We start from the raw sequence: 56,185 nt of genomic DNA, 5'->3' as shown, positions 1-56,185 counted from the left end.
TCGCCGATCCCAGCATGGGCCGCTGGCCCAACAGCTCGACATGGGCGAAGTGCCGGCGCAACAGCCCACTGAATTCGGCCCGCGCCAGTTCGCGCACATGGAAGGGATTGGCCGGCGCGCCGCTGGGGGAATAGGTGTCGCGCTCGGGCGTGCTGAGAAGCAGGCGGCCGCCGGGGCGTAGCACCCGTCGCACCTCCGCGAGGAAGGTGTCGTGTTCCCGCATGTGTTCGAGCGTCTCGAACGATACGACCAGGTCGAAGGCGGCATCGGGCAACGGCAGGCGGCGCGCGTCGCCGGTCGTGAAGCGGAGGTTGTCGCGGCGGTAGGATTTGTTCGCATGCGCCACGCTGGCAGGATCAAGGTCCACGCCCACCACCGAACGCGCGGTCTGCGCCAGGAACGCGCTGCCGTAGCCTTCGCCCGACGCGACATCGAGGACATCGAGGCCGCGGGCCGCCTCCCGCGCAAGGAAGTAGCGGTGCAGATGCTCGACCTGCACCTGCATCCCGGCATCATCCGTCAGCCTCTCGCCTGTCCAGGGCAGTGGCGTGGCTGGCGCCGCGCGACCGAATATTTCGCCCACCAACTGCTCCTGCGTCGCTTGCCCGCGGCACGGTACGACCGTCCGGCGGATACGGTATGTGAGGCGGTCTTCATGGACCGTGCCTAAGCATGGATAGACGCGCGCCTAAGCCACTGATACTAGCCAATGAGTGAGTCAGGGACCAAGCCCCCGGTGCACCGCGAGGCGCGCCCCCGACCGCCGGAGCCAACCGATGTACGCAGACCCGCCCGCCGGCATCACGCTGCAGGATTGCGTCTTCTACCACGTCATGGACCTGCCCGGTCATGGGCGCGTCGGCGGTGAGTGGGACCTGCGCGGCAGGGTCGATACATATCTCGGCGAATTCGACTTCGCGGGCCGGTCGGTGCTGGAGGTCGGTCCGGCCAGCGGCTTCCTGACCGCGGAGATGGAGCGGCGCGGCGCCAGCGTCGTGGCGCTCGAGATGCCACCCGAGGCCGGCTGGGACTACGTGCCCTATCCGCCGAGCGTGCTGGATGCCGTGGCGCGTGAACGCGTCGGTGTGATGCAGCGGTTGCGGAACTCCTTCTGGTTCACGCATGCCGCGCTCGGGCTGAAGGCCCGGCTGGCCTATGGCAGCGCCTATGACATCCCGCCGGCGCTCGGCCGCTTCGATGTGGCGGTGCTTGCATCCGTCCTGTTGCATTGTCACAGCCCACTGCGGATCGTCGAGCAATGCGCGCGCCGTTGCGACACGCTGATCATCACCGAGATCCACGATCCTGGCCTCGATGGGCTGCGCGCCTGCCAGTTTCTGCCAACCGCCGAGGACATCAACTGGCACACCTGGTGGCGATTCAGCCCGGACCTGTTCACCGGCTTTCTGCGCGTGATGGGATTCAGGCGCTTCAGCCAAACCTTCCACACCCAACAGACGGCGCTGGGGCCGCACCGGCTGTTCACCCTCGTTGCGAGCCGCGATGCCGCGGGAGATTTCGCGGCGGCCCCAGCCTCGGCGACACAGGTGCCGGCGCTGGATACCCTGCGGGAGCAGATCCGGCATTCGCGCGCGGAGTTGAGTCGCCTCGGCGTGAAGGTCGAATGATCCACTTCCGCGTTGCGGAAGGAGAGTGTTGATGGCCACTGGGAACCGACCCGGTTCGGGGTGAAGTTGCCGCTGAGAATTGGGAGGGGTCCGGGCAGGGCGGCGCCCTCCCCGGCATCGCCTCTCAGACGCCCGAGGCCGGCGCGTCGCAGAGGTAGCGGTTCAGGTGGTAGGGCTGCGCGGCCAGGCCCGGGCAGAAGCTCGACACCACGGGCTCCAGCTTCTCGTAAAGATGGCGCATGGCCGCACTGGCTTCTTCCAGCCGCGCGCGCGCGGTCTCGGCCTGGATGGCGAGCTTGGCGATGTCGAGCTTCGTGTGCCTGCGGTCGAAATAGACGAAGTCGCCGCCGATCATGACATGGCGCACGCCCGTCGCGTCCTCGGCGTGCACGATCTGGTTCACCGTCCAGTTGTGCGGAATCCAGGAGAGGCTGTTCAGGTCCAGGAAGACGATGTCAGCCTTCATCCCCGGCGCGATGGCGCCGATATCGGTGAAGCCCAGCGCGCGGGCCGAGCCCTGGGTGCCGGCCTTGTAGACCTCCTCCACGCTGGCCCATGTGCGGGGGTCCGGGGACTGCACCTTGCTGACCATGGAGGCGTAGCGCAGCGCCTCATACATGTTGCCGTTGTCCGAGCAGTTCACGCCATCCGTGCCGATGCCCACATTCACGCCGAGATCGAGCGCGCGGCGCAGCCGGAACATCCCGTTGCCCAGGCGCATGTTGGAACCCGGATTGTGCGCCAGCGCGGCACCCCGGTCGCGCATCAGCTTCAGGTCGTCATCGTCCAGCCAGATGGCGTGGGCGGCGGTGAAGTTCTCGTCCACCAGGCCCAGATGGTCCATGTGCCGCAGCAGCGTGCGGCCATAGCGCTTCATGCCGGTGATGGCCTGCACCTTGCTTTCGCCCACATGGCTGTGCAGCCCCACGCCATGTTCCTTGGCCAGCTTCATGCAGCCGCAGAGGAAGGCGTCGGAGCAATGATGCGGGATGGTGGGCGCGACGGCCGCGCGGATATCGGCGGCACCCCAGCGCCAATGCTTCAGGATGTCGGACATGGCGGAGAGCGTCTCCTCCGCCGGGCGCAGGCGCAGCGCCTCCACATCCTTCCGCAGGCCGGGCGGCAGGGCCTCCATCAGGCCCGGGATGGCCTCGTACATGGTGCGGTCGGCCACCATGGGCGCGATGACGGCGCGCATGCCCACCTCCGCATAGGCTTCGGCGATGGCGTCCATGCCCTCGCGCGAGGGCAGCGGGAATTCGTAGGTGAGGTCGTAGGCCGCGGTGCAGCCCTTCGCCACCATCTCGGCCGCGCAGATGAGGGTGCTGAGCTTCTTGTCCTCCAGCGTCCGCCCGCCCGAGATCCAGGGGCCGGCGGCCAGGAGCAGTTCCAGCGTCCACTTGTCGCCCTGCCCGCGCGCCAGCCCGCCATGGCCATGGGTGTGCGCGTTGATGAGGCCGGGGTGGATCACCATGCCCGCGGCGTCCACCACGGCCGCCCCCTCGGGCGCGGCGACGCCCACCCCCACCTCGCGGATGATGCCGTCCTGGATCAGCACGTCGGTGGGTTCGGCGCGACGCAGCCCAGGGTCAGCCAGGCGCGCGCCGCGAATGACGGTGAAGCCGGGTTTCATGCTGGCCATGGCGGGTTCCTCAGGCGGCGGGGATGCGGCGGCTGGACCAGGGGAGGAGCATGCGCGCCGCGCGTCAACCCGCGGGCTCCAGCGCCTTCACGGCCAGCATGATGTCATGGTCCTCGGGGCTGCGGCGCAGGCGGTAGCCCAGCTTCTCGCAGAAATGCAGCATGGGGCGGTTGTCGGCCAGCACATGGCCGACCAGTTCCGTGACGCCCTCGCGCCGCGCCCAATCCTCCACCCGCGCCATCAGGTGCCGCGCGAGGCCCGTGCCCTTCGCCGCCGGCACCAGGCCCACCGCGAATTCGGCCGCCGTGCCGAAGGGCTCGCGGATCACGCGCGCCGTGCCGAAATTGCGCTTCCCGTGCATGGCGATGAAGGCCATCTCCCGCCCGTAATCAATCTGGGTGAGGCGCGCGAGCAGGGGCGGCGGCAGCTCCTTCATCACCGAGAAGAAGCGGTAGCGCACATCCTCGGGCGGCATCTCGCGGAACATCGCACCTTGCGCCTCCGCATCCTCGGGGCGGATGGGGCGCACCTCGAAGACCCGGCCATCGGGCGCGGTGTAGAGCCCGCCCAGATGCGCGGGATAGGGCGGGATGGCGAGCATGGCGCGCTCGCCCGCGGGCCGCAGCACCACATGCCCATCCACCACCACAACGCCCCGGGCGTCGGCGCGCAGCGGATTCACGTCGAGCGACGCGATCTCGGGGAAGTCCACCAGCAACTGGCTGAAGCGCACCAGCGTGTCGGCGATGGCGGCCTCGTCCACCGGGGCGCGGTCGCGGAAGCCGGGCAGCAGGGCGGAAAGCCGCGTGCGCGCGATCAGCGCATGGGCCAGCGGCAGGTTCAGCGGCGGCAGGTCGAAGGCCTCGTCGCGGGCGAGTTCCGCCGTGGTGCCGCCCTGGCCGAAGCCGATCCAGGGGCCGAACATGGCCTCCTCCCCCGCGCGCAGCCGCAGTTCCAACTGGCCGCGCGGCGCCTGGCGTTGCAGCAGGAATCCCGCGAAACCCGCGCCCGGATCGAGGCGTGCCATCTCCCCCGCCATGGCGGCCGCCGCCTCGCGCACCGAGGCGGGCTCCCGCAGGTTCAGCATCACCGCGCCGAACTCGCTCTTGTCCGCCAGCAGGGTGCGCGCCTTCAGCACCAAGGGCGGGCCGAGGGTCTCGGCATGGGTAGCGGCCTCCTCCGGCGTCGCGGCCAGGCGGTGCTCCACCACCGGCACGCCATAGGCGGCCAGCACCGCCAGCGCCTCATCCTCATAGAGCACCAGGCGGCCGGCGGCGCGGGCGGCCGCGAAGATGGCGCGCACCTTGTCCGCCTCGGGGTGGACCTCCAGCACCTGGGCGGGCGGGAGTTCGGCCGCCGCCGCGCGGTTGCGGCGTTCCTCGGCCAGGTGGGCGGCGCCCCGCAGCGCGGCCTCGGGGGTGGCGAAGCTGGGCAGGCCGGCGGCGACGAAGGGGGCACGCGCCTCGCCCGGCATGCAGAACAGGATGGGCGCGCCACGCCCGGCGCGGGGCACGGCCAGCGGGGCCAGCGGCGCCTCCTCCGGCGCGCGCAGCGCCACCACGACATCCACGCCCGGGTCGGTCGAGAGCAGCCGCGCGGCCTCCAGCAACTGCCCGCCGGCCCGCCCGCCGAGCGAAAGCGGGTGGCGCAGCGGCCAGCCCGCGGGCAGCAGCGGGGCCAGCAGGGCGTCGGTCTCCGCAGCCGGCGTGGCGAGGCGCAGCCCCTCGCGCAGCGCCGCATCGGCGGCGAGCCGCGCCATGCCGAGGCCATTGGCCACGATCGCCACCGCATCGCCCCGGCCCTGCCCCGTGCGCGGCTTGGCGCGCGCGAGCGTCGCGGCGGCGGCCAGCCAATCCTCCAGCCCGCGCGCGCTGAGCACGCCCGCGCGGCGCAGCGTGGCCTCCATCACCGCCTCCACCACGCCCGAGGGGTCTGCCGCCCGCGCGCCGGGGCGCAGCGCCAGCACCGGCCGCGTGCGCGCCGCCGCCCGCGCCGCCGAGACGAAGAGGCGCCGCTGCTTCACCCGCCTGAGTTCCAGCAGCACGCAGGCCGTGCCCGTGTCGCGCGCCAGCCAGTCGAGCCCCGCCGCGAAGCCGATGTCGTCATTGGCGCCGACGCCGATGATGTGGCTGAAGCCCAGCCCCTCCGCCGCCGCCCAGTCCAGCACCGCCCGCGCCACCGCCGAGGATTGCGCCATCAGCGCCAGCCCGCCGCGCGGAATGGGCGCCTGCGCCAGCGTGGCGTTGAGGCCGAGCGCCGGGATGGCCAGGCCGAAGCTGCGCTCGCCCAGCGCGCGCACGCCCGCCGCCGCCGCCATCCGCGCAAGGCCAGGGGCCGCCACCGGCACCACCACCGCCCGGCAGCCCGTGGCGGCAAGCGCCAGCAACGCCTCCTCCTGCGCGGGCGGCGCGAGGCTGAGCACGGCCAGCTCCGCCGGCGCGTCATGCGCGGCAAAGCCGGGGTGCGCCATGCCCTCGATCATCAGCCTTCCCTGGAAGCCGCCGCTGGCCAGGTTGCGCGCCAGGATCGCCGATTCGGGCAGCGCGGCATCCGCCAGCAGCACCACCGATGTCGGGCGGAACAGCGCGGTCTCGCGGAAACCCGCCCCGGGACGGGCGTTCAGGATCATGGACATGGCGTCGGCACCTTGCGGAAATTGTCGGGGCGCGCTGGGCTGAGGCTAGAGCATGATCCGCGGAGGCGGAATCGCCGAAGCGGTGAATCATTCTCTCAGCACGGGATGGAGCATGATCCGTGTTGCGGATCATGCTCCAGATCATAGGCCGCCCGCATGACAGCAGAACCCAGCCCGACCGATCCACGCCTCGACCCCGAGATGGCCGCCTTCAACGCCATGATGGCGGCGCGGCTGGCGGGCCAGCCGCCCATCATCTTCCCCTCGCCGCCGCGCAGCGGCTCCTTCGACGAGCAGCGCCGCCTGAATGACGGCCCGCAGGAGCCGCTCTCCGAAGGCGGGCCGGTGATGGCCGAGAGCCGCGACCTCTGGCTGCCCATCCGCGGGCGGCGCATGCAGGTGCGGCTGCACCGGCCGAGCCATGACCCCAACCTGCCCGTGGTGATCTACCTGCATGGCGGCGGCTGGGTCTGGGGCAGCATAGACACCCATGACCGGCTGATGCGCAGCTACGCCGCCGCCGCCAATTGCGTGGTGCTCGGCCCCGACTACGCGCTGAGCCCGGAGGCCGTCTTCCCCCAGGCGCTGGAGGAATGCGCCGCCGTGCTGCGCCATGTGGCGAGGCACGGCGCGGAGCTGGGGGTGGACCCCACGCGCATCGTGCTGGGGGGCGACAGCGCGGGCGCCAACCTCGCCGCCGGCCTCGCGCTGCTGGATGCCGAATGCCCCGCCCCCGTGCCCTTGCGCGGCCTGCTGCTGAACTACGGCGTCTTCGACCATGTGCTGGACACGCCGAGCTACCGCGAATTCGCCGAGGGCTACGGCCTGACCTATGAGAAGATGCGCTTCTACTGGGACGCCTATTGCCCCGACCCGGTGGCGCGGCTTTCGCCCTTCGCCTCGCCCATGCGGGGGGACCTCTCGGCCCTGCCCTCCACCCTGCTGCACATCGCGGAGCTGGACGTGCTGGCCAGCGAGAACTTCACCTTCGCCGACCGGCTGCGCGAGGCCGGGGTCAGCCTGGAAATGCAGGCCTTCCCCGGCACGGTGCACGGCTTTCTCCGCGCGCTCGGCCGGGTGGGGGCGGCCGACCGCGCGGTGGAGGCGGCCGGCACCTGGCTCAGGGCGCGGTTTGGCTGAGCCACCCCTCCGTCACGAGGCGGTCAGGATCGTCCGCCCCGTGATCTTGCCCTCGCGCAGCCGGTTCAGCACCGCATCCGCCTCGTGCAGCTTGGCGGTGCTGACCGGGATGGGCGGGATCTTGCCCTTCTGGGCCATCTCCACCAGCTCCCGCAGCTCCGTGAGGCTGCCCACATAGCTGCCGCGCATGGTGATGGCGCGGATGGGCATCAGCGGCAGCGGCACGCGGATTTCGCCGCCGAACAGCCCCACCTGGATCAGCTTGCCGCCCTTGCCCAGCGCGTCGAAGGCCGCCATCGCGGACTGGCTGCCGTTCACCAGGTCAATCACGCCCTGCACCGGGCCGCCGCAGGCCTCGATGATGCGCTTGGCGGTGTCGTCGCCCCCGGCCAGCACCGTCTCGGTGGCGCCTTGCGCGCGCGCGGCGTCGAGCTTGCCCTGGTCCACATCCACCGCGCAGATGCGCTTGTGCCCCATCCCCGCCAGCACCGCGATGGCCTGCAGGCCAAGCCCGCCCGCGCCCACCACCACGATGGGCTCCTTCTTGCCCATGGGCATCAGCTTGCGGATGGCCGAATAGACCGTCACACCGGAACACGCATAGGTTGCGGCCAGCGCGGGGTCGAGCCCGTCAATCGGGATCAGGTGGCGCCAATGCGTCGCCAGCACATGGGTCGCGTAGCCGCCATTCTGATAGACGCCCAGCGAGCGCGACTGCACCGCGCACATGTTCTCCTCGCCGCGCTTGCAGCGGGCGCAATTGCCGCAGCCCACCCAGGGGAAGACCAGGCGCACCTGCCCCTTCTTCAGCCCCTGCCCCTTGGCGCCCGGGCCCCATTTCAGCACCTTGCCCACGATCTCATGGCCCATGGCGAGCGGCAGCTTCAGGCCCCGATCGGTCATGCGCAGCTTGCCGCGGGCGCCCATGTCATACTCGCCCTCCCAGATGTGCAGGTCGCTGTGGCAGACGCCGGCATGGGTCACCTCCAGCAGCACCTCGTCGCCCTGCGGCTCGGGGGTGGGCAGCTCGATTTCCTGGAGTGGCTTTCCGTTCTCGACGACGGCCCAGGCGCGCATGGGAACCTCCCTGTGATGTGGTTTGGATGAAGGGGAAACCGCTCCGGTCGCTTCGTCAACAGAACCTTGCGCGCGCCTTACGAAATCACCGGTCTCGCCACAAATTCGCCATGAGCGCTGCGCATCCGATCAACCCAGAATTATAATTTTTCCGGGGCAGGCGCATGACACGGCTGATGGTGGCCTTCTTCCTCTCGGGGTTCGGCGCGCTGCTGTGTCAGATCATCTGGCAACGCATGCTGGGGGTCTTCGCGGGCTCCGACACCGTCTCGGCCGCGCTGGTGGTCAGCGCCTTCCTCTCGGGCCTCGGGCTCGGCTCCATCATCGGCGCCAAGGTCGCGGACCGGCTCTCGCCACGGGGTGCGATGCTGGCCTTCGCGATGGCGGAACTGGCGGTGGCCGCCTGCGCGCTGGCCTCCAAGCCCTTCCTCTACGACTTCCTGGCCATCGGCATGGTGGACCAGGTGGAGAGCCCCGCCGCCATCTTCGCGCTCTGCTTCGCGGGCCTCGTCATTCCCACCACGCTGATGGGCGCCTCGCTGCCGCTGCTGGCCCGCGCCGTGGCGACGGACCTCGGCTCCATCGCCGAACGCCTGGGCACGCTCTATGGCCTCAACACCCTGGGCGCGGGCATGGGCGCGCTGGTGGGCGGCTGGTTCATCGTGGGCCATCTGGGCTTCGTGGGCGCGCTGGGGCTGGCCGCGGCCCTGGACGTGATCGCCGCCATCCTGGCGCTGACGCTGCTCGCCTCCCTCTCGCGCGAGGTGCCGGCGCGGGCGGTGACGACGCGATCCATCACCACCGGCCCCGCGCCCTTCGGCGGGTTGCCGCTGTGGTGCCTGCTGGTCTTCCTCTCGGGCTACGTCATCGTGGCGCTCGAGATCGTCTGGGTGCGGATGCTGGGCCAGGTGGGGCAGTTCCACGCCTACCTGTTTCCCACCATCCTGGGCGTCTTTCTTCTGGCCGATGGCCTCGGCATGGCGCTGGCCGCGCGCATGGTGCGGAACATGCGCGACCCAAGGCCCGCCTTCTTCCTGACCCAGGGTGCCGGCTTCGCGCTGGGCGCGCTGCTGCTGGGCGCGCTGTGGTGGGCCATGGGCCACTCGCCGCTGGCCGATTTCATGGCGCCCGACTTCGACCGCTTCGGGCCTACGCATCTCGCCATCTCCACGGCCATCATCGTCGCGGTGGTGGCCCCGCCCTCCTTCATCATCGGCATGACCTTCCCCTTCGTGCAGCGCGCCGTGCAGCAGGACCTGGCGAGCGTGGGGGCGCGGGTGGGCTGGGTGCAGCTGGCCAACATCCTGGGCAATGCGGCGGGGTCCATCGGCACGGGCCTCATCACCTTCCATTTCTTCGGCACGATGGGGACGATGCTGCTGCTGGCCATCGTCTCGCTCGGCCTGCTGGGCGCCTGGCTGTGGCAGGCGCGCGGCCCCTCGCGGCCCTGGACCGCCGCCCTGGCCGGGGCCACGGCCGTCATCGCCCTCGTCATGCCCAGCAATGAACGCTTCTGGGCGCGGCTGCACGGGTTGCCCGAGCAGGCGCGCTTCGCCTGGGGCGAGGACCGCTCGGGCATCGCCTTCTGGCGCGAGCATGGCGAGGGCCAGGGCCGCCAGCCGGGCCGCTTCTTCATCATGGGCTTCGGCCAGGGCTTCGTGCCCTTCCTCGACGCCCATATCCTGCTGGGCATGCTGGGGCCGCTGATCCACCCCGACCCGCAGCGCGTGCTGGCCATCGGCGTGGGCTCGGGCGGCACGCCCTATGGCGCCACGGTGAACCCAGCCACGCGCGAAATCCGTGGCGTGGAGCTCATCGCGCCCGTGCTGGACGCGCTGGGGCACATCGCCCGCGCGCGGCCGGAATCGGGCGTGGCGGCCCTGCTGAACGACCCGCGCGTGCGGCTGGAGGCCGGCGATGGGCGCCGCGCGCTGACCCAGGGCGACACGCTCTATGACGTGATCGAGGCCGATGCCATCCGCCCGCAGACCTCGCATTCCGGCCTGCTCTACAGCGCCGAATTCCTGCAGCAGGTGCGCGAGCGCCTGGCGCCGGGCGGCATCTATGTGCAATGGGCGCCGACCTGGCGCGTGGTGGACACCTTCGCCGCCGTCTTCCCCCATGTGGTGCTGCTGCGGCCCATCAACGCGCTGATCGGCAGCGACCAGCCGATCGATCTGGACCAGGCCGCGCTGATCGAGCGGCTGCGCGCGCCGGAGACGCTGGCCTTCATCCAGCGCGGCAACCCCGCCATCACCGATCTCGGCCACCTCGTGGCGGGCGAGGTCCAGGTCTGGACGCCGCAGATGGCCCGCGTGGAGCCCCCGCTGACCGACATGTTCCCGCGCGACGAGTTCTTCATGAACCACGCCTATCTGGACGCCTACCGCCCGCGCCCGGCCTGGACCACGACCAGCGCCGTCAGCCGGCCCGCAACGCGTCCGTGATGCGCCGCGCCGCCCCATCGGCGGCGACGAGAATGACGTCGAAGCGCATCCCCGCCGCCCCATGGCCGGGATGCGCGGCCAGCCAGATGCCCGCCGCCGCCTGAAGCCGTGCCTGCTGGCGCGGCGTGAGCGCATGGGCGGCGTCACGGAAGCTGGGGCGCGCCTTCACCTCGACGAAGGCCAGCAGGCCCTCGCGTTCGGCGATCAGGTCCAGCTCGCCCGCCGGGGTGCGGGCGCGTTCGGCGAGGATGGTCCAGCCCTCGGCGCGCAGCAGGTCGCGCGCGATGGCCTCGGCATCGCGGCCGGAGCGGTCGGCGCGCGCGCCACGGCGGGCGCGCGCCCAGGCGTCAGGCGTGGAGCGCATCCCGGATGGCGGACACCGCCTCTGGGATCATGGCCGCCGTCACGTCCAGATGGGTGCAGGCGCGCACGCGGCCGCCCAACCCACTGACCATGATGCCCTGCAGGGCGAGGCGGCGCTGCAGTTCCTCGACCGCGACGCCCGTGCCCTTGATGTCGAAGAAGACGAGGTTGGTGTCCGGCTCCTCCACCACCACGCCCTCGATCTGCGCGAGGCCGCGCGCCAGCGCCTTGGCGTTGGCGTGGTCCTCGGCCAGCCGGTCCACATGGTGGTCCAGGGCGTAGAGGCAGGCGGCGGCACAGATGCCGGCCTGGCGCATGGAGCCGCCCAGGCGCTGCTTCCAGCGCCAGGCCTCGCCGATGAATTCGGAACTGCCGCAGAGCACGGCCCCGAGCGGCGCGCCCAACCCCTTGGTGAAGTCGAGCCAGACGCTGTCGAAGCCGGCCACCATGTCCTTCGGCGCGACGCCCGCGGCGACGCAGGCATTCATCAGCCTGGCGCCGTCCATGTGGGTGGCCCAGCCCTGTTCCCGCGCCACATCGGTGACGGCGGTAAGCTGTTCCAGCGGCCAGACCACGCCGCCGCCGATATTGGCGGTCTGCTCCACCTCCAGCATGCGCTGGGGGGGCGCGTAGCGGGTCTTGGGGCGGATGCCGGCGCGGACATCATCGGCGGTGAAGAGGCCGCGGGCGCCCTTCAACGGCATGATCTGCACCCCCGTGAGCGCGGCATGGGTGCCGCCCTCGCTGTGCAGGATGTGGCTGGTCTCGTGCGCCAGCACCTCATCGCCCTTCTTGCAATGGGTGAGGATGGCGATGACGTTGCACATGGTCCCGGACGGCAGATACATCGCCGCCTCCTTGCCCATCAGCGCCGCCATGCGATCGCACAGGGCATGGACGGTGGGGTCGTCGCCATGCTGCTCATCGCCCACCTCGGCCTCCATCATCGCGGCCTTCATGGCCGGCGTGGGGCGGGTCTGGGTGTCGGAATAGAGGTTGATGCGCACGGGCGGCGCACCGGCGGGCGGGCGGTTGGGAGCGTGGACCATGGCGCGAAGGCTAGAACGCTTTGCCCGCGCCGGGAACGGGGGGTTCTTGCCCACGACGGCCGATTCACGCCCCGGTGATTCCACCGAGGCGATCGGACGCACCACCAGCGGCCGATTCACGCCTCGGTGATTCCACCGAGGCGATCGGGCGCACCGCCAGCGGCCGATTCACGCCTCGGTGATCCCACCGAGGCGATCGGACGCACCGCCAGCGGCCGATTCACGCCTCGGTGATTCCACCGAGGCGATCGGACGCTAGCCCGGGGTCGAGGGAATTTCCGCCGGCCGCGGCGCGGCGGCGGAGTTGCGGCCATAGACCTGCATGGTCCGGCGTTCGAAGGCGCGCACCATCAGCCGCGTGGCCTCGTTGAAGACGGTGCCGATCACGGCCTGCAACAGGCGAGACTTGAATTCGAAATCCACGAAGAAATCCACCTCCGTGCCCTGCGGCACGGGGTTGAGCTTCCAGGTGTTGTTCAGGTAGCGGAAGGGGCCGTCCAGGTACTGCACCTGGATCATCTCCGGCCGCTGGAGCGTCACGTCGCTGCGGAAGGTCTCGCGGAACATCTTGAAGCCGATGGTCAGGTCGGCCACCAGCTTGGTCTCGTCACGGCTGAGCACGCGCGCGCCCACGCACCAGGGCAGGAATTCCGGATAGCGATGCACGTCGGCGACGATCTGGAACACCTCGTCCGGGCGGTGGCGCAGGATGCGCTTTTCGGCATGGGTGGGCATCAGGCGCCCAATGCCTTGAGGCGCGCTTCCTTGAGCGCCGCGAAATCCCGGTCCGCGTGGTAGGAGCTGCGCGTCAGCGGCGTGGCCGAGACCAGCAGGAAACCCTTGGCGCGGGCCATGCTGGCATAATCGTCGAACTCGGCCGGCTCCACGAAGCGGGCCACGGCGGCGTGCTTCACCGTGGGCTGGAGGTATTGGCCCACCGTCAGGAAATCCACCTCCGCGCTGCGGAGGTCATCCATCACCTGCTGCACCTCGATGCGCTCCTCGCCCAGGCCCACCATGATGCCGGACTTGGTGAAGATCGTCTTGTCGAGCTGCTTCACGCGGTCGAGCAGCCGCAGCGAATGGTAGTAGCGCGCGCCGGGGCGGATGTTGGGGTAGAGGCGCGGCACGGTTTCCAGATTGTGGTTGAACACGTCCGGCCGTGCTTCCACCACCACCTCCAGCGCGCCGGGCTTGCGCAGGAAATCGGGCGTCAGGATTTCGACCGTGGTCTCGGGCGCGCTGGCGCGGATGGCGGCGATGGTCTCCGCGAAGTGGCGGGCGCCGCCATCGGCCAGGTCATCGCGGTCCACGCTGGTGATGACGACGTGCCGCAGGCCGAGCTTGGCCACTGCCTCGCCCACCCGGCGTGGCTCCTCGGTGTCGAGGGCATTGGGCATTCCCGTCGCGACATTGCAGAAGGCGCAGGCGCGGGTGCAGATCTCGCCCATGATCATCATGGTGGCGTGGCGCTGGGACCAGCACTCGCCGATGTTGGGGCAGGCCGCTTCCTCGCAGACCGTGACCAGCTTGTTGTCGCGCATCAGGGCGCGCGTCTCGTGGTAGATCGGGTGGGTGGGCGCCTTCACCCGGATCCAGGCGGGTTTCCGCTGGATGGGGTTGTCGGGGCGGTTCGCCTTTTCCGGATGCCGCGCGGCGCCGGTGCGGGCGGTGTCACCCTTGCTGCGGTGGTCGATCTCGATGCGGGCCATGGTGGCTCCATATAGCGCGGGGCGCGGTTTTCCCCAGCCCCCATCCGTCACACGCGGCCGATGCCTGCCCCGAACGCGGAACAGGGCGGGGCCGGGCGCAACCGCCCCACGCTCCGGCCGCAAAGCGGCCGGCGCCGCCCAACCGCCCTACCCGCCCGCGCACCCGAAGCGCGGCGAAAGCCAAGCGCGTCGTGCCGCAGGCACGCCTCCGGCGTGACGCGCGCGCCGGCGCCTGAGGCAAACTAAATATGTATCACCCGGCCATAGGCATCCAGCACGCTCTCATGCATCGCCTCGCTCACCGTCGGGTGGGGGAAGACGGTGTGCATGAGTTCCGCCTCGGTCGATTCCAGGGTGCGGGCGATGCCATAGCCCTGGATCATCTCCGTCACCTCGGGCCCGACCATATGGGCGCCCAGGAGTTCGCCGGTCTTGGCGTCGAAGACGGTCTTCACGAAGCCCTCGGGCTCACCCATCGCGATGGCCTTGCCATTGCCGATGAAGGGGAAGCGGCCCACGCGCACCTCATGCCCGGCCTCCTTGGCGCGGGCCTCGGTCAGCCCCACACTCGCCACCTGCGGGCGGCAATAGGTGCAGCCGGGAATGTTCAGCACATCCATCGGGTGCGGGTGCATCCCGGCGATGGCTTCGACGCAGATGATGCCCTCATGGCTCGCCTTGTGTGCCAGCCAGGGCGCGCCCGTCAGGTCGCCGATGGCATAGACGCCAGGCTCGCCGGTGCGGCCCATGGGGTCGGTTTTCACATGGGTGCGGTCCACCTCGACCTTGGTGCCCTCCAGGCCGAGATTTTCCACATTGCCCACGATGCCGACCGCCGAGATCAGCTTGTCGGCCGTGATGTCCTGCACCTTGCCATTCGCTTCCACGATGGCGGTGATGCTGTCCGCGCCCTTCCGCACCCCCTGCACCCGGGCATTGGTGATGATCTTCATGCCCTGCTTCTCGAAGGCCTTCTGCACGAAGGCGCTGATCTCCGAATCCTCCACGGGCAGGATGCGGTCCATCACCTCGATCAGCGTCACCTCGGCGCCCATGTTGAGGTAGAAGGACGCGAACTCGCTGCCGATGGCGCCCGAGCCCATGACGATGATCTTCTTCGGCAGGGAAGCCGGCACCATCGCCTCGCGGTAGGACCAGATCAGCTTGCCGTCCGGCTCCATGCCCGGCAGCACGCGGGCGCGTGCGCCGGTGGCCAGGATGATGTGCTTGGCGGCCAGCTCCGCCACAGGCTTGCCGTCCTTCGTCACCTTCAGCTTGGCAGGCCCGGCCAGCGCGCCCTGCCCGTCGAACACCGTCACCTTGTTCTTCTTCAGCAGGTGCTTCACCCCGCCCGAAAGCTGGTTCGCCACCCCGCGCGACCGCTTCACCACCTTCGCGAAGTCGAAGCGCACATTGTCCGCCGCGAAGCCATAGGCGTCGAGGCTGTGCAGCAGGTGGTTGATCTCGGAGGCGCGCAGCAGCGCCTTGGTCGGGATGCAGCCCCAGTTGAGGCAGATGCCGCCCAGATGCTCGCGCTCCACCAGCGCGACCTTCATCTTGAGCTGCGCGCCGCGGATGGCCGCGACATAGCCGCCAGGCCCGCCGCCCACCACCACCAGGTCGAATGTCTCGGCCATCTTGCCTCTCCTCAGGCGGCCAGCGCGGAAAGTGCCGCGCCGGTCAGCCGCCGGTCCGTCCATTGCGTGCGCGCCGTGGCCCCGATGCGGTCATAGAGGGCGATGGCCGGCGCGTTCCAGTCCAGCACGTTCCACTCCAGCGCGACGAAGCCCTCTTCCAGCGTCAGCCGCGCCAGCGCCCGCAGCAGCGCCATGCCATGCCCCGCGCCGCGATGCGCCGGCAGCACGAAGAGGTCCTCCAGCCACAGCCCCCGCCCGCCCAGGAAGGTCAGCGCGGTGGGGTAGAAGAGGGCGATGCCCACGGCCTCGCCCTCCACCTCGGCCAGCAGGGCGCGGCAGGCGCCCTGTTCGAGCATCCGGGCGAAATCCGCCTCGGTGGCGCGGAATTCGCCGAGCAGTTCCTCATACTCGGCCAGGGCCCGCACCAGCCGAAAGACGGCCGGTGCATCGGCCGGGCTGGCCGGGCGGATGGTCACAGCATCAGGCTCAGCGGGTTCTCGATCAGGCCCTTCAGCGTGGCCATGAACTCCGCCGCCAGCGCGCCATCCACCACGCGGTGGTCCACGGAGAGCTGGCAGGTCATGACGGTGGCGATGGCCAGCGCGCCATTCTTCACCACCGGCCGCTGTTCCCCCGCGCCCACGGCCAGGATGCCGGCCTGGGGCGGGTTGATGATGGCCGAGAAGAAGGAGACGCCATACATCCCCATGTTGGAGATGGAGAAGCCGCCGCCCTGGAATTCCTCGGGCTTCAGCTTGCCCGATTTCGCCCGCGCGCCGAGGTCCTTCATCTCGTTGGAGATGGTGGCGAGCCCCTTGCGGTCCGCGCCCTTCACGATGGGCGTGATGAGCCCGTCGGGAATGGCCACCGCCACGCTGATGTCCACATCCTGGAATTGCAGGATGGCCTCATCCGTCCAGGCGGCGTTGACACCCGGATGGCGGCGCAGCGCGACCGCGCAGGCCTTGATGATGAGGTCGTTCACCGAAAGCTTGAAGGCCCCCGCGCCCTCCTTGGGCGATTGCGCGTTGAGGTCCGCGCGCAGCTTCAGCAGCGCGTCCAGTTCGAAATCCATCGCCACGTAGAAATGCGGCACGGTGGTCTTCGATTCCGTGAGCCGCCGCGCGATGACCTTGCGCATGGAGGAATTGGGCACCGCCACATGCGGCGCCGTGATGTTGACGGGCGCCGGCTTCGGCGCCGGGGCTGGGGCGGGGGTCCCGGCCCCCCCGCCTCCGCGGTCACGGGTGCAGCGTCGCGCTTCGGGGCCGCCGGGCGATTCATCGCCGCCTCGACATCGGCCTTCACGATTCGCCCCTGCGGTCCGCTGCCCGTGACCGCGGCCAACTCAATTCCCGCCTGCTGCGCCATGCGCCGCGCGAGCGGCGAGGCGAAGACGCGGTCGCCACCGGAAGCGGCGGCGGCCGGCTTGGGCGCCGGCGCCTCGGCGCCCTTGGAAGCCGGCGGCGGCACCGGCTGTTCCGGCGCGCCGGCGACCTTGCCGCCCGACTGCCTCACCGCCTCCAGCGCCGGCGAGCCGGAGGGAGAGGGTGCCGCATCCTTCGGCGCCTCCTCGCCCTGCTCGACCAGCACGGCGATGACGTCGTTCACCTTCACGCCCTCGGTGCCGTCCGCCACCACGATCTTGCCGAGGATGCCCTCATCCACGGCCTCGACTTCCATCGTGGCCTTGTCCGTCTCGATCTCGGCGATGATGTCGCCGGCCTTGATGCTGTCGCCCTCCTTCTTCAGCCAGCGGGCGAGCGTGCCCTCCGTCATGGTGGGCGAGAGGGCGGGCATCAGGATGTTGGTGGCCATGTGCGGGCGCCCCTTGCTTAGCGGTAGGTCACGGCGCGCGCCGCTTCCACCACCTGTTCGAGGCGCGGCAGGGCGAGCTTCTCGAGATTGGCGGCGTAGGGCATCGGCAGGTCAAGCCCCGTCACGCGCGTGGGCGGCGCGTCGAGGTGGTCGAAGGCGTGCTCCATGATCTGCATGGCCACCTCCGCGCCGATGCCGGCATAGGGCCAGCCCTCTTCCAGCGTCACCAGGCGGTTGGTCTTCTTGACCGAGTTCACGATGGTCTCGGTGTCGAGCGGCCGTAGCGTGCGCAGGTTGATCACCTCCGCGCTGATGCCCTGCTCGGCCAGCTTTTCCGCCGCCTGCATGGCCATGCCGACCATGATGGAGAAGGCGACGAGCGTGACGTCCGTCCCCTCGCGCTCGATCTTGGCCTTGCCGATGGGCAGGATGAAATCCTCATCGGTCGGGCATTCGAAGCTCTGCCCGTAGAGGATTTCGTTCTCCAGGAAGATGACCGGGTTCGGGTCGCGGATGGCCGCGCGCAGCAGGCCCTTCGCATCCGCGGCCGACCAGGGCGCGACCACCTTCAGCCCCGGGCAATGCGCGTACCAGGAGGCGTAGCACTGCGAATGCTGCGCCGCCACGCGGGACGCGGCGCCGTTCGGGCCACGGAAGACGATGGGGCAACCCAGCTGCCCGCCCGACATATAGAGCGTCTTGGCGGCCGAGTTGATGATCTGGTCAATGGCCTGCATCGAGAAGTTGAAGGTCATGAACTCGACGATGGGCTTGAGGCCGTTGAAGGCCGCCCCCACCGCCATGCCGGTGAAGCCATGCTCCGTAATCGGCATGTCCATGACGCGCTTGGGGCCGAACTCGTCCAGCAGGCCCTGGCTGATCTTGTAGGCGCCCTGGTACTGGCCGACCTCCTCGCCGATCAGGAAGACGTCGCCATCCAGCCGCATCTCGGCGGCCATGGCGTCGCGCAGCGCCTCGCGCACGGTCATGCTGCGCGTGGGGCCCCAATCCTTCTCGGGCTGGGCGGAGGGCGTGGCGGCCACATCCCAGGGCACAGCGCTGCCCTTGGCCTCGGCGGGCTTCTCGGCCTTGGGGGCCTCTTCCTTTGCGGCCTCGTCCTTCGCGGGTTTCGGCGCCTCGGCCTTGGCCCCGCCCGAACCGCCATCCAGCTCCGCGATGGGGCTGTTCACCGACACGTTCTCGGTGCCCTCGGGCACGAGGATGCGGGTGATGGTGCCCTCATCCACCGCCTCGACCTCCATGGTGGCCTTGTCGGTCTCGATCTCGGCGATCACGTCGCCGGACTTCACCGCATCGCCTTCCTTCTTCAGCCACCGCGCGAGCTTGCCCTCCGTCATGGTGGGCGAAAGCGCCGGCATCAGGATCTCGACGCCCATCTCACTTGGTCTCCAGAAGGATGTCGGTCCAGAGCTCGCTCTCCGGCGGCTCCGGCGATTCCTGCGCGAATTCCGCGCTGTCCTGCACGATGGCCTTCACCTCGTCGTCGATCTTCTTGAGGTCGGCCTCGGTCACGCCCTGGGCCAGCAGTTCGGCCCGCGCGGTCTCCAGGCAGTCATGCTGCTCGCGCATCTTCTGCACCTCCTCGCGGGTGCGGTACTTCGCGGGGTCGGACATGGAGTGGCCGCGATAGCGGTAGGTCTTCATCTCCAGCAGATAGGGGCCGTTGCCGGCGCGGCAGTGCGCCACGGCGCGGCTGCCGGCCTCGAACACGGTGCGGACGTTCATGCCGTCCACCTGCTCGCCCGGGATGCCCCAGGGGCTGCCATTCTTCGACAGGTCGCGGCTGGCGCTGGCGCGCTCCACGCTCGTGCCCATGCCGTATTTGTTGTTCTCGATGATGAAGACGCAGGGCAGCTTGAACAGCGCCGCCAGGTTCAGGCTCTCGAAGACCTGGCCCTGGTTGGAGGCGCCCTCGCCGAAATAGGTCAGCGCCACATTGTCATTGCCGCGATACATGTTCGAGAAGGCCAGGCCCGCGCCCAGCGAGACCTGCGCGCCCACGATGCCATGGCCGCCGAAGAAGCCCTTCTCGCGCGAGAACATGTGCATGCTCCCGCCCTTGCCCTTGGAATAGCCGCCGATGCGCCCGGTCAGCTCCGCCATCACGCCGCGGGCCTCCATGCCGGTGGCCAGCATGTGGCCATGGTCGCGGTAGGAGGTGATGACCTGGTCGCCGGGCTGCAGGCACATCTGCATGCCCACCACCACGGCCTCCTGGCCGATATAGAGGTGGCAGAAGCCGCCGATCAGCCCCATGCCGTAGAGCTGGCCCGCCTTCTCCTCGAAGCGGCGGATCAGCAGCATGTCCCGATAGGCCTGCTGCAGAACGTCACGACCCATTGCGGGCTCCTTGCCACGGCTGCGGCGCTTGGCGCCCGAGATTTCGGGGGGCATGGCGTTCTCCCTGTCGAACTGCCCCATCATTAAGGGCGGCAAGACGTCGTTGCAAGGAGGACCATTCGCCGCAAACCGGCAGAAAATCAGCGATTTATGTATTTTAACTCGATATTGGTTAACATGTTGCATCGCACCAACGCACCATCCGGATGGCGATGATCCGCGCGGCCCCGCCACAAGCGCCGCATGACACCCGAACGCCGCCTCGCCCTCGCCACCTTCGCCCTGCACGGCGCCGACCAGGCGGCGCTGGCGGCGCTGCCGCTCCTGGCCACGCTGCACCTCGGCGGGGGCCCCGGCATGACGGGGGCGCTGGTGGCGGCGCAGGGTGCGGCCTGGCTGCTGGTCTCGCTGCCCGCCGGCGCCTGGCTGGACCGCGCGGGGCGGGTGCGGGCGCTGCGGGCCGCACTCTGGGCCGCCGCACTCGGCTTCCTGCTGGCCTGGGCGCTGCGGCACCACCCGGCGACGCTGGCCTTCGCCGCCTTCCTGGGCAGCGGGGCGGTGGTGGTGGGCATCCTGGCCGTGGCCGCCCTGCTGCCGGGCTATGTCGCGCCCGAGGGCCGGCCCCGCGCCAATGCGGCCATCGAACTCGCGCGCGGGGTCGCGACGCTGGTGGCCGCGCCGCTGGCCGGGCTTTGCGCGCAGATGGGCTGGCCGGGCCTCGCTTTGCCCCTGGCCGCCACCTTCGCCGCGCTGGGCGCCCTGGCCCTGGGCCGGCTTCCGGCCGAGCCGCCGCCCGCCCCGCGCATCCCGCTGCGCGACGCCATCCTGGAGGGCGCCCGCTTCACCTGGCGCGAGGCGCATCTGCGCGGCCTCGCCCTCTGCGCCATCGCCTGGAACTTCGCCTTCTTCGCCCTGCTGGCGGTGCTGGTGCCGCTGGCGCTGGGGCCGCTCGGCCTCACCCCGGCCGAGACGGGGCTGGCGCTGGGCTTCTACGGCGCGGGGCTGATGATGGGCGCCGTGGCCGCGCCCCATGTGCTGCGCGTGCTGCCGCCCGGCCAGGTGCTGGCGCTGGGGCCGGCGCTGACGCTGGGGGCCGTGCTGCTGCTCTGGGCGGGGCTGCTGCCGGCCTTCCCGCGCCTCGCGCTCTCGCAATGGCTGGTGGGGTTCGGGCCCATGCTCTGGCAGGTCACGCAGACCACGCTGCGCCAAGCGGTGACACCCTCCGCGCTATTGGGCCGGGTGGGGGCGGTGATGCAGGTGGCGGTGTTCGGCGTGCGGCCGCTGGGGGCGCTGGCCGGCGGCGCGCTCGCGGCGCGCGACGGGGCGGAGGCGGGGCTGTTGCTGGCCCTGCTGGGCTTCGCCCTCTCGGTGCTGCTGGTGCTGCGCGCGCCCCTGCGCGGCCTCAGCGCCTTCCCCACGGATTGCGCGGCCGCGGCGCCTGCCGCACATTCCGCCCAGGGCAGATGAGGGACCCCCATGGCCTGGCATCATTGGCCGCTGCTTCCGCTCCATGCCATGGCGCTCGCCACCGGCGCGAAATCCTTCGAGAAGAACCCGCTGATCGGCAGCGCCAGGCTGAACCGCGCCGGGCTGCACATCGCGCGCCGCAACCTGGCGCAGCGCCTGGGCGAACGCCGGCGCGCGGCGCTGGCAGAAGGGGTGGAGGCGGAAGACCAGCGCGCCCTGCTGGAGACGGGCTTCCTCGCCAAGCCCGACTTCCTCCCCGCCCAGGATTTCGCCGCCATGCGCGACGAACTCTTCGCCGCCCGCCTGCCCGCGCGCGAATACCTGGATGGCTACACGCTGACGCGCCTCATCCCGCTGGACGCCGCCTCGCTCGCCCACCTGCCGGCCACGCGCGCCGCACTCGGCTTCGCGCCCTACCGTGCCCTGCACGACTTCGTGGGCTCCTTCCGGCAATCGCCCTTCCTCTTCGTGCAGACGGTGTTCAGCCATGTGCGCGAGGCCCCGCCCGACATCCAGTCGGACTTCCACACCGACACCTTCCACCCCACCGTGAAGTCCTGGCTGTTCCTGGACGAGGTGGCGGAGGGCGAGGCGGGCTTCACCTACGTCCCCGGCTCGCACCGCCCCAACCGGCGGCACCTGGCGTGGGAGCGGCAGGTTTCCATCGGCGCGGCGCGGGCCGCGGACCGCAGCACGCGCGAAGGCTCGCTCCGCATCGAGGAGGCGGCGCTGCCGCGCCTCGGCTATCCCGCCCCGCGCAAGCTGGCGGTCGCGCCCAACACGCTGGTCATCGCCGACACCAGCGGCTTCCACCGCCGTGGCATCGCGGACAGGCCCACGCGGCGCGTCAGCATCTGGGCCTATGCGCGGGGCAACCCGTTCAAGCCCTGGACGGGGGGGGACGTGCTGTCCGCCACCGGCCTCGACAAGCGCGTGATCCGCGGTTTCTGGGCCGCGCAGGACATGGTGAAGCGGATGCGCGGCGCCACCGGCGGCTGGCGCTGGGTGGGTGAGCGCGGGCCGCTGGACCCGCCCGCGATCTGATTCAGTAGAGGCGTTCGCCCGGCGCGTAGGGAAGGATGATCTCGCCCGGGCGGCTCAGGTTCAGCAGGGCGCGGGCGCGCTCCTCCACCTGGTCACGGTCCATCTCGCTGCCGCGCACGGCGTTCACGCGGCGTTCCATGGCCTCACGCTCGGCGGTGGCGATGTTCAGCCCGACACGCGCCTGGGCCAGGTCCTGCAGCCGCTCGACATGCCGCTCCTCACCCTGCTGGGCGTGCCAGATGAAGAAGGCCGAGGCCCCGAAGAAAAGCACGGGCGCGATCAACCCCCGCGCCAGACGGCCCAGCCACGCCAACATGCGATAGTCCCCCACGACCGGCGGTCCCCCCGGACCGCCCGCCGCAACACACCATCAAAGCGATGGTTTCGCAAGGGAAAAGGCGGGCGCATCGCCCGCCGCGCAGGCTACCGCCGCAGGATGGTCCGCCCCGCATAGCGCGCGGCCGGCCCCAGATCCTGCTCGATGCGGATCAGCTGGTTGTACTTGGCCAGCCGGTCCGAACGCGAGAGCGAACCCGTCTTGATCTGCCCGCAATTGGTGGCCACCGCGAGGTCCGCGATGGTCGCATCCTCGGTCTCGCCCGAGCGGTGGCTCATCACCGCCGTGTAGCCGGCGCGGTGCGCGGTCTCCACCGCCTCCAGCGTCTCGGTCAGCGTGCCGATCTGGTTCACCTTGATCAGGATGGAATTGGCGGTCGCGCGCTCGATGCCCTGGCGCAGACGCTCGGGGTTGGTCACGAAGAGGTCGTCGCCCACCAGCTGCACCTTCGCACCCAGGCGGTCGGTCAGCAGCTTCCAGCCGTCCCAGTCATCCTCGTGGCAGCCATCCTCGATGGAGACGATGGGCCACTTGGCGCAGAGCGCCGCCAGGTAGTCCACCATGCCCCCGGCATCGAGCGTCTTGCCCTCGCCTTCCAGCACATACTTGCCGCCGTGGTAGAATTCGCTGGCCGCGCAGTCGAGCGCGAAGAGGATGTCCTCGCCCACCCGGTGGCCGGCCGCCTCGCAGGCCTTGGCGATGAAGGACAGCGCCTCGTCCGCGCTGCCGATGTTGGGGGCGAAGCCGCCCTCATCGCCCACATTGGTGTTGTGGCCGGCGTCGTGCAGCGCCTTCTTCAGCGACGCGAAGACCTCGGCGCCCACACGCACCGCATCGGCGGCCGTGCCGGCGGCCACCGGCATGATCATGAATTCCTGGATGTCGATGGGATTATCGGCATGCTTGCCGCCATTGATGATGTTCATCATCGGCACCGGCAGGGTGCGGGCGAAGGTGCCGCCGACATAGCGATAGAGCGGCAGCTCATGCGCGTTGGCCGCCGCCTTCGCCACGGCCAGGCTGACCGCCAGGATGGCATTGGCCCCCAGGCGCGACTTGTTGGGCGTGCCGTCCAGCTCGATCATCAAATTGTCGATCTTCACCTGCTCGGAGGCATCCATGCCGCCGAGGGCGTCGAAGATCTCGCCCTCCACATTCGCGCAGGCCTGGCGCACGCCCTTGCCGCCGAAGCGGGACTTGTCGCCGTCGCGCAGCTCCGCCGCCTCATGCGCGCCGGTGGAGGCGCCGGAAGGGACGATGGCGCGGCCCTGGCTGCCATCATCCAGGACCACCTCGGCCTCGACGGTGGGGTTGCCGCGGCTGTCGAGCACTTCGCGGGCGACGATATCGGCAATGGCGGGCATGGGTTTTCCTTCCGGCAGCGATGCGCGGCGGATAGGACGGCCCCCGGCAAAGGGCAAGTCGGGGCTTGCGCAGGTTGAGTTATGTTATACTATCACATCCATGCCCTTCCTCTGCGAAGCCTTCGCCCCGCCCGCCACCCCGGTGGCCGAACCCCCGCCCCGCGCCGTGATCTCCACGGTGGAGACCGTGCTGCTCACGGCCCTGCACCAGGATGTGGGCCTGGCGCTGTGGTTGCGGGACATGCCGGAAGGCTGGAAGCGCGAGGTGGCCCCCCTCGCCTCCGCCGGCCCCTTCCGCGCCATGGGCGAGGGCACGCCGGATGACGCGCTGGACGCGGCGGCGGCCGCCCTGCCCGGCCCCGCGCCACTCAACCTGCTGGCCGATGCGCTGCGGCTCGCGCACATGTTCGCGGCCCTGACCCGCAGCGAACATGTGCGCCTGCGCTTCGACGGCGTGACGGGCGATGCCTGCCGGAAATTCCATGTGGATGCGGTGGGGCTGCGCCTGCTCGTCACCTATGCCGGGCCGGGCACGCAATGGACCATGGCGGACCAGGATTCCGTGCCGCATGAGGTGCCGCTCGGCGCCGTGGCCCTCTTCCGCGGCCGGGCGCGGCCGGGCGGGCATGTGCTGCACCGCTCGCCGCCGATCTCGCATCTGCCCGAGGCGCGGCGCCGGCGCCTCGTGCTCTGCATTGACGAGGCGGGGTGCTGCTGATGGCCCGGCCCCTTCCCGTCACCGTGCTCTCGGGCTTCCTGGGCGCGGGCAAGACCACGCTGCTGAACCACATTCTCGCCAACCGCGAGGGGCAGCGCGTCGCCGTCATCGTGAACGACATGAGCGAGGTGAACATTGACGGCGCGCTGGTGGGTCGGCAGGGCCACCTCTCCCGCACCGAGGAGAGGCTGGTCGAGATGTCGAACGGCTGCATCTGCTGCACCCTCCGTGAGGACCTGATGCAGGAGGTGGCGAAGCTCGCCGCAGAGGACCGCTTCGACGCGCTGGTCATCGAGAGCACCGGCGTCAGCGAACCCATGCCCGTCGCCGCCACCTTCGACTTCACGACCGAGGCGGGCTTCCGCCTGGGCGATGTCGCGCGCCTCGACACCATGGTCACCGTCGTGGATGCGCGCGCCTTCCTGGAGGATTATTCCAGCGCCGACACCCTGGCCCAGCGCGGCGAGACGGCGGGCGAAGCGGACACCCGCCAGCTCGTGGACCTGCTGGTGGAGCAGGTGGAGTTCGCCGACGTCATCCTGGTCAACAAGGCCGATCTGGTGACGCCGGAGGAATTGGGCCGCCTGGCCGGCCTGCTCGCCACCTTCAACCCGCGCGCGGAAATCCTCTCCACCGCCCATGGCCGCGTGCCGCTCGCCAAGGTGCTCGGCACGGGCCGCTTCGACTTCGCCGCGGCGCAGGAGGCGGCGGGCTGGCAGCAGGCGCTGCTCGGCGGCCACCTGCCCGAGAGCGAGGAATTCGGCATCACCAACTTCGTCTGGCGCGCCCGCCGCCCCGTCCATCCCGCCCGCTTCAAGGCGCTGATCGAGGGCGATTTGCCCGGCGTGGTCCGCGCCAAGGGCTTCTTCTGGCTCGCCACGCGCAATGCCTGGGTGGGCGAATGGCAATTGGCCGGCCGCGTGGGCCGCCACCAGGGCGCGGGCCACTGGTGGGCGGCGGTGCCCCCCGGCCGCTGGCCCGAGGATGCGGGCTGGCGCGCCCTGATCGAACGCCTCTGGGAGGAGCCTTTCGGCGACCGGCGGCAGGAGATCGTCCTCATCGGCATCGGCATGGACGAGGCCGCGCTGCGCCGGCAATTCGACGCCACCCTCTGCACGCCCAGCGAGATGAAGCGCGCCCGCGACCTGCCCGACCCCTTTCCCCCCTGGACCGCCTGACACATCACCCTTGCGCCGGCCTCCCAAGCTGGCATTGATGCCAGGATGCTGCCCATCGCCATCATCGGAGCGGGCCTCGCCGGGCTGACCGCCGCCCGCCTCCTCGTCGCCGCGGGGCGCCCGGTGCGCCTCTTCGACAAGGGGCGCGGCGTGGGCGGGCGGCTGGCCACCCGCCGCGTCACCCATGAGGGGGCCACCCACAGCTTCGACCATGGCGCGCAATATGTCCGCGCCGAGGGCCCGGGCTTCGCCGCCCTGCTCGAAGAGATCCAGGCGCGGCCCTGGCCCGATTCGTTGCGCCGCGTGCCGGCGCCGGGCATGTCCGCGCTCGGCCGGGCCATGGCGGGCGGGCTCGACGTCGCCACCGGCTGCGAAATCCGCGCCCTGCGGCACGAGGAAGAGGGCTGGTTCCTGGACCATGCCGCCGGCGCGGAAGGCCCCTTCGCCGCCGTACTCGTCACCACCCCCGCGCCCCAGGCCATCCCGCTGCTGGCCCCGCATGCGCCGCGCCTGGCGCAGAGCCTGGCCGTCATCCGCTACGCCCCCTGCTGGACGGTGCTGGCCGGCTTCGCCACGCGCCTGCCCCTGCCCGACACGCTGCGCCACCGCGGCATCATCGGCTGGGCGGCGCGCGACAGCAGCAAGCCCGGACGCGACGCCCGCCAGGAGAACTGGGTGATCCAGGCCGGCACCGCCTTCTCCGCCGCGCATCTGGAGGAGGCGCCGGAACAGGTCATCCCGCCCTTGCTGGCCGCCCTGACGACCGAGGCGCCGCTCTTCGCCCAGGCGCATCGCTGGCGCTACGCCCTGCTGCAATCGCCGCTGGGCGCGCCCTGCCTGTGGGATGGCGCGCTGGGCTATGCCTCGGATGGCTGCCTCGCCGGCCGGGCCGAGGCCGCCTTCGACAGCGGCGCGGCACTCGCCCGCAAGGTCATGGCCGCGTGAGCCGCCCGCGCCCCGCCTTCGCCGATGACCTCGCCGCCACCCGCGCCGAGGCCTTCGCCCTGCTCTCCCGCGGCGTGGCGGACCGGCGCAGCCCCTTCCACACGCCCACGCTGGCCACCATCGGCCTGGACGGCGCGCCGCGCGCCCGCACCCTCGTGTTGCGCGGCTTCGACGCCGCGACCCGCAGCCTGCGCCTGCACAGCGACGCGCGCAGCGGCAAGCGGGCCGAACTGCTGCGCGACCCGCGCGCCTGCCTGCACCTCTATGACCCCGGCCACCAGGTGCAGATCCGGCTGGAAGGCCAGGCCACGCTGCACCAGGACGACGCGCTGGCCGATGCCGCCTGGGAGGCAAGCCGCCCCTTCAGCCGCCTCTGCTACGGCATCGCCCGGGCCCCCGGCACGCCCGTGGCGGAGCCGCCCCCCGCGCCCACCGAGGTGGGCGAGGGCCGGGCGCATTTCATGGCGCTGCGCCTCGTCTTCGCGCGGATGGAGTGGCTCTGGCTCGCCGCCGCGGGCCACCGCCGCGCGCTGTTCACCTGGGACGCCGCCGGCCAGGAGGAGGCCACATGGCTGGTGCCCTGACCCCTGAGGCCATCCGCGCCGAAATCCTGCGCCAGACCGCCGAGCGCGGGCCGGAGAAATCCATCTGCCCCTCCGAGGTGGCCCGCGCCCTCGACCCCGAGGATTGGCGCCGCCACATGACCGCGGTGCGCGGCGTGGCCGCCGTGCTGTCGGCCGAGGGCGCGGTGGACATCCTGCGCAAGGGCAAGCCCGTGCCGCCCGAGGCCATGCACGGCGTCATCCGCCTCAGGACGCGCGGATGAGCCTGCTGCGCGCCTGGCTCGGCCGGGGCGAGGCCGGGTTGCCCCCGGCCCAGCCGCTGGATTTCGAGACGCTGGTGCCGCCGCGCTCGCCCAATGCCTGTCTCGCCGCGCCGGCGGGGCACGCCTGGGCGCAGCTCACCACGCCGCCCTACACCACCCCGCCCGAGGCCCTGTTCGACGCCCTGCTGGAGGTGGCGGCGGCCGAGCCCCGCACCACACGCCGCGACATGCCGGGCGGGGGGCTGCGGGCGCAATGGGTGCAGCGCTCGGCCATGGCGAACTTCCCGGACCTGATCCATGCCGAGGTGCGGCCCGCCGAGGCGGGGGCCACCCTCCACCTCTATTCGCACAGCCTGCTGGGCTGGTCGGACATGGGGGTGAACCGGGCGCGGGTCACGCGCTGGCTGGCGGCGCTGGCCGCGCGACCGCTGCCGCCCATGCCCGTCGCGCCGGTGGCCGCCCCGCCACCCCCTGCCCCGCCCCCCGCGCCCTCGCCCCTCGCCATGGCGCTGGCCGGCAACGCCGCCGGGCGGCATGTGCTGGTGGCGGGCGATGCGCCCTCGGCCGTGGCCACCCTGGTGCTGCACGCGCTCAGCCATGGCGCGGCCAGCGCGCGGGCCTATTCCGCCCTGCGCCCCGACGACGCGGATGGGCAATTGCGCGCGGCCGGCACCGCGCTGGGGCTGGAGGCGGTGGCCGAAGCGCTCCTCGCCCGCGCGCGCGTCGGCACCACCGCCCAGATCGAAGGCGCCATTGACCCGCCCTGGCTGTGGTGGCTGCGCGGCAAGTGGGACGCGCCGGACCTCGCCGCGCGCCTGGGCCCGCTGGACCTGGTGGTGGACCCCGGCAACCTCGCCGCCGCGGAGGACCCCGGCCATCGGCTCGCGCAGCTGCGCGGCAGCGGGGCGCGCGCGCTGCTGCTGAGTTGCCTGGTGCCGCCGCCCGGCGCCGCGCCCGGCTTCGAGGCGGAGAGCCTCTGGCATGCGGCGCGGCTGGACGCGGCGACCTCCGCCGCGCTGCACGCGCATCTGGCCGAGAGGTGGCTCGACCTGCCGCAGCTTCGCCTCCTGCCCGCCGGCATGACGCCGGAGGCCGCCCGCGCCGCCGGGATCCATGAACCGTTCTGGTGGATCATGGGCGCGGCCGCGCTGCGCCGCCTGCTCAACGAAGCTGGCTGGACCCCGGGCGAGGCCGCCCGCCACGGCCCCCATCTGCTGCTGACCGCCACCGCCGCATGAGGCGCCAGCGCATCTGCCTGCTGACCTTCGACTTCGTGGGGCCCGTGCGGAACGGCGGCATGGGCACGGCCTTCCTGGCCTGCGCCGAGGCCTTCCGCGACGCGGGGCACGAGGTCACGGTGCTCTACCCCGCCGCCTATACCGAGACGCTGCCGCTGACCCATTGGCGCGCGCACTACGCCGCGCGCGGCATTGATTTCGTGCCCCTCCACCTGTCGGGGCAGGAGAAGGAACAGGCCTACGGCGCCTGGCAATGGATCAAGTCCCGCCACTTCGACGCCATCCATTTCCACGAGATGCGCGGCATCGGCCATTGGCTCACGGTGGCCAAGCGCTGCGGCCTCGGCCTCGCCGACACCGCGCTGGTCTGCCAGGTCCATAGCCCCACCCTGTGGCACTTCGCCCATTCCGGCACCTTCCTGCGCCATCTGGAGGAGCTGGAACTCGACTGGATGGAGCGCAGCAGCGTGCAGGGCGCCGATGTGGTCATCGCCCCCTCGCGCTACATGCTGGCCGAGGTGGCGCGCATGGGTTGGCGCCTGCCGCCGCGCCACGGCGTGCTGCCCAACATGCTACCGCAGGGCTTTCCCGCCCGCGCGCCCGCGGATGCCACGCCGCGTCCGGTGGAGGAGCTGGTCTTCTTCGGGCGGCTGGAGGCGCGCAAGGGCCTGGACCTCTTCTGCGAGGCCGTCTCGCGCCTCCAGGAAGCGGGCACGCCCCCCGCGCGCGTCACCTTCCTGGGCAAGATCGCGCAGATGGAGGGCTGCCACGCGCTGGCCTGGCTGGCAGAGGCCACCGCCGGCTGGACCTTCCCCTGGCAGGTGGTGAATGACCGCGACGTGGCCGGCGCGCGGGAATACCTGTCGGGGCCAGGGCGCCTCGCCGTCATCGCCTCCGTGATGGAGAACGCGCCCTATGCCGTGATCGAGTGCCTGGCCGCAGGGATCCCGCTGCTGGCGCCGGAGGTGGGCGGCATCCCGGAGCTGCTGGCCGCCGAGGACCATGCGCGGCTGCTCTACCCGCGCAATCCCCGCGCGCTGGCCGCCGCCATGGGCCGCGCCCTGGCCGATGGCATGGCGCCCGGCCGCCCCGCCGTGACGGCCGAGGGCGCGCGCGAGGCCTGGCTCGAATTCCAGGGCGGGCTTGCGGCGCCGCCCGCCGCGCCCGCGCTGCGGCGCGACGCGCCCCCGCTGGTCTCGGTCTGCATGGGCGCCTTCAACCGGCACGAGACGCTGGCGGACGCCATCGCCTCCATCGAGGCGCAGACCCATCCGGCCATCGAGCTCATCCTGGTGGATGACGCCAGCACCTCCCGCGCCACCCTCGCCTTCCTGGACGCGCTGCGCCCGCGCTTCGCCGCGCGGGGCTGGAAGCTGCTGCGCAATGCCGAGAATTCCTGGCAGGGCGTCACGCGCCACCACGCGGTGGACGCCTCGCAGGGCGAATTCCTGCTGTTCATGGATGACGACAACTTCGCCTGGCCGGAGGAGGTCGCGACCTTCGTCTCGGCCGCGCTGCATTCAGGCGCCGATGTCCTGACCTGCCAGAACCAGCCCTTCCACGGCGGCGGCCGTCCCCCCGCCACCCGCGCGCGCCAGCCCAGCCTGTGGATGCCCATCGGCCCCGCGGCGGCGGTCGGCGCCTATGCGAACATGATGGGCGACGCCAACATGTTCATGCGCCGCGACGCCTGGGACCGCATGGGCGGCTTTACCCGCGACCGCGCCTATTTCGAGGATTGGGAATTCCTCCAGGCCGCGTCGCTGGCCGGGCTGCAGGTCGAATGCCTGCCCGAGCTTCTCTACTGCTACCGCATCTGGGACGGCGCGCAGACCGCCGCCCATGCCGCGGATTTCCTCTATCGCAGCCATGCCCGCGCGCTGCGCCCCACCCTGGAGGCAACCCCCGAGGCGCTGCGCCCCGCGCTGCGCTTCGCCGTCGAACGGCATCTCGCGGGGATGCAGGTGCGGCGCGAGGGGTTCTGGGGGCGCGGCCTGCCCCTCTCGGGCGAGCAGATGCTGATCACCCAATTCGCGCCCAATGGCGCCGAGGCCATGCTGGCCCTGGCCGAGGCGGTGGCGGTGGCGGGGCGGGCCGAGACCGCGGCGCTGCTGGCCGAACAGGCCTGCCGCCTCGCGCCCGGCCACCCGGAAGTGACGGAACGCGCCGCCGCCCTTCAATCGGCGCGCGCCAGCACCTCCAGCACCGCGTCGCCATAGCGTTCCAGCTTGCTTTCGCCCACGCCGGGCACGCCGCGCAGCTCGGACAGGCTGCCGGGGCGCCGGGCCGCGATCTCGCCCAGCGTCGCGTCGTGGAAGATGACATAGGCCGGCACGCCCTGGGCGCGGGCCTCGGATTTGCGCCAGTCGCGCAGGGCGGCGAAGAGCGGGTCCCCTTCCTCCACCGGGGCGCGGTCGGCGCGGGGGCGGGAGTGGCGGGGGCCGAGGTTGGGGGCCTCGCGCAGCATCAGCCGCTGCTCGCCGCGCAGGATGGGGCGGGCGGCCTCGGTGGCGACCAGCTCGCCATGATTCTCGACGCGCACATCCAGGGCACCCGAAGCCACCAATTGCCGCGCCACGCCGCGCCAGGTGCCCTCCGGCAGGTCGCTGCCCACGCCGAAGGTGGGAAGCTGGTCATGGCCGTGCTGGGCCACCTTGTCCGTCAGCCGGCCGCGCAGCACGTCCACGAGATGCCCGAGGCCGAAGCGGCCGCCTGTGCGGACGGCGGCGCTCAGCAGCTTCTGGGCGGCCACCGTGGCGTCCGACAGCTTCGGCGGGGCGGCGCAGACGTCGCAATTGCCGCAATCCTCCGACAGATCCTCGCCGAAGCAGCGCAGCAGCACGCGGCGGCGGCAGGTGGCGGCCTCGGCGATGCCCACCATGGCGTCCAGCCGCGCGCGCTCGATGCGCTTCTGGTCGTCGCTCGCGGGGCTTTCCTGGATGCGGTGGCGGGCCAGCGCGATATCGCCCGGCCCGTAGAGCAGCAGGGCGCGCGCGGGCATGCCGTCGCGGCCGGCGCGGCCGATTTCCTGGTACCAGCCCTCCGGCCCCTGCGGCAGCGCCAGATGCGCCACGAAGCGCACATCGGGCCGGTCTATCCCCATGCCGAAGGCGATGGTCGCGCACATGATGACGGCGTCGCCGCGCGCGAAGCGGTGATGCGCGTCGCGCCGGGCCGTGCTGTCCATGCCGGCATGGTAGGCGGCGGCGTCGTGGCCATCGGCGCGCAGCCAGTCGGCCGTCTGCTCGGCGCGCGCGCGGGTGCCGCAATAGACGATGCCCGCGCCCGTGCCATGGATGGCGGTGCGCAGGAAGGCGCGCAGCTGCGCCCGCTCCTGCTCACGCGGCTCGGCGGCGAGGTGGATGTTCGGGCGGTCGAAGCTGGCGCGGAAGACGGGGTCTTCCCGCAGGCCGAGCTGCCCGCGAATGTCCTCCACCGTGCGCGCATCGGCGGTGGCGGTGAGCGCGAGGCGCGGCACGCCCGGAAAGGTGTCGCGCAGGAAGGAGAGCGCCCGGTATTCCGGCCGGAAGTGATGGCCCCATTGGCTGATGCAATGCGCCTCGTCCACGGCAAACAGCGCGATGGGCAGTTCGGCCAGGCGCTCGATCATGCCGTCCATCGCCAGCCGCTCGGGCGAGACGTAGAGCAGCTTCAGCGTGCCGTCGAAGACGCCGCGCCAGATCGCGCGGCGGTCATGCTCGTCCAGGTCCGAATGCAGCGCGGCGGCCGCCACCCCCTGCTGGCGCAGGGCGGCGACCTGGTCCTCCATCAGCGCGATCAGCGGCGAGACGACGACGGCCAGCCCGTCCCGGCACAGGGCCGGCACCTGGAAGCAGAGCGACTTGCCGCCGCCCGTGGGCATGAGGACGAGGCCGGAGCCCCCTTCCATCACATGCGCCACGATCTCGGCCTGGCGGCCACGGAAGCCGGGGTGGCCGAAGACCTCGTGGAGAACCTGCGCCGGGTCGCGCGGCATTACCCGCGAGCCCTCATTGGCGGGCGAGGCGGATCTCGACGCGGCGGCTCTCGATCGGCGCGGCCTCGAAGGGCACGGGCCCGCGTGGCACGACGAAGATGCGGTCCCCCGCCACGCCGAATTCGCGCAGCAGATCCGCCACATGGCGGGCGCGGCGGTCCGACAGCTCGCGGTTGAAGGCGACGCCGCCGGCGGGGCCGGCATAGCCGAAGACGTTCACCCGCGCGTAGGGGTGGCGGGCGGCGGAGCGGGCCGCGCCGCGCACCACGGCGCGCCCGGCATCGTCCAGCGTGTCACCGTCAATGGTGAAGAAGACGACGTCCACCGGCTCGTCTTCCAGGCGCCGCCCGGTGAGGTTGTTGAAGCTCTCGCAGCCCGCGAGGATCAGGGGGGCGGCGGCGGTCAGGAGCATGCGGCGGCGCATGGCGATTCTCTCCGGGGGGGATGGAAGGTTATCCGTCCAGCAACCCTGGGCCCGCGTCAACCAGCGGCTGGTAACAGCCTTCCCCCCGCCAGGCGCAGGACACGGTCCAGCGGCTCCACCCCGGTCAACTCATGCGTGAGCAGCAGGAGGGAACGCCCCTCGCAGGCCGTGCCGAGCGTCACCAGGAAGGAACGCGCGGCCTCGGCGTCGAGGCCGGCGGTGGGCTCGTCCAGGATCAGGATGTCGGCAGGCGGCAGCAGGGCGCGGGCGAGGGCGATGCGCCGCGCCTCGCCGCCCGAGAAGCGGGCGCCGCCCTCGCCGCAGAGCGTCTCCAGCCCCTCCGGCAGGCCGCGCACGAATTCGCCCACGCCGGCCTTGGCCAAGGCCCGCCACAGCGCCGCGTCCGGCGCGCCGGGGGCGGCGATGCGGAGGTTGTTCGCGATGCTGTCATCGAACAGCCGCGCATCCTGCGCGAGATAGGCGATGCGGCCGCGCAGCTCGGGCGCCGCCAGGGTCGCGATATCGGCCCCGCCCAGCGTGATCCGCCCGCCCTGGGGGGAAGCGAACTTCATCAGCAGCGCCGCGATGCTGGACTTGCCGGCACCGGAGGGGCCCAGGATGGCCAGCCGCTCGGCGGGGCGGAGCGTGAGGTCCAGCCCGTCCAGCACGGGCGGCATGCCCGCGCGCCAGCCGAAGCGCACGCCCTCGAAGCGCAGTTCGCGGCCCTCGGGCATGGCGGCGGGGGTGGTGGGTTCGGCCACGGGGGCGCGGTGTCGGTTGTTTCGAAGAGGCGGCGCGCGCCGGCGCCGGCGGTGGCCAGCGCCGCGCCCGCCCGGGGCATCAGCCCCAGCATCTCCAGGGCGGCGATGCCCAGGAACAGCGCCAGCACGGCCAGCGCCGCCCCCGCCTCGCCCGCCCAGAGCCCCCAGGCGAGGCCCCCCAGCAAGGCGAGCTGCGTCAGCGTCTGGCCCAGCGCGCCCGCCATGGCCCCGCGCGCCACCAGGCGGCGCTGGGCGCGCATCATGGCCGCATCGGCCTGGGCGAGGCGGGTGGCGGCGGCGGGCTCCGAATTGGCGGCCAGCGTGTCCTCGAGGCCGGCCAGCGGGTCCACGGCGGCGGCGCGCATCTCGCCGCGGCGGGCGGCGGCCTCGGTGGCGGCGCGGGCGGCGGCGGGGGCGAGCGCCAGCGGCAGGATGAGGGCCAGCAGCAGCGGCAGGGCCATCAGCACCAGCAGCCAGGGCTCGGCGCCCAGCAGGATCGCGATGGCCAGCACGGCGGCCAGCGCCCCCGCCGCCGGCACCACCGCCCCCAGGTAGAAGCGGTCCAGCGCGTCCACATCCGCGATCAGCCGGCCCAGCAGGTCGCCCGAGCCACCCATGCCGATGCCGCCCGGGCGGCGTTCGGCGAGGCGCCGGAAGAACCAGACGCGGGTGTCGGCCAGCGCCCGGAAGGCCGCGTCATGGCTCGCCATGCGTTCCCACCAGCGGGCGGCGGGGCGGATCAGCACGAAGGGGCGCAGCCAGAGCAGGGCCGCCACGCCCAGCAGCCCGCCCCCGGTCACGCCCGCCGCCACCCCCTTGCCCGCCAAGGTCATCAGCGCGATGCCGGACAGCGCCGAGACCATGGCGATGGCGAGCCCCGCGACCAGCGCCGGCCAGCGCGCGCGCCACAGCCGCGCGACGCGCCACAGATCACTCCACATGGGACACCGCCATCCGTCCCGCGCCCAGCTCCAGCACCCGCCCCGACAGCCCGCGCAGCTGCGCCGAATGGGTGGCGATGAGGGCGGTGCGTCCGGCGCAGAGGCGGGCGATGGATTCCATCACCTCGGCCTCGGTGCCGGGGTCGAGCGCCGTGGTGGGCTCGTCCAGCAGGATGAGGGGGGCGTCACGCAGGAAGGCCCGGGCCAGCGCCACCCGCTGCCGCTGCCCGCCGGAGAGGCCATAGCCCCCCTCGCCCACCTCCGTGTCCAGGCCTTTCGGCAGGCGGCGGGCGAAACCCATGACGCGCGCGGCCTCGGCGGCGCGCAGGATCTCGGCCTCGGTGGCGTCCGGGCGGGCGAGCGCGATGTTCTCCCGCAGCGTGCCCTGGAACAGATGCGCCCGCTGGCCGACATAGGCGGAGAGGCGGCGCAGCTCGGCGGGCTTGAGCAGGGTCGCGTCCTGCCCGTTCAGCGCGATGCGGCCCGCGGTCGGCCGCGCGAAGCCCATCAGCAGCTTCAGCACCGAGGATTTGCCGCTGCCCGAGGGGCCCACCAGCAGCAGCGTCTCGCCGGGGCTGACGGCGAAGGTGACGCGGTCGAGCGCGGGCTTGGGGTTGCCCTCATAGCGCAGGCCGACCTCGGTGAAAGCCACCGTCACGCGCGGCGGCATGGATTCCAGCAGCAGGCCCTGGGCGGGCGGGGCGTCCAGCAGCGGCGCGAGGTCCGCCGCCGCACCGCGCGCCGACATGGCCTCGTGATAGGCCTGGGAGAAGTTGCGCAGCGGCTGGAAGAAGGCCGGCACCAGCAGGATGCAGAACAGCGCCGCCACCGGGTCCGGGTGGTTCGCGCCCAGATGCGCCCCGTGCCGCCAGGCGAGGTAGGCGATGGTGCCCGCCGCCAGCAGTTCGAGCGCCGTGGTGGACAGGAAGGCCACGCGCAGCACGCGCATGGTGCGGGTGCGGAATTCCTCGGCGACCTGGCCAAGGTGCCGCGCCTCATCCTCCGCGCGGTTGAACTGCACCAGGGTGGACAGGCCCCGCAGCCGGTCCACGAAGCGGCCCGAAAGGCGGCCCAGCACGTCCATCTGCCGCTTGCTCTCGCGCGCGGCGCCGATGCCGGTGATGGCCATGCCGACGGGCACCAGCAGCCCCATCACCAGCAGCACCAGCGCCGTGACCCAATCCGCCCAGGCGGCCACCAGGATGATGGCGGCGGGCGCCAGGACGGCGAGCGCCACGGCGGGCAGCCAGCGGGCGAAGAAACCGTCCAGCGCCTCCACGCGGTCCACCAGCAGGGCGGCCTTCTCGCCCACGCCGCGCTTGTCGTCGGGGCCCAGTTCCATCAGGCGGGCGAAGAGAGCCGTGCGCAGCCGGGCGCGGGCGGCCTCGCCGGCGCGGTTCTGCGCGGCCTCCTGCGCCATGCCGAGGCCCGCCATGGCCAGCACCAGCAGCACGGCCAGGCCCAGATCCTCCCAGCCGCCGGCCGCGAAGCCCAGCAGCGTGGCCAGCACGCGCGCGATCAGGAAGGCGAGGCCCACCGAGCAGAGGGTCGAGGCCAGGCCGAGCGCGACCGGAAGCGCCACGCGCCCCCTTTGGGCACGCGCCTGCCGCATGAGCCAGGCCGACGCCGCGCGGCCATTCGAAGGCGATTCCATCCCTCCGGTTCTTAAGGGAATCGCGCCCGACGCGCCATGTCTTGCGGCACCTGCTTCCCGCTGCGACATGAACGGGAGATGAAGGGGAACAGAGATGCTGCCCAGCCATGGCCGCTACGACTACCTGCCCTGGGCCCAGCGCCCGCGTGAATCCTGGCCCGGCGGGCGCAAGCTGGCCGTCTATCTCGGCGTCAACCTGGAGCATTTCGCCTTCGGCGAGGGGCTGGGCGCGGAACTGGCCCCCGGCGGGCCGCAGCCCGACATCCTGAACTACGCCTGGCGCGACTATGGCAACCGGGTCGGCGCCTGGCGGTTGCTGCAGATGCTCGACGAGTTGTCCCTGCCCGCCACCGTGCTGCTGAACAGCGCCATGTACGGCTACGCGCCCGATCTGGTGGCCGCGCACCGCGCCCGGGGCGACGAGATCGCGGGCCATGGCCGCACCAACAGCGAACGGCAATCGGTCCTGCCCGAGGCCGAGGAAGCCGCGCTGATCGCGGAGAGCACCGCCGCCATCACGCAGCATGAGGGCGCGCCCCCGCGCGGCTGGCTTTCGCCCTGGATCGCGGAAAGCCGGGTCACGCCCGATCTGCTGGCCGAGGCCGGATACCGCTACACGCTGAACTGGTGCATGGACGACCAGCCGGTCTGGATGCGCACGCGGGCGGGGCGGCTGCTCGCCATCCCCTACCCGCAGGAGGCGAACGACATCCCCTCCATCGTGGGCCGCAAGGATGGGGCGGAGCAGTTCGCGGAGCTGATCGTCGAGGATTTCTCGGAGCGTATGCGCCAGGTGGGCGATGGGCTGCCGCAGGTCATGGGCATCGCGCTGCACCCCTATATCGTGGGCCAGCCCTACCGGCTGCGCGCGCTGCGACGGGCGCTGAACGTCATTGCCGCGCAGCGCGAGGCGGTGTGGATCACCACCGCCGGCGCCATTTACGACCATTGCATGACCTGGCCGGAAGGAAGCCTGCGATGACGCGCGCCCTGTTTCTCGTCGCCCTGCTGGCGCTCTCCGCCTGCGGTGCCACCCGCCCCGGCCCCGAGACGCCGGCCACGGTGGAGCGGGTGGATCTCGACCGCTATCTCGGCCTCTGGCACGAGGTGGCGCGCCTGCCGCAGAGCTTCCAGGACAGCCGCACCCTGCGCTGCGAGGAGGTGACGGCCGAATACGCCGCCGCCGGGCCGGGGCGCATCAGCGTGGTGAATTCCTGCGTGAACGCCCTGGACCCCGCCCGCCCGCGGCGCGAGGCGCGCGGCCAGGCCTATGTGGTCGAGGGCAGCGATGGCGCGCGGCTGCGCGTCAGCTTCTTCTGGCCCTTCTTCGGCGACTACTGGGTGCTGGGGCTGCACCCGGACTATCGCTGGGCGCTGGTGGGCGCGCCCTCGCGGCAGTCGCTCTGGCTGCTGTCGCGCACGCCGGAGTTGGAGGCGGCGGAGGTGGAGCGCGCGCTCGCCATCGCGCGGCGTGAGGGGTTTGACCTGGGGCCGCTCATTCGCGCGGCGCGTTAATCGCGCGGCCGCTTCACGGCTTCGGCATGCCGCCGAAGCCGATCGGACGCTAACCGAGCGGCCGATTCACGGCTTCGGCATGCCGCCGAAGCCGATCGGACGCTAACCCAGTTCGAAGCTGGTCAGCCCGAAGATCCAGTCGCGCCGCATGGGCGGCGGGGCGCCGGTGTACATGCGCGCCGTCTCGAACCCCTTTTCCATGCCCATGGACCGCGCCAGCGCCACCGCCTCGGCATGGGGCTCCGGCAGGTCGAGGATCAGCGGGCCGGGGGCGCGGTGCGGCGCGGCATCGGCGATGAGGGCCCGCGCCACCCCCGCATCCCGCGCGAAGAGGGGGGCGAGCTTCGATCCCTCGCGGCATGGCCGCAGCACGGCAAAGCCCGCCACCTCGCCCGCCTCCATCAGCACCCTGGCGCGATGGCCGGGGGCCGTGATCCAGGCGCGGAGGAAGTCGGGGCGTGGCAGGCCGAAGGCCTGGGCGTCGAAGGCGAGGAGCTGCGCGAAGGGGATGGCCGTGGCGTCGCGGATGTCGGCCGGCGCCGCATCCGGGATGCGCGGCGCGTCCGCCTGGTAGCGCGCGTTGTTCCAGGCGAGTTCGAAGCCCGAACGCCGGTAGTTCGCCTGCTGCGCCACCACCCCATCCAGCCCCACGCAGCGCCCCGCGAGCCGCGCCATGGCCGCGCGCCACAGCGCGATGCCCACCCCCTGCCCGCGCACCTCCGGCCGGGCGATGTAGAAGCCGATGAAGCCGAACGCCTCGCCCGTGCGGGTGGCGGAGATGCAGGCCAGCAACTGGCCGTTGCGCTCGGCGCCCCAGAAGCCCTCCGGGTCGGCGGCGGCGAAGGCCTGGGCGTCGGCCAGGCCTGGATTCCAGCCCTCGGCCGCCGCCCAGTCCACGGCGGTCGCGATCTCCTGGGCGCGCAGGGGGCGGCAGACCAGGCTCAATGCATGATGTCCCCGCCATTGGGCGAGAGGCAGGCGCCGCAGTAATAGGACCCGCCAGGCCCCGCCAGCAGCAGCGCCGTCGCCGCGATTTCCTCCACCCGGCCCATGCGGCGCAGCGGCAGGCGGCTTTCGATCTCGGCCTTCCATTCCGGCCCGCGCGAGCGCGTCAAATCCGTCTCGATGGGACCTGGCGCGATGACGTTCACCAGCACCCCCTGCGGCCCGGCCTCATAAGCCAGTGCCCGGGTGAAGCCGATGATGCCCGCCTTGGCCGCGCAATAGGTCACGATGCCGGGCGACCCCTTCAGGCCCAGCTGCGAGGCGATATTGATGATCCGCCCGCCCCCGCGCGCCACCATGCCGGGATAGACGGCCTGCGCCGTGAAGAAGCTCCCCTTCAGATGGATGTTCAGCATGCGGTCGAACTCCGCCTCGCTGATCTGGCCGAAGGGGGTGCGCAGGTTGATGCCGGCATTGTTCAGCAGGATGTCGCAGGGGCCGAGTGCCGCTTCGGCCCCAGCCACGAAGGCGTTGATCTGCGCGACCTCGCCCGCATCGGCCGCCATCTGGAAGGCGCGGCGGCCACGGGCGGTGACGGCCTGGACCAGGGTGCGCGCCTCCGCCTCGTCACCCAGATGCGAGATGGCCACATCCGCGCCAGCCTCGGCAAACGCGATGGCGCAGGCGCGCCCGATGCCGCGGCTGCCGCCGGTCACATAGGCGATCTTGCCGGCCAGCGGGCCATGGGCGGGCGCGTTCATGCGCGATGTCCTGTGCTGCTCATGGCGCCGATGTTGCGGTGCAAGGCGCCCTGCGTCCAGGGCCGGCGCGTGCTCAGCCCAGCCGGCGGCCGGTGAAGAGCACCGCCACCAGCATCGCGCCCGCCGCGAGCCCCGCGCCGATCGCCTTGAACCAGCCGATGGGCTCGGCCAGGAAGAAGGCGGCCATCAGCAGCCCCATCACCGGCACCAGCACCGAGATGGTGCCGGCGCGCGTGGCCCCCAGCGTCTCCACGCAGCGGGCGAAGAGGAACATGGAGACGACGCCCAGCAGCAGCCCCTGCGCCACGATCATCCAGGCGATGAGGGTGATGGGCTGGGCGAAGAATTCCTCGGCGCGGAAGGCCAGGAACAGCGGCAGCACCATGGGCGCCGACACCACCGAGACCGCGGCCGTGGCCGGGATGGCCGGCACCTGCCAGCGCCGCAGCAGCACGGTGAACAGGCCCCAGGTGGCGCCGGCCAGCACGAGCAATATGTCGCCGCGCCAAGCGCCCGGATGCAAACCCAGCCCGTCCCAGCCGATCAGCAGCACGCCCAGCAGCATGACCCCGAGGGCCGCGGCACGGCCGGCCGTCGGGCGCTCGCGCAGCAGCCACCAGGCGGCCAGCGCCGCGACCACCGGCCCCGTCATGGGCGCGATGGTGGCGCCATGGCTCGCCGGCGCGAAATAGAGGGCGGTCACGAAGAAGCTGAGGTTCACCGCACCCCCGGTGACGCTCAGCGCCAGCAGCTTCCAGGGGCCGAGGGCCGCCAGCACATGCCGCTCCCGCCAGGCCAGCGGCGCCAGCAGCAGCGCGCCCGGGATGTAGCGGCAGAAGAGCAGGTCCAGCGCGTGCAGCCCCTGCCCCGCCAGCGCATTGCGGGCCACGACGGCATGGCCGCTCCAGATGAAGGCCGCGGCCGCGCCGAAGAGCAGGCCGAGCAGGGCTTTGGGCGGCAGGTTCACGGGCGGAGGCGGCGCGTCACAAGGCCAGGAGACGCGGCGGGGGCCGCGCGGTCAACCGCGGCGTGGGTTGGGGCTTGGGCGCGTGGGGCGCGGGGCTGGCCGCCTTACCATCTTACTATCTTACTATCTTACCGGGGATGGCCTGCTGGGCACGGCGCGGCCCGAGGCGGACATCACCATGCGCCCGCGCACCCCGAAAAGTCCAGCATTCAGCCCAGGATGAGGTTCACCCGGTCGCCGAAATCCTCGAAGGGCACGCCATAGACATGGATGGACACCGCCACCTGCGCCGAGCAATTGGCCAAGCGATGGATCAGATCGGGGTCGGCGGGGCCATGGCTCACATCGCCCGCCCGGCGCAGATGCACGGAATCCGGCACGGGCGGGGCGCCCGGCGTGTAGTAATGCTCGCTCAGCACGCCCTGGTGGACGCCCAGCGCGCACCAGGTGCGGTGGGCATGGACGGGCGACATCTGCCCGGGCCGCCAGACCAACGCCACCACAGCGTATTCCCCGGCCGGGTCGGCGTGCAGCAGATGCCGCACATAGCGGTCCGGATTACAGGGGCAGTCGCGGCCCGAGAGCAGGCGCGGGTCCCGCATGTGCGGCGCCAGGGCCTCGGCGACCGCGAGGTGCCGGCGGGCCAGCGGCGCGCGGGCGGCGGCGGCCACATCGGCCAGCATCCGGTCGAGGGCGGTGTCGAGGGGCAGAATCACGTTCATGGGGCTACACCGCCGTCATCGCATCGGGGGCCGTCAGCGCCGCCAGCACCATCTCGCGGCTGGCGGCGACCTGTTGGTGCATGAGGGCGGCCGCGGCCTCGCCCTGGCCGAGCGCCAGGCGCTCCACCAGCTCATGGTGCTCATGCGCCATTTCCATGGTGCGGTCGCGCCGGCGCAGGCCCAGCACCAGCATGCGCGTGCTTTCGTCCAGCATCCGGTCGAGCTGCCGGGCGAGGCGGCCATTGCCCGAGAGTTCCGCAATGGCGACATGGAAGCGCTTGTTGGCGTCGAGGTAGCACATGGCGCTCTCGGCATCGCCGCAATCATAGCCCTCGGCGCAGACGGCATCGAGGCGGGCCAGCATCTGCGTGTCCACGCGGCCGGCGGCGCGGCGGGCGGCCTCGGGCTCCAGCAGCAGGCGCAGGTCGAACACCTCATGGATGTCGCGGATGGTGACGAGGCTGACCATCCAGCCCCGGCGCGGCACGGCCTGGACGAGGCCATCCTCGGCCAGCCGCGCGAGGGCGGCGCGGATGGGCGCCTTGCCCATGTCCAGGCGTTGGGCGGCGGCGGCCTCGGAAATGGTCTCACCGGGGGCGAGGCGGGTGGAAAGGATGTCGCGCCGGAGGGCGGCGACGGCCTGTTCGGTCAGCGAGGGCGGCGCCTCGATGGGCGTGAGCAGCGACATGACGCGTGGAGTATCACTGACATGTCAGGCGCCGTCCAGTGGAATTTCGCGTCTCAAGCCAGCAGCGGCGCGGCGGCGACGGCCATCCGCGCATTCACATGCGCGACCCCGGGCACGGTGATGAGGCGCCAGCCGAAGGGCACGCCCTCGGATGCGGCCAGCGCCTGGGCGGCGGCGTAGAAGTTCCGGCCCCGCTCCAGCCGGTTCAGCCCCTGCCGGTCGGTCATGGCGTCACGCCGCAGGCTGGGGTGGTGCGGGTCGGTGTCGGCCTCGCCCAGCAGGATCACCACGTCGCGGCCCAAGGCGGCGCGCAGCGACGCGGGGTCCAGCGGCACGCCGCCCAACCCGTGCGGGAAGGGCGTGCCGGTGTCGGGGAAGGAATACCAGCCGGCATTGGCGATGACGACGCGCCGCGCCCGCGCCGCCCCGGTCAGCAGCAGGTGCCGATGGACGAATTGCGCGCCGGCGGAATGGCCATAGAGGGCGAAGTCCCGGCCAGGCGTGTCGCCCTCGGCGGCCAGCGCCGCGTCCACCGCCGCCTCCAGCGCGCCGAAGCGCCATTCCGCGCGGGGTGCGCGGGCATTGCCCTGGCTGAATTGCCGGGCGCCGGGGAACTCGCTTTGGGAGAATTCGGGGCAGAGCAGCAGGAAGCCATGCGCCTCGGCATGGGGCGCCCAGGCATCGCGGTAGCCATCGGCGTTGCGCCCCACCCCATGCACCACCACGACCACCCTGCCCCCCGGCCGCCATCCGGCGGGGCGGTGCAGATGGACGGGCGGCACGGGCGCGGCACCGGGCAGCGAAAGCGCCGCCCCACCCAGCAGAAGGGCGCGGCGGCGCATGGCGGTCAGTCCACCCGCGCGCCGGAGACGCGCACCACCTCGCCCCAGCGCGCGATGTCCTGGCGCTGGATGGCGGCGAATTCGGCGGGGGTGAAGACCGTGGGGGGCGTGATGCCCTGGGTGTCCATCAGCCAGGCGCGGAATTCCGGCGTCTGCAGGATCTTCGTCACCTCGGCCGACATGCGCTCCAGGATGGGGGCCGGCAGGTTGGCGGGGCCGAACAGCCCATACCAGGTGGTGCTGACGAAGCCGGGCAGGTTGCAGGCCTCGGCCACCGTGGGCACGTCCGGCAGGCTGGGCAGGCGCTCGGCGGTGGTCACGGCCAGCGCGCGGGCCTGGCCCTGGCGCACCATGCCGATGCCGGGGCCCGACTGGTTGAAGAACAGGTCCACATCGCCGCTCAGCAGCGCCAGCGCCGCACCCGGCTGGCCGCGGAAGGGCACATGGGTGATGTCCACGCCCGCCGCCGCGTTGAACTGCGCGCCGGCCAGGTGGGTGGAGGCGCCATTGCCCGTGCTGGAGAAGTTCAGCCGGCCCGGATTGGCGCGGGCCGCGGCCAGCACCGTCGCGCAATCGGTGAATTGCGGCCGGCGCTCGGCGCTGACCAGCATGAGGTTCGGCACATCGCCCAGATGCGCGATGGGCGTGAAGTCCCGCACCACGTCGAAGGGCAGGCTGCGGTAGAGGCTGGCATTGATGGCATGGGTGCCGGCCGTGCCGAAGTAGAAGGTGTAGCCATCGGGCCGCGACTTCGCGACATGGTCGGAGCCGATATTGCCGCCCGCCCCGGTCCGGTTGTCCACCACGATGGGCTGGCCCAGCGCGCGGCTCAGCGGCTCGGCCAGGCGGCGCTGGTAGATGTCCACGCCCGAGCCGTTCGGGAAGCCGCCGATCAGCGTGATGGGGCGGCTGGGCCAGGCGGCCTGGGCGCTGGCGATGGCGGGGGTGGCAAGCAGGGGCAGCGCAAGAAGCGAACGGCGGCGCATGGGTCAGTCTCCGGTCTGGTTGCCGGCAATCTAGGCCAAGCCAGCGGGATTTCGAAACATGGGCGCGCGCTGCCTTCTTCGGCCATGGGCCGGCCCGGCGCCGCAAGGCTGGGCAAAATGCCCAGGAGAGAGACGGCGCCACAAACGAAAAAAGCCCCGCGGCTTTCGCCACGGGGCCCGGAACCGGCGTGGGTCGCGCCGTTACTTGATGCCGACGGCCTGGCGACCGCGCTGGCCGTCCCGCACGTCGAGCGAGACCTTCTCACCCTGCTGCAGGTCGGTGCGGCCGGCGCGCGTCAGCACGGAGGAGTGGAGGAACACGTCCTGGCCACCATCTTCCGGCGTCACGAAGCCGAAGCCGCGCACCTGGTCGAACCACTTCACGGTGCCGTTCAGCGGATAGACGGGGCCGCTGCCCTCGTCGAAGTTGCGCCGGGGGCCACGGTCGCCGCCGCCACCGAAGCCACCACCGCCGCCGCCAAAGCCGCCGCCGCGCGGGCCGCCGAAGCCGCCACCGCCTCCGCCGAAACCACCGCCGCCGCCGCCGAATTCACGCCGGGGGGGACGATCGCCGAAGCCGCCGGGGGCGCCGAAATCGCGCCGGGGGGGACGGTCACCGAAGCCACCGCCGCCGCCAAAGCCGCCACCGGGGCCGCCGAAGTCACGCCGGGGGGACGATCGCCGAAATCGCGCCGGGGGGGGCGGTCGCCGAAGCCGCCGCGGGGGGCGCCGCCGCCAGCGCCGCCGCCGGGGCCGCGCTTCAGCTCGGTGATGCGGGTCACCAGCCGCCGGCCCTGCCGGTCGGAGCCGATCTCGCACACCAGGATGTCGTCGGTGTCGGGTTGGTCCACATTGGCATCGGTCAGGGCCGAGGCGTGGAAGAACACGTCCTGCCCATCAGGGCCGAGCACGAAGCCGAAGCCCTTCCGCCCGTTATACCACTTCACCTTGGCCTCGATCAGGCCGCCCTCGCCGCCATCAGGCGAATAATCGTCAGACACGTTGCTCTTCAACCCATAAACACGTCACGGCCGAACGGGATGCCAGGCCGCCGTCGTCACAATGGCATTGTCCGCGACGCAATGCACGGGAAAAGCGTCAAGGAAAACGCGCGGGCGCGTAGGGGGTGGCGTCCGGCGCCGAGGGGCGTCCGGCCAGCATCGCGGCCAGGATTTCCGCCGAGCGCGGGGCCGCCACCAGCCCCACATGGCCATGGCCGAAGCCATGGAGGATGTCCGGACAGGCGCGGGCGGGGCCGATCACGGGCAACCCATCGGGCATGGAGGGGCGGTGGCCCATCCAGAACCGCACGCGTTCGGCCGGCAGGTCGCGCGGGAGGCCAGGGAAGCTGCGCAGCAGGTGGTCGCGCAGGATTTCGGCGCGCTTCCAGTTGGGCGCGGCCTCGATTCCGGCGATCTCGACCTGGCCCGCGCAGCGCAGGCCGCGATCGGTCATCGTCACGCTCATCTTGCCATCGGAGGGCATCATGGGGGTGCGGGGGCCGGCCTCGGGCGCCTCGACCATGGCGTGGTAGCCGCGCTCGCTCTCCAGCGGCAGGTTGTCGCCGGCGGCGCGGGCGAGCGCCTTGGAATGGGCGCCGGCGCAGATGATGGCGCGGTCGGCGGGGACCTCGCCCTGGTCGGTGGTGACGGCGCGCAGCCGCCCGCCCTCGATGCGGAAGCCCGTGGCGCGGGCCTGGACGCGGCGGGCGCCCTGGCGTTCGGCGAGCGCCACCAGCGCGGCCACATAGGCGCCGGGGTCGCGGCAATGCCCGCCCTCCTCCACGAGCACGCCGAAGCGGTAGCGGCGGTCGAGCTCGGGCTCGCGCTGGCGGAGTTCGTCCTCGGAGAGTTCCAGCCACTTCACGCCCGTCTCGGCGCGGACGCGCCAGGCCAGGGCCTCCGCCTCGAAATCCGCGCGGGAGGGGTAGATGTAGAGCAGGCCGCGCCGTTCGATGAGGTGGCCGACGCCCGCCTCCTCGGCCAGAGCGGCGTGCAGCTCGGGGGCGCCGCGGACCAGGGCGCGGAGGGCATGGCCCGTGCGCATCACCTTCGCCTCGGTCCAGCCCGAGGCGAGGTAGCGCGTCAGCCAGGGCGCCACGCGCGGGAAGTAGGACCAGCGGATGGCCAGCGGCCCCAGCGGGTCCATGAGGAATTTCGGCACCTTGCGCCACAGCCCCGGCAAGGCGGGCGGCACCACGCTGGCGGGGCTGAGCCAGCAGCCATTGCCGTAGCTGGCGGCCTGTTCGCCGCCGGGGGTGCCGGGCTCGATGAGGGTGACGGCGAAGCCCTCGCGCTGGGCGGCCAGCGCCGCGCAGGCGCCCATGATGCCGCCGCCGATGATGGCGACCTGGGTGGTGGTCATCACGCCCGCCCGGGATCTTGTCCCGCCAGCAGCGAGACATGGGCCGACACCACCCGCCAGCCGAGCTCCGGCAGGCGCACCATGATCTTGGTCTCGCGGCCGATCAGCCCCGTGCCCACGCGCTCATATTCGAGGTGGGTGCAGGCGAAGTCCTGGCCGAAGCTGGTGATGTGGACGCGCCGCTGCACGCGCTGCGCATAGGCCTTCACCGAGGCGCGGAAGCCCCGGATGGCCTCGATCCCGTAGAGGATTTCCGTGATGCCGAAGCGCACCGTGCGCGGATCGGCCCAGAAGATCTCGTTCAGGATCTCGGTGCGGTTGTTCATCAGCGCGTCCTCGTAGCGATCGAAGACGGCGCGGGCCTCGGCGATGACGGAGGGGTTGTCCAGTTCCATGGCGCGCACCTTGCCCCCGGCGCGCGAAAAGCAAAAGGGCCGCGCCCCGTGCGGAGCGCGGCCCTTCGCGGAGGATTGCCTCAGCCCGCGGCGGCGACCGCCCGCTTCGCCATCACCGTGACCAGGTGCGCGCGATACTCGGCGCTGCCATGGATGTCGCTGTTCAGGTCCTCGGCGGACTGCTTCACGCCCGCCACCGCATCGGCGGACCAGTTGGACGAAAGCGCCGCCTCCATCTCCGACTGCCGGAAGACGCAGGCGGCCGCGCCATTGATGGCCACGCGCACGCCCATCGGCCCCTTGGAGACGAAGGCACCGGCCATGACGTAGCGGCTGGCCGGGTTGCGCATCTTGGCGTAGCCCGCCTTCTCCGGGATGGGGAATTCGACCGCCACCAGGATCTCGTCATGTTCGAGGGCGGTGGTGAACATCCCCAGGAAGAAATCGTCCGCCGCGATCTTGCGCTTGCTGGTGTGGACGGTGGCGCCCAGCCCCAGCACCGCCGCCGGATAATCCGCCGCCGGGTCGTTGTTGGAGACGGAACCACCCAGCGTGCCGCGGTTGCGCACCTGCTGGTCGCCGATGTGCTGGGCCATGTAGGCCAGGGCCGGGATGGCGGACTTCACCTCGGCGCTGTTCGCCACCTCATGGTGGCGAGTCAGCGCGCCGATGATGAGCGCGTTCCCCTCGCGCCGGACGCCGCGCATCTCCGCGATGCCCGAGAGGTCCACCAGCGAGGAAGGCTTGTTCAGCCGGTGCTTCAGCGCGGGCAGCAGGGTGTGCCCGCCGGAGACGGCCTTGGCATCCGGGTCCGAAGCCAGGAGCTTCACGGCATCGGCCACGGAAGAGGGCTTGTGATAGGCGAAATCGTACATCGGGGGCTCCTGAGACGTCAGCGCTTGCCGTGGATGATGGACCAGATCTTTTCCTGTGTCGCGGGCATCTCGACATGGGAAATGTCGTAGTCGCGCAGCGCGTCCACCACCGCGTTGATGACGGCGGGCGGCGAGCCGATGGCCCCCACCTCGCCGCAGCCCTTCACCCCCAGCGGGTTGTGGGTGCAGAGGGTGGTGTGGGTGGCGACGCTGACCGGGGCCAGGTCATCGGCGCGCGGCATGGTGTAGTCCATCATGGAGGCCGAGAGCAGCTGGCCGTGGCTGTCATAGACGCAGCCCTCCAGCAGCGCCTGGCCGATGCCCTGGGCGACGCCGCCCTGCACCTGGCCCTCCACGATCATGGGGTTGATGACGCGGCCGACATCATCCACCGCGGTGAAGTTCACCATGCGGACCTCGCCCGTCTCGACCTCGATCTCCACCTCCGCGATGTGGCAGCCGCCGGGATAGGTGAAGTTCTTGGGGTCGTAGAAGGCGGTCTCCTCCAGCCCCGGCTCGATCTCATCAATCGGGTAGTTGTGGGGCACATAGGCGGCGAGGCTGATATCCGTCAGGCTCTTGGTCTTGTCGGTGCCGGCCACGCGGAAGGTGCCGCGTTCGAACTCCACATCCTCGACCGAGGCTTCCATCAGATGGGCCGCGATGCGCTTGCCCTTGGCGATGATCTTGTCCATCGCCTTGTCCATCGCGCTGCCCCCCACGGCGAGGCTGCGGCTGCCATAGGTGCCCATGCCGAAGGGGATCTTGGCCGTGTCGCCATGGACGATGTCCACATTGGCGATGGAGACGCCGAGCTTGTCCGCGATGAGCTGCGCGAAGGTCGTCTCATGGCCCTGGCCATGGCTGTGCGTGCCGGTCAGCACGGTGACGGAACCGGTGGGGTGGACGCGGATGGTGCCGACCTCATAGAGGCCCGCCCGCGCGCCGAGGCTGCCCACCACCGCCGAGGGCGCGATGCCGCAGGCCTCGAGATAGGTCGAGATGCCGATGCCGCGCAGCTTGCCGCGCGACTTCGCTTCCGCCCGGCGCTGCTCGAAGCTGGCCCAGCCCGCCGTCTCCAGCGCCTGGTTCAGCGTGGAGAAATAGTCGCCGCTGTCATACTGGAGTGCGACGGGCGTCTGGTAGGGGAAGGCGTCGGTCGGGATGAAGTTGCGCCGGCGCAGCTCCACCTTGTCGAAGCCGCACTGCTTGGCCGCCACATCCACCAGGCGCTCCAGCAGATAGGTGGCCTCCGGCCGGCCCGCGCCGCGATAGGCGTCCACCGGCACGGTATTGGTGAAGACGGCCTTCACCTCGGCATAGATCGCGGGCGTCGAATACACCCCGGCCAGCAGCGTGGCGTAGAGATAGGTCGGCACACAGGGCGCGAAGGTGGAGAGATAGGCGCCCATGTTCGCCTGGGTGTGGACGCGCAGCCCCAGGAATTTTCCGTCCTTGTCGAGGGCCAGTTCGGCGCGGCTGATGTGGTCGCGGCCATGGGCGTCGGACATGAAGGATTCCGACCGATCCGCCGTCCACTTCACCGGCCGCCCCAGCTTCGCCGCCGCCCAGGTGACGATGGCCTCCTCGGCGTAGTGGTAGATCTTGGAGCCGAAGCCGCCCCCCACATCGGGCGCCACCACGCGCAGCTTGCTCTCCGGAATTTGCAGCACGAAGGCGCCCATCAGCAGGCGGATCACGTGCGGGTTCTGGCTGGTGGTGTAGAGGGTGTGCTCGCCCGTGGTGGTGTCATAGTCGCCGATGGCCGCGCGCGGCTCCATGGCGTTGGGGACGAGGCGGTTGTTGGTGGTCTCGAAGACCACGGTGTGGGCGGCGGCGGCGAAGGCCGCGTCGGTCGCGCCCTTGTCGCCGATGTGCCAGTCGTAGCAGAGGTTGGACGGGTTGTCGTCATGCACGGCCGGCGCGCCGGGCGCCTGGGCCTGCGTCATGGTGACGGAGGCGGGCAGCACCTCGTACTCCACATGGATGTGTTCGGCCGCGTCGCGGGCCTGCTGGCGGGTTTCCGCCACCACCACCGCCACCGGGTCGCCCACATGGCGCACCTTGCCCTCGGCGAGCACGGGGTGCTTCGGCTCCGCCATCGGCGTGCCGTCCTTGTTGTGGATCTGCCAGCCGCAGGGAATGCCGCCGATCGCGGCCAGGTCCGCGCTGGTATAGATGGCGGCCACACCGGGCATCGCCGCCGCCGCCGCCGTGTCCACGCCCTTGATGCGCGCATGGGCGTGCGGGCTGCGGAGAATATAGGCGTGCGCCTGGCCGGGGCGGTTGATGTCGTCCGTGTATTGCCCGCGGCCGGAGAGGAAGCGCAGATCTTCCTTGCGCCTCACGCTCGCGCCGATGCCCTCGAAGGGGGTGACGACGTTCATCTTCGTTCTCTCCCTCAAGGCCGGCGTTGCCGGGGCGGGATAGCCCCGGGCGCCTTGGCCCCATAGCGCCCGTATTCCCGCCGCGGCTTATGCCGCCGCGTGCGGGAAGCGCGGCCTTATTCGGCGGCGGCGGCCACCGTCTCGCGCCTTCCGTGCATCACCTCCTGCGCGGCGGCGATGGCCTTCACGATGTTGTGGTAGCCGGTGCAGCGGCAGAGATTGCCCTCCAGCCCCTCGCGGATTTCCTTCTCGGAAAGGCCCTGCGGGTTCTTGGCCACGAGGTCCACGGCCGACATCACCATGCCGGGGGTGCAGAAGCCGCATTGCAGGGCGTGGTATTCGCGGAAGGCCTCCTGCATCGGGTGCAGGGTGCCGTCGGCCTTGGCCAGCCCCTCGATGGTGGTGACCTGGGCGCCGTCGCACATCACGGCCAGCGTGGTGCAGGACTTCACGCTCTCGCCATCCACATGCACGACGCAGGCGCCGCACTGGCTGGTGTCGCAGCCGACATGGGTGCCGGTCAGGCGCAGCTTCTCGCGCAGCAGCTCCACCAGCAGGGTGCGGCCCTCGACCTCGACCGTGTGCTGCTTGCCGTTCACCGTCAGCGAAACCTGAGGCATGGACTGCCCTCCCCTGCGTTCGAATTCGATGCCGAAGGTTGCCCCTGCCATGGGCGCCGTCAAGCGCCCGGCCGGGCCGGCCTTCAGTAGAAGAAGCGTTCCTCGATGATGGCCCCGCCCGCCACCGTGTAAAGCCCGATCTCGGCCATGGTCATGCGCGCCCCGTCCTCCTTGCGCGTGAAGTCGAGGCCGAAGCGCAGGCCGAACTGGTCCCCGTGGAGGAAGGGGCCCTCCACCGTGAAGCTGTGGACCTCGTGGTTGGCCATCCACCATGCGCTCTTGGCCTCGACGGCCGCGCGGCCCTCGCAGCGGGCCATGGGGCCCTCCATGGCCTCCAGGCTGACCACATCCTCGGACCAGAAGCGGGTTTCCTCGCCCCGCCCCTCCTTCAGGGCGGCGGTGAAGGCCTCGGCGACTTCGCGTGGCGTCATGCTGGGCGTTCCTCGGTCAGTGCGAGGCTAGCGCCCCACCACCCCCGCAAGCAACGGGAATTCCATGCCGGTTCAACGGGGCAGGAAGCCCAGCAGCTCCTCCGCCGTCATCACCTCGCAATAGATGCGGTTCAGGATGCGCAGCTCCTGCTCATGCTCCGCCTGGCTGCCGGCGGCGCAGGCATCCTCCACCAGGATCACGTCGAAGCTCTCATCGGCCAGCGAGCGCACGGTGGAACTGACGCATTGGTCGGTGAAGATGCCGGTGGCCACCACATGCGTGATGCCCATGTTCTGCAGCACCAGGCGCAGATTGGTGCCGGTCAGCGCCGAATCCGTGGTCTTGGTCACCTGGATCTCATCGGGCCGCGGGGCGAGGTCCGGCACCACCTGCGATTCCCACTCATCCTTGGGCAGCAGCAGATCGTTCCAGCCGGGCTTGCGCTGGCTGAGCGAACGGTCCCGCCCATCGGGCAGCAGGGCGGCGATTCGCGCGAAGACCACGGGGTTCCCGCCCGTCCGGAAGGCCTCCATCAGCCGCGCGATGGTGGGGATGACGGTGCCGTGCATCCGCGCATGGAAGGGCGTCCAGCGGTGGTAGCGCGCCAGCTCCTCGCCTTGCAGCGTCGCGGGGTCGGGCCGGGCCAGGTAGGTGTTCTGCACGTCAATGACCAGCAGCGCCACGCGGCCTTGCACCAGCACCGGGTCCGGCGCCTCGGGGGCGCCTTCGTAGTAGAAGGAGCGCCAGGCGGTCTTCCAGCTTTCCATGCGGCCATTCCCCGTTGCCCGACGGAAAGCCTAGGCCCCGGGCGCGCCATGGCAAGTCGCATTGACCCGGAACCCCCCGCGCTGGCATATGCCCGCGCATCCGGCCCGCGCGGCCGGACCCCCTGGAGAACCCCGATGCCCGAAGAAGGCGACAGTCGGCGCAAGCCGACCCTCGCGACCGGACACCGCCCCGGAATGACGCCGACCGGCTGACGGTTCGCGCGTTCTCGCCGGGCGGGTCCCTCACACCTGCCCGACCGGAGAGACCGCGATGCCGCCCACGACCGACGCGCAAACCCTCGACCTCGCACCCGAGACCGCCGCCTCCCTGCACCCGGCCGACCTGGCCGCCCTGCTCTCGCGCCGGCCGGCGCAGGCGGGCTGGGCCATCATGGCCGCCCTGCCGCTGTCCCGCCGCGCCGAGGCCTTCGGCTACCTGGACCCCACCTTGCAACTCGGCATGGCGCGCGCCGCCCCCCCGCGCGACTTCGCGGCGCTGGTCACCGCCATGGACGCGGATGAGCGCGCGGACCTCTGGGCGCGCCTCGGCCCCGAGGCGCAGGAGGCGCTGCTGCCGGCGCTCGCCGCCGCCGAGCGCGAGGACATCCGCCGCCTCGCCGCCTACCCTTCCGGCACGGCGGGCGCGGTGATGACCAGCGAATACGCCGTGCTGCGCGGCGAGCTCACGGCGCGCGACGCCATCGAGGCGCTGCGCGGCCAGGCGCATTCCAAGGAGACGATCCACATCGCCTATGTGCTGTCGCCGCAGCGGCGGCTGCTGGGCACCGTCAGCCTGGAGGATCTGGTGCTGGCCCCCGCCGGGCGCCTGGTCGAGGCGCTGATGCGGCGCGACCCGCCCGTGGTCCACGCCCAGGACAAGGCCGAGGAAGCCGCCCGCGCCATCGCCCGCTACGACCTTCCCGCCATCCCCGTCATCAATGGGGGGGAGATGATGGTCGGCATCATCACCGCCGACGACGCCATGGACGTGGCCGAGGCCGAGGCGACGGATGATTTCCACAAGGCCGGCGGTTCCAACTCGCTCGGCGTCTCCATGCTGAACGCGACGGTGGGGCTGCTCTACCGCAAGCGCATCTCCTGGCTGGTGGTGCTGGTCTTCGCCAACATCTTCTCGGGTGCCGGCATCGCGGCCTTCGAGGATGTGATCGCGGCCAATGTGGCCCTCGTCTTCTTCCTGCCCCTGCTCATTGACAGCGGGGGCAATGCCGGCAGCCAGTCGGCCACGCTGATGGTGCGGGCGCTGGCCACCGGCGAGGCGCGGATGGGCGACTGGGCGCGCATGCTCCGGCGCGAGGTGACGGTGGCCGCCCTGCTGGGCCTGACCATGGCGGGCGCGGTCTCGATGCTCGGGCTGGTGCGCGGCGGGCCCGAGATCGCGGTGGTGGTGGCGCTGACCATGGTCTGCGTGGTGCTGGTGGGCAGTGTCATCGGCCTCTCCTTGCCCTTCCTGCTCAGCCGGTTGAAGGTGGACCCGGCGACGGCCTCGGCCCCGCTCATCACCTCCATCGCCGATGCCAGCGGGGTGCTGATCTATTTCGGCATCGCCTCCGCCCTGCTGGTGAACCCCACGACATGACCTTTCCCCAGGCCGCCATCCTTGGAATTCTCGCCGCGGCCATCCTGCTCTTCCTCTGGGGGCGCTGGCGGCACGATTTGGTGGCCATGGGGGCGCTGCTGGCGGCGGTGGCGGCGGGGCTGGTGGCGCCGGGCGACGCCTTCGCGGGCTTCGGCCACCCGGCCGTCATCACCGTCGCCTGCGTGCTGGTGCTGAGCGCGGCACTCCAGGCCAGCGGCGCGGTGGACATGCTGACGCGCAACGCCATCCCGCGCAGCACGGGGCCGACACTGACGCTGGCGGCGCTGTGCATATTGGCGGCCACGCTCTCGGCCTTCATGAACAATGTGGGCGCGCTGGCGCTGCTCATGCCGGTGGCGATCCAGGTCTCGGGGCGGCTGGGCCTGCCGCCGGGGCGGGTGCTGATGCCGCTCGCCTTCGCCTCCATCCTGGGCGGGATGACCACGCTGATCGGCACGCCGCCCAACCTCATCGTCTCGGGCTTCCGCGCGGAGGCCACGGGCGGCAACGGCTTCGCCATGTTCGACTTCGCGGGGGTGGGGGTGGCGGTGACGCTGGCCGGCCTCGCCCTCATCCTGCTGGGCGGCTGGCGGCTGATCCCGGCGCGGCCGGTCAGCGGCGCCGAGGGTTTCGCCACCGGCCCCTATCTGACGGAAGCCCGCGTGCCCGAGGGGGCCAAGGCCGCCGGCATGACGCTGAACGCCATCGAGGCCGCGCTGCGCGAGAGCGACGCCCAGGTGCTGGGCTTGGTGCGGAACGAGCGCCGCATCGCCGCCCCCCACCCCTTCCGCGAGGTGCACCCGGACGACATCCTGCTGATCCGCGCCGAGCCGGAGGCGCTGGCCAGCGCGCTCTCCGATCTCGGCCTGCGGCTGGAGGAGGACCTGCCCGACGCCGCCGCGCAGTCCGAGCGTGTGAAGGGTGCGGCCCTGCAATCCGAGCAGGTGGTGCTGGCGGAATTCGTGGTGCGGCCCCGCGCCGAGATCGCGGGCCGTTCCGCCACGGACCTGCACCTGCGGCGGCGCTATGGCGTGAACCTGCTGGCCGTCTCGCGCCGCGGGGCGCGCGTGGCGGCGCGCATGCGCGGGATGAGCCTGCGCGAGGGCGATGTGCTGCTCATGCAGGGCTCGGAGGAGGCGCTGGGGGAGGTCGCGCAGACCTATGGCCTGGTGCCGTTGGCCGCGCGCGAGCTGCGCCTGCCCGATGGCCGCCGCGCCACCCTGGCCGGCGCCGTCATGGCGCTGGCGGTGGGCGGTGCCGCCTTCGGCCTGCTGCCGGCCGCCATTTCCTTCGCGGCCGGCGTGCTGGCGGTGCTGGCGCTGGGCCTGCTGCCGCTGCGCCGCCTCTATGATTCGGTGGATTGGCCCGTGGTGGTGCTGCTGGGCGCGCTGCTGCCGGTGGCCGACGCCATGGCGACCACGGGGGCCGCGGACATGCTGGCCGGGCTGCTGCTGGCGCCCGTGGCCGCGCTGGGGCCGGCGGCGGCGCTGGCGCTGATCATGGCCGTGACCATGACGCTGTCGGACTTCATGAACAATGCGGGCACGGCGGCGGTGATGTGCCCGGTGGCGCTGGGCACGGCGTCGCAGCTCGGCGCCTCGCCCGATGCCTTCCTGATGGCGGTGGCGATCGGCGCCTCCTGCGCCTTCCTCACCCCCATCGGGCACCAGAACAACACGCTGATCCTGGGGCCGGGGGGGCTGCGCTTCGGCGACTACTGGCGGCTGGGTTTGCCGCTGGAGATCGTGGTGCTGGCGGTGGCCGTGCCCTCGCTGCTGTTCTTCTGGCCGCCCTGATGTGTCAGGGCGGGGTTCAGCGTCTTCGGCGGTGCCGCCTCGACGCATCCCGGCCTGATCAGGCGATGGCCAGCAGCAAAGCGCCCGCCAGCGCGGCATAGAGAAGTGCCGCCGGCAGGGTGGCGCGCAGCACCTCGCTCGCCTGGCGCCCCACCAGCCCCACCGTCGCGGCCCCCGCCACGATGTTGTGCGGGCAGATGATGTTGCCGATGGCCGCCCCCACCCCCTGCCCCGCCAGCATCAGCGGCACCGACAGCCCCAGCGTCTCGGCCGTGGCGCGCTGGAATTCCGTCAGCAGGATGTTGGACGCGGTGGCCGAGCCGGTGACGAAGGTGCCCAGCGCCCCCGCCGCCGGGGAAAGCGCCGGCCAGGCGCCGCCCAGGGCCGTGGCGGCGCCCTCGGCAAGCGCCTCGATCAGCCCGGCATGGACCATGAGGCGCGCCAGGGCCAGCATGGCCACCAGGGCGAAGAGCACGGCCGGCAGCCGCGCCGCCGCGCGCCCGGCCGCGCCCGCCAGCACGCCGGGCGGCGTGCGGCGCAGCAGGGCGGCCAGCAGCAGCCCCAGCAGCAGCATGGTGCCCGGGTGGTAGAGCGGCTGCACGCTGCCCGCGAAGCCGCCGGGCAAGGTCCAGGAGAGGGTGATGCCGCGCAGCGCCTCGCCCAGCGGCGCGATGAGGCGGGTGGCCAGGATCAGCGCCAGAAGCAGCAGGTAGGGAAGGGCCGCGACCAGCACCTCGCGCGCGCCGGGGCCGCCGCCCGCGCCGCGTCCGCGCACCCAGAGCGCGAAGCCCAGGCCGCCCAGCAGTGCGCCGCCCAGCGTGGGCAATTCCGGCCCCACGAAGACGGCGATGAGCGTGGCCGGCAACAGGAAGGCGAAGCCCGCGGCCAGCGCCCAGGCCGGGCCCGCCGCACCCCCCTGCCCCGCCGCCAGCCGATGGACCACCAGCGCCATGGTCCAGCCCAGCGCCGCATGCAGCGCCGCCGTGGCACCCGAGAGCGCCAGCGGATCGAGCCCCGTCAGCGCGAGCTGCGCCGCCACCGGCGTGCCCACCGCGCCGAAGCTCACCCCCACCGCATGCCCCACCAGCGCCAGCGCCACGGCCCGCGCGGGCGGAAAGCCCAGCGCCACCAGGATGGGCGCGGC

The 56,185-nt window shown here is 71.7% G+C and carries 52 protein-coding genes and 1 pseudogene (2 of these 53 running past the window's edge); 16 read left to right on the top strand and 37 right to left on the bottom strand.

What is annotated here, in order from left to right:
- Positions 1-505 carry the beginning of a methyltransferase domain-containing protein gene (locus tag ICW72_RS00740; protein WP_191084480.1) on the bottom strand. It extends 3,803 nt beyond the left edge of the window, so the window shows 505 of its 4,308 coding nt (coding positions 1-505); it begins with the start codon at positions 503-505; its stop codon lies off the left edge, out of view.
- A gap of 271 nt (positions 506-776) precedes the next feature.
- Between ICW72_RS00740 and ICW72_RS00735 the strand changes: the two genes are divergently transcribed.
- Positions 777-1,628: a class I SAM-dependent methyltransferase gene (locus tag ICW72_RS00735; RefSeq protein ID WP_191084479.1), complete on the top strand. Its 852-nt coding sequence runs from the start codon at positions 777-779 to the stop codon at positions 1,626-1,628.
- A gap of 124 nt (positions 1,629-1,752) precedes the next feature.
- On the opposite strand, the gene ICW72_RS00730 is transcribed toward ICW72_RS00735, so the two are convergent.
- Positions 1,753-3,270 (bottom strand): amidohydrolase family protein, encoded by a 1,518-nt coding sequence (locus ICW72_RS00730; RefSeq protein WP_191084478.1) that lies wholly within the window; start codon positions 3,268-3,270, stop codon positions 1,753-1,755.
- Positions 3,271-3,334: 64 nt separating this feature from the next.
- Complete coding sequence (locus ICW72_RS00725; protein ID WP_191084477.1) at positions 3,335-5,905, bottom strand: bifunctional acetate--CoA ligase family protein/GNAT family N-acetyltransferase; 2,571 nt, start codon at positions 5,903-5,905, stop codon at positions 3,335-3,337.
- A 156-nt stretch (positions 5,906-6,061) separates the two neighbouring features.
- Between ICW72_RS00725 and ICW72_RS00720 the strand changes: the two genes are divergently transcribed.
- The gene (locus tag ICW72_RS00720; protein WP_191084476.1) at positions 6,062-7,045 is read left to right on the top strand and encodes an alpha/beta hydrolase fold domain-containing protein; all 984 of its coding nucleotides are present in this window, start codon (positions 6,062-6,064) and stop codon (positions 7,043-7,045) included.
- A gap of 12 nt (positions 7,046-7,057) precedes the next feature.
- Here ICW72_RS00720 and ICW72_RS00715 read toward each other — a convergent pair whose 3' ends face one another.
- Complete coding sequence (locus tag ICW72_RS00715; protein ID WP_191084475.1) at positions 7,058-8,122, bottom strand: alcohol dehydrogenase; 1,065 nt, start codon at positions 8,120-8,122, stop codon at positions 7,058-7,060.
- 164 nt (positions 8,123-8,286) lie between these two features.
- Here ICW72_RS00715 and ICW72_RS00710 point away from each other — a divergent pair, with 164 nt between their 5' ends.
- Positions 8,287-10,569 (top strand): fused MFS/spermidine synthase, encoded by a 2,283-nt coding sequence (locus ICW72_RS00710; protein WP_191084474.1) that lies wholly within the window; start codon positions 8,287-8,289, stop codon positions 10,567-10,569.
- Here the strand turns inward: ICW72_RS00710 and ICW72_RS00705 are convergent.
- The 9 genes and pseudogenes from ICW72_RS00705 to pdhA form a co-directional block, all read right to left on the bottom strand.
- On the bottom strand, positions 10,544-10,933 hold the full coding sequence (locus ICW72_RS00705) for a YraN family protein (RefSeq protein ID WP_191084473.1): 390 nt from the start codon (positions 10,931-10,933) through the stop codon (positions 10,544-10,546). The genes ICW72_RS00710 and ICW72_RS00705 overlap by 26 nt on opposite strands.
- Entirely contained in the window at positions 10,917-11,981 is a 1,065-nt protein-coding gene (locus tag ICW72_RS00700; RefSeq protein ID WP_191084472.1) for a threonine aldolase family protein, read from the bottom strand. The genes ICW72_RS00705 and ICW72_RS00700 overlap by 17 nt, the downstream gene beginning before the upstream one ends.
- A gap of 255 nt (positions 11,982-12,236) precedes the next feature.
- The gene (locus ICW72_RS00695) at positions 12,237-12,716 is read right to left on the bottom strand and encodes a type II toxin-antitoxin system RatA family toxin (RefSeq protein ID WP_191084471.1); all 480 of its coding nucleotides are present in this window, start codon (positions 12,714-12,716) and stop codon (positions 12,237-12,239) included.
- A complete protein-coding gene (gene lipA, locus ICW72_RS00690) occupies positions 12,716-13,693 on the bottom strand; it encodes a lipoyl synthase (RefSeq protein WP_191084470.1) in 978 nt (325 codons plus the stop codon). Before lipA ends, ICW72_RS00695 begins: the two co-directional genes overlap by 1 nt.
- A gap of 242 nt (positions 13,694-13,935) precedes the next feature.
- Complete coding sequence (gene lpdA / locus ICW72_RS00685; protein ID WP_191084469.1) at positions 13,936-15,330, bottom strand: dihydrolipoyl dehydrogenase; 1,395 nt, start codon at positions 15,328-15,330, stop codon at positions 13,936-13,938.
- Positions 15,331-15,341: 11 nt separating this feature from the next.
- On the bottom strand, positions 15,342-15,806 hold the full coding sequence (locus ICW72_RS00680; protein WP_191084468.1) for a GNAT family N-acetyltransferase: 465 nt from the start codon (positions 15,804-15,806) through the stop codon (positions 15,342-15,344).
- Positions 15,803-17,148: pseudogene (locus tag ICW72_RS00675) on the bottom strand (pyruvate dehydrogenase complex dihydrolipoamide acetyltransferase). Before ICW72_RS00675 ends, ICW72_RS00680 begins: the two are co-directional and overlap by 4 nt.
- Positions 17,149-17,165: 17 nt before the next feature.
- Positions 17,166-18,545, bottom strand: coding sequence for a pyruvate dehydrogenase complex E1 component subunit beta (locus ICW72_RS00670; protein WP_191084467.1), 1,380 nt, complete (start codon positions 18,543-18,545; stop codon positions 17,166-17,168).
- A gap of 1 nt (position 18,546) precedes the next feature.
- Complete coding sequence (pdhA, locus tag ICW72_RS00665) at positions 18,547-19,509, bottom strand: pyruvate dehydrogenase (acetyl-transferring) E1 component subunit alpha (RefSeq protein WP_191084466.1); 963 nt, start codon at positions 19,507-19,509, stop codon at positions 18,547-18,549.
- Positions 19,510-19,752: 243 nt separating this feature from the next.
- Here pdhA and ICW72_RS00660 point away from each other — a divergent pair, with 243 nt between their 5' ends.
- Positions 19,753-20,976: an MFS transporter gene (locus ICW72_RS00660; protein ID WP_191084465.1), complete on the top strand. Its 1,224-nt coding sequence runs from the start codon at positions 19,753-19,755 to the stop codon at positions 20,974-20,976.
- Between the two features lie 9 nt (positions 20,977-20,985).
- Positions 20,986-22,020, top strand: a complete 1,035-nt coding sequence (locus ICW72_RS00655) for a phytanoyl-CoA dioxygenase family protein (protein ID WP_191084464.1) — start codon at positions 20,986-20,988, stop codon at positions 22,018-22,020.
- 1 nt (position 22,021) lies between these two features.
- Here ICW72_RS00655 and ICW72_RS00650 read toward each other — a convergent pair whose 3' ends face one another.
- Positions 22,022-22,291, bottom strand: a complete 270-nt coding sequence (locus tag ICW72_RS00650) for an FtsB family cell division protein (protein ID WP_223880733.1) — start codon at positions 22,289-22,291, stop codon at positions 22,022-22,024.
- 152 nt (positions 22,292-22,443) lie between these two features.
- The gene (gene eno, locus ICW72_RS00645; protein WP_191084462.1) at positions 22,444-23,721 is read right to left on the bottom strand and encodes a phosphopyruvate hydratase; all 1,278 of its coding nucleotides are present in this window, start codon (positions 23,719-23,721) and stop codon (positions 22,444-22,446) included.
- 100 nt (positions 23,722-23,821) lie between these two features.
- Here eno and ICW72_RS00640 point away from each other — a divergent pair, with 100 nt between their 5' ends.
- The 7 genes from ICW72_RS00640 to ICW72_RS00610 are packed head-to-tail and all read left to right on the top strand — an operon-like array spanning position 23,822 to position 30,845.
- Positions 23,822-24,439 carry a DUF1826 domain-containing protein gene (locus ICW72_RS00640; RefSeq protein WP_191084461.1) on the top strand — a complete coding sequence of 206 codons (618 nt, stop codon included), beginning with the start codon at positions 23,822-23,824 and terminating at the stop codon, positions 24,437-24,439.
- A complete protein-coding gene (locus ICW72_RS00635) occupies positions 24,439-25,617 on the top strand; it encodes a GTP-binding protein (protein ID WP_191084460.1) in 1,179 nt (392 codons plus the stop codon). The genes ICW72_RS00640 and ICW72_RS00635 overlap by 1 nt, the downstream gene beginning before the upstream one ends.
- A 45-nt stretch (positions 25,618-25,662) precedes the next feature.
- Positions 25,663-26,562: an NAD(P)/FAD-dependent oxidoreductase gene (locus tag ICW72_RS00630; protein WP_191084459.1), complete on the top strand. Its 900-nt coding sequence runs from the start codon at positions 25,663-25,665 to the stop codon at positions 26,560-26,562.
- Positions 26,559-27,146, top strand: a complete 588-nt coding sequence (locus ICW72_RS00625; RefSeq protein ID WP_191084458.1) for a pyridoxamine 5'-phosphate oxidase family protein — start codon at positions 26,559-26,561, stop codon at positions 27,144-27,146. The genes ICW72_RS00630 and ICW72_RS00625 overlap by 4 nt, the downstream gene beginning before the upstream one ends.
- Complete coding sequence (locus ICW72_RS00620) at positions 27,131-27,388, top strand: DUF3253 domain-containing protein (protein ID WP_191084457.1); 258 nt, start codon at positions 27,131-27,133, stop codon at positions 27,386-27,388. The genes ICW72_RS00625 and ICW72_RS00620 overlap by 16 nt, the downstream gene beginning before the upstream one ends.
- Positions 27,385-28,626: a DUF1499 domain-containing protein gene (locus tag ICW72_RS00615; RefSeq protein ID WP_191084456.1), complete on the top strand. Its 1,242-nt coding sequence runs from the start codon at positions 27,385-27,387 to the stop codon at positions 28,624-28,626. The genes ICW72_RS00620 and ICW72_RS00615 overlap by 4 nt, the downstream gene beginning before the upstream one ends.
- Positions 28,623-30,845, top strand: coding sequence for a glycosyltransferase (locus tag ICW72_RS00610; RefSeq protein ID WP_191084455.1), 2,223 nt, complete (start codon positions 28,623-28,625; stop codon positions 30,843-30,845). The genes ICW72_RS00615 and ICW72_RS00610 overlap by 4 nt, the downstream gene beginning before the upstream one ends.
- On the opposite strand, the gene recQ is transcribed toward ICW72_RS00610, so the two are convergent.
- From recQ to cydD, 5 genes are all read right to left on the bottom strand, one after another.
- Positions 30,803-32,602 carry a DNA helicase RecQ gene (gene recQ, locus ICW72_RS00605; RefSeq protein ID WP_191084454.1) on the bottom strand — a complete coding sequence of 600 codons (1,800 nt, stop codon included), beginning with the start codon at positions 32,600-32,602 and terminating at the stop codon, positions 30,803-30,805. The genes ICW72_RS00610 and recQ overlap by 43 nt on opposite strands.
- 13 nt (positions 32,603-32,615) lie before the next feature.
- Positions 32,616-33,014, bottom strand: a complete 399-nt coding sequence (locus ICW72_RS00600; protein ID WP_223880732.1) for an OmpA family protein — start codon at positions 33,012-33,014, stop codon at positions 32,616-32,618.
- Between the two features lie 68 nt (positions 33,015-33,082).
- The gene (locus ICW72_RS00595) at positions 33,083-33,703 is read right to left on the bottom strand and encodes an ATP-binding cassette domain-containing protein (RefSeq protein ID WP_223881004.1); all 621 of its coding nucleotides are present in this window, start codon (positions 33,701-33,703) and stop codon (positions 33,083-33,085) included.
- The gene (locus ICW72_RS20470) at positions 33,598-34,728 is read right to left on the bottom strand and encodes an ABC transporter domain-containing protein (RefSeq protein ID WP_223880731.1); all 1,131 of its coding nucleotides are present in this window, start codon (positions 34,726-34,728) and stop codon (positions 33,598-33,600) included. The genes ICW72_RS00595 and ICW72_RS20470 overlap by 106 nt, the downstream gene beginning before the upstream one ends.
- Positions 34,718-36,310, bottom strand: coding sequence for a thiol reductant ABC exporter subunit CydD (gene cydD, locus ICW72_RS00590; protein WP_232370759.1), 1,593 nt, complete (start codon positions 36,308-36,310; stop codon positions 34,718-34,720). Before cydD ends, ICW72_RS20470 begins: the two co-directional genes overlap by 11 nt.
- A gap of 166 nt (positions 36,311-36,476) precedes the next feature.
- On the opposite strand from cydD, the gene ICW72_RS00585 reads away from it, so the two are divergent.
- Both ICW72_RS00585 and ICW72_RS00580 read left to right on the top strand, forming a co-directional pair.
- Positions 36,477-37,364: a polysaccharide deacetylase family protein gene (locus tag ICW72_RS00585; RefSeq protein ID WP_191084450.1), complete on the top strand. Its 888-nt coding sequence runs from the start codon at positions 36,477-36,479 to the stop codon at positions 37,362-37,364.
- Positions 37,361-37,897: a lipocalin family protein gene (locus ICW72_RS00580; RefSeq protein ID WP_191084449.1), complete on the top strand. Its 537-nt coding sequence runs from the start codon at positions 37,361-37,363 to the stop codon at positions 37,895-37,897. Before ICW72_RS00585 ends, ICW72_RS00580 begins: the two co-directional genes overlap by 4 nt.
- Positions 37,898-37,999: 102 nt before the next feature.
- Here the strand turns inward: ICW72_RS00580 and ICW72_RS00575 are convergent, their stop codons facing one another.
- The 16 genes from ICW72_RS00575 to ICW72_RS00500 all read right to left on the bottom strand — a co-directional run bounded on the left by ICW72_RS00575 (position 38,000) and on the right by ICW72_RS00500 (position 51,648).
- Positions 38,000-38,842, bottom strand: coding sequence for a GNAT family N-acetyltransferase (locus ICW72_RS00575; protein WP_223880730.1), 843 nt, complete (start codon positions 38,840-38,842; stop codon positions 38,000-38,002).
- Entirely contained in the window at positions 38,839-39,603 is a 765-nt protein-coding gene (locus ICW72_RS00570) for an SDR family NAD(P)-dependent oxidoreductase (RefSeq protein ID WP_191084448.1), read from the bottom strand. Before ICW72_RS00570 ends, ICW72_RS00575 begins: the two co-directional genes overlap by 4 nt.
- A 73-nt stretch (positions 39,604-39,676) precedes the next feature.
- Positions 39,677-40,570 (bottom strand): DMT family transporter, encoded by an 894-nt coding sequence (locus ICW72_RS00565; protein WP_191084447.1) that lies wholly within the window; start codon positions 40,568-40,570, stop codon positions 39,677-39,679.
- A 209-nt stretch (positions 40,571-40,779) separates the two neighbouring features.
- Positions 40,780-41,292 (bottom strand): cysteine dioxygenase family protein, encoded by a 513-nt coding sequence (locus ICW72_RS00560; RefSeq protein ID WP_191084446.1) that lies wholly within the window; start codon positions 41,290-41,292, stop codon positions 40,780-40,782.
- Between the two features lie 4 nt (positions 41,293-41,296).
- Positions 41,297-41,980 carry a GntR family transcriptional regulator gene (locus ICW72_RS00555; protein WP_191084445.1) on the bottom strand — a complete coding sequence of 228 codons (684 nt, stop codon included), beginning with the start codon at positions 41,978-41,980 and terminating at the stop codon, positions 41,297-41,299.
- Between the two features lie 53 nt (positions 41,981-42,033).
- On the bottom strand, positions 42,034-42,822 hold the full coding sequence (locus tag ICW72_RS00550) for an alpha/beta hydrolase (RefSeq protein ID WP_191084444.1): 789 nt from the start codon (positions 42,820-42,822) through the stop codon (positions 42,034-42,036).
- A gap of 5 nt (positions 42,823-42,827) precedes the next feature.
- On the bottom strand, positions 42,828-43,808 hold the full coding sequence (locus ICW72_RS00545; protein ID WP_191084443.1) for a Bug family tripartite tricarboxylate transporter substrate binding protein: 981 nt from the start codon (positions 43,806-43,808) through the stop codon (positions 42,828-42,830).
- Positions 43,809-44,009: 201 nt separating this feature from the next.
- Entirely contained in the window at positions 44,010-44,192 is a 183-nt protein-coding gene (locus tag ICW72_RS20465) for a cold-shock protein (protein ID WP_223880729.1), read from the bottom strand.
- Positions 44,193-44,200: 8 nt separating this feature from the next.
- Positions 44,201-44,809 (bottom strand): cold shock domain-containing protein, encoded by a 609-nt coding sequence (locus ICW72_RS20460; RefSeq protein WP_223880728.1) that lies wholly within the window; start codon positions 44,807-44,809, stop codon positions 44,201-44,203.
- A gap of 97 nt (positions 44,810-44,906) precedes the next feature.
- Positions 44,907-46,172: an NAD(P)/FAD-dependent oxidoreductase gene (locus ICW72_RS00530; protein ID WP_191084442.1), complete on the bottom strand. Its 1,266-nt coding sequence runs from the start codon at positions 46,170-46,172 to the stop codon at positions 44,907-44,909.
- Complete coding sequence (locus ICW72_RS00525; protein WP_191084441.1) at positions 46,172-46,567, bottom strand: AtzH-like domain-containing protein; 396 nt, start codon at positions 46,565-46,567, stop codon at positions 46,172-46,174. The genes ICW72_RS00530 and ICW72_RS00525 overlap by 1 nt, the downstream gene beginning before the upstream one ends.
- A gap of 80 nt (positions 46,568-46,647) precedes the next feature.
- Positions 46,648-47,442 carry an FAD binding domain-containing protein gene (locus tag ICW72_RS00520; RefSeq protein WP_191084440.1) on the bottom strand — a complete coding sequence of 265 codons (795 nt, stop codon included), beginning with the start codon at positions 47,440-47,442 and terminating at the stop codon, positions 46,648-46,650.
- A gap of 17 nt (positions 47,443-47,459) precedes the next feature.
- Complete coding sequence (locus ICW72_RS00515) at positions 47,460-49,829, bottom strand: xanthine dehydrogenase family protein molybdopterin-binding subunit (RefSeq protein WP_191084439.1); 2,370 nt, start codon at positions 49,827-49,829, stop codon at positions 47,460-47,462.
- 116 nt (positions 49,830-49,945) lie between these two features.
- Positions 49,946-50,449 (bottom strand): (2Fe-2S)-binding protein, encoded by a 504-nt coding sequence (locus ICW72_RS00510; RefSeq protein ID WP_191084438.1) that lies wholly within the window; start codon positions 50,447-50,449, stop codon positions 49,946-49,948.
- An 83-nt stretch (positions 50,450-50,532) separates the two neighbouring features.
- A complete protein-coding gene (locus ICW72_RS00505; RefSeq protein ID WP_191084437.1) occupies positions 50,533-50,880 on the bottom strand; it encodes a nuclear transport factor 2 family protein in 348 nt (115 codons plus the stop codon).
- 72 nt (positions 50,881-50,952) lie between these two features.
- Positions 50,953-51,648: a cysteine hydrolase family protein gene (locus ICW72_RS00500; RefSeq protein WP_191084436.1), complete on the bottom strand. Its 696-nt coding sequence runs from the start codon at positions 51,646-51,648 to the stop codon at positions 50,953-50,955.
- A gap of 271 nt (positions 51,649-51,919) precedes the next feature.
- Between ICW72_RS00500 and mgtE the strand changes: the two genes are divergently transcribed.
- A complete protein-coding gene (gene mgtE, locus ICW72_RS00495; RefSeq protein WP_191084435.1) occupies positions 51,920-53,245 on the top strand; it encodes a magnesium transporter in 1,326 nt (441 codons plus the stop codon).
- Positions 53,242-55,041 carry an SLC13 family permease gene (locus ICW72_RS00490; protein WP_191084434.1) on the top strand — a complete coding sequence of 600 codons (1,800 nt, stop codon included), beginning with the start codon at positions 53,242-53,244 and terminating at the stop codon, positions 55,039-55,041. Before mgtE ends, ICW72_RS00490 begins: the two co-directional genes overlap by 4 nt.
- A 58-nt stretch (positions 55,042-55,099) precedes the next feature.
- On the opposite strand, the gene ICW72_RS00485 is transcribed toward ICW72_RS00490, so the two are convergent.
- Positions 55,100-56,185: the 3' portion of an L-lactate permease gene (locus ICW72_RS00485; protein WP_191084433.1), read on the bottom strand. It continues 372 nt past the right edge of the window; 1,086 of the gene's 1,458 nt are visible here — the last part of the coding sequence; the start codon falls outside the window, past its right edge — the gene reads right to left on this strand; its stop codon occupies positions 55,100-55,102.

This window comes from Roseococcus microcysteis (genome assembly GCF_014764365.1).
GTDB classification, from domain to species: domain Bacteria; phylum Pseudomonadota; class Alphaproteobacteria; order Acetobacterales; family Acetobacteraceae; genus Roseococcus; species Roseococcus microcysteis.
The sequence above is the reverse complement of the archived record's forward strand: the minus strand, read 5'-3'. Positions and strand labels throughout refer to the sequence as shown.

Coding starts and splice junctions, on each gene's coding strand:
- ICW72_RS00735 (WP_191084479.1), top strand. CDS start 777: ATGTACGCAGACCCGCCCGCCGGCATCACGCTGCAGGATTGCGTCTTC.
- ICW72_RS00730 (WP_191084478.1), bottom strand. CDS start 3,270: ATGGCCAGCATGAAACCCGGCTTCACCGTCATTCGCGGCGCGCGCCTG.
- ICW72_RS00725 (WP_191084477.1), bottom strand. CDS start 5,905: ATGTCCATGATCCTGAACGCCCGTCCCGGGGCGGGTTTCCGCGAGACC.
- ICW72_RS00720 (WP_191084476.1), top strand. CDS start 6,062: ATGACAGCAGAACCCAGCCCGACCGATCCACGCCTCGACCCCGAGATG.
- ICW72_RS00715 (WP_191084475.1), bottom strand. CDS start 8,122: ATGCGCGCCTGGGCCGTCGTCGAGAACGGAAAGCCACTCCAGGAAATC.
- ICW72_RS00710 (WP_191084474.1), top strand. CDS start 8,287: ATGACACGGCTGATGGTGGCCTTCTTCCTCTCGGGGTTCGGCGCGCTG.
- ICW72_RS00705 (WP_191084473.1), bottom strand. CDS start 10,933: ATGCGCTCCACGCCTGACGCCTGGGCGCGCGCCCGCCGTGGCGCGCGC.
- ICW72_RS00700 (WP_191084472.1), bottom strand. CDS start 11,981: ATGGTCCACGCTCCCAACCGCCCGCCCGCCGGTGCGCCGCCCGTGCGC.
- ICW72_RS00695 (WP_191084471.1), bottom strand. CDS start 12,716: ATGCCCACCCATGCCGAAAAGCGCATCCTGCGCCACCGCCCGGACGAG.
- lipA (WP_191084470.1), bottom strand. CDS start 13,693: ATGGCCCGCATCGAGATCGACCACCGCAGCAAGGGTGACACCGCCCGC.
- lpdA (WP_191084469.1), bottom strand. CDS start 15,330: ATGGCCGAGACATTCGACCTGGTGGTGGTGGGCGGCGGGCCTGGCGGC.
- ICW72_RS00670 (WP_191084467.1), bottom strand. CDS start 18,545: ATGGGCGTCGAGATCCTGATGCCGGCGCTTTCGCCCACCATGACGGAG.
- pdhA (WP_191084466.1), bottom strand. CDS start 19,509: ATGGGTCGTGACGTTCTGCAGCAGGCCTATCGGGACATGCTGCTGATC.
- ICW72_RS00660 (WP_191084465.1), top strand. CDS start 19,753: ATGACACCCGAACGCCGCCTCGCCCTCGCCACCTTCGCCCTGCACGGC.
- ICW72_RS00655 (WP_191084464.1), top strand. CDS start 20,986: ATGGCCTGGCATCATTGGCCGCTGCTTCCGCTCCATGCCATGGCGCTC.
- eno (WP_191084462.1), bottom strand. CDS start 23,721: ATGCCCGCCATTGCCGATATCGTCGCCCGCGAAGTGCTCGACAGCCGC.
- ICW72_RS00640 (WP_191084461.1), top strand. CDS start 23,822: ATGCCCTTCCTCTGCGAAGCCTTCGCCCCGCCCGCCACCCCGGTGGCC.
- ICW72_RS00635 (WP_191084460.1), top strand. CDS start 24,439: ATGGCCCGGCCCCTTCCCGTCACCGTGCTCTCGGGCTTCCTGGGCGCG.
- ICW72_RS00630 (WP_191084459.1), top strand. CDS start 25,663: ATGCTGCCCATCGCCATCATCGGAGCGGGCCTCGCCGGGCTGACCGCC.
- ICW72_RS00620 (WP_191084457.1), top strand. CDS start 27,131: ATGGCTGGTGCCCTGACCCCTGAGGCCATCCGCGCCGAAATCCTGCGC.
- ICW72_RS00615 (WP_191084456.1), top strand. CDS start 27,385: ATGAGCCTGCTGCGCGCCTGGCTCGGCCGGGGCGAGGCCGGGTTGCCC.
- ICW72_RS00610 (WP_191084455.1), top strand. CDS start 28,623: ATGAGGCGCCAGCGCATCTGCCTGCTGACCTTCGACTTCGTGGGGCCC.
- recQ (WP_191084454.1), bottom strand. CDS start 32,602: ATGCCGCGCGACCCGGCGCAGGTTCTCCACGAGGTCTTCGGCCACCCC.
- ICW72_RS00600 (WP_223880732.1), bottom strand. CDS start 33,014: ATGCTCCTGACCGCCGCCGCCCCCCTGATCCTCGCGGGCTGCGAGAGC.
- ICW72_RS00595 (WP_223881004.1), bottom strand. CDS start 33,703: ATGCCGCCCGTGCTGGACGGGCTGGACCTCACGCTCCGCCCCGCCGAG.
- ICW72_RS20470 (WP_223880731.1), bottom strand. CDS start 34,728: ATGTGGAGTGATCTGTGGCGCGTCGCGCGGCTGTGGCGCGCGCGCTGG.
- ICW72_RS00585 (WP_191084450.1), top strand. CDS start 36,477: ATGCTGCCCAGCCATGGCCGCTACGACTACCTGCCCTGGGCCCAGCGC.
- ICW72_RS00580 (WP_191084449.1), top strand. CDS start 37,361: ATGACGCGCGCCCTGTTTCTCGTCGCCCTGCTGGCGCTCTCCGCCTGC.
- ICW72_RS00570 (WP_191084448.1), bottom strand. CDS start 39,603: ATGAACGCGCCCGCCCATGGCCCGCTGGCCGGCAAGATCGCCTATGTG.
- ICW72_RS00560 (WP_191084446.1), bottom strand. CDS start 41,292: ATGAACGTGATTCTGCCCCTCGACACCGCCCTCGACCGGATGCTGGCC.
- ICW72_RS00555 (WP_191084445.1), bottom strand. CDS start 41,980: ATGTCGCTGCTCACGCCCATCGAGGCGCCGCCCTCGCTGACCGAACAG.
- ICW72_RS00550 (WP_191084444.1), bottom strand. CDS start 42,822: ATGCGCCGCCGCGCCCTTCTGCTGGGTGGGGCGGCGCTTTCGCTGCCC.
- ICW72_RS00545 (WP_191084443.1), bottom strand. CDS start 43,808: ATGCGCCGCCGTTCGCTTCTTGCGCTGCCCCTGCTTGCCACCCCCGCC.
- ICW72_RS00530 (WP_191084442.1), bottom strand. CDS start 46,172: ATGACCACCACCCAGGTCGCCATCATCGGCGGCGGCATCATGGGCGCC.
- ICW72_RS00525 (WP_191084441.1), bottom strand. CDS start 46,567: ATGGAACTGGACAACCCCTCCGTCATCGCCGAGGCCCGCGCCGTCTTC.
- ICW72_RS00520 (WP_191084440.1), bottom strand. CDS start 47,442: ATGTACGATTTCGCCTATCACAAGCCCTCTTCCGTGGCCGATGCCGTG.
- ICW72_RS00515 (WP_191084439.1), bottom strand. CDS start 49,829: ATGAACGTCGTCACCCCCTTCGAGGGCATCGGCGCGAGCGTGAGGCGC.
- ICW72_RS00510 (WP_191084438.1), bottom strand. CDS start 50,449: ATGCCTCAGGTTTCGCTGACGGTGAACGGCAAGCAGCACACGGTCGAG.
- ICW72_RS00505 (WP_191084437.1), bottom strand. CDS start 50,880: ATGACGCCACGCGAAGTCGCCGAGGCCTTCACCGCCGCCCTGAAGGAG.
- ICW72_RS00500 (WP_191084436.1), bottom strand. CDS start 51,648: ATGGAAAGCTGGAAGACCGCCTGGCGCTCCTTCTACTACGAAGGCGCC.
- mgtE (WP_191084435.1), top strand. CDS start 51,920: ATGCCGCCCACGACCGACGCGCAAACCCTCGACCTCGCACCCGAGACC.
- ICW72_RS00490 (WP_191084434.1), top strand. CDS start 53,242: ATGACCTTTCCCCAGGCCGCCATCCTTGGAATTCTCGCCGCGGCCATC.